The sequence below is a fragment of the Thermococcus sp. genome (genome assembly GCF_027063845.1).
In the GTDB taxonomy this organism is placed as follows: Archaea; Methanobacteriota_B; Thermococci; order Thermococcales; family Thermococcaceae; genus Thermococcus.
The window spans coordinates 1-50,601 of sequence record NZ_JAMOQU010000007.1 but is presented as its reverse complement, the minus strand read 5'-3'; the positions used below and the strand labels follow the sequence as shown (position 1 = coordinate 50,601).

Annotated in this window: 56 protein-coding genes and 1 tRNA gene; 36 read left to right on the top strand and 21 right to left on the bottom strand. The window is 53.1% G+C overall.

The window, feature by feature from the left end; genetic code table 11:
* A partial coding sequence (locus tag MVO87_RS00580) for a zinc-ribbon domain-containing protein (protein ID WP_297551827.1) occupies positions 1-126 on the top strand: 126 nt, incomplete at its 5' end.
* Between the two features lie 112 nt (positions 127-238).
* On the opposite strand, the gene MVO87_RS00575 is transcribed toward MVO87_RS00580, so the two are convergent.
* The gene (locus MVO87_RS00575; RefSeq protein WP_297551826.1) at positions 239-1,255 is read right to left on the bottom strand and encodes a M42 family metallopeptidase; all 1,017 of its coding nucleotides are present in this window, start codon (positions 1,253-1,255) and stop codon (positions 239-241) included.
* Between the two features lie 103 nt (positions 1,256-1,358).
* Positions 1,359-1,436, bottom strand: a tRNA-Met gene (locus MVO87_RS00570).
* 93 nt (positions 1,437-1,529) lie between these two features.
* Here MVO87_RS00570 and MVO87_RS00565 point away from each other — a divergent pair.
* A complete protein-coding gene (locus MVO87_RS00565) occupies positions 1,530-2,690 on the top strand; it encodes an aconitase X catalytic domain-containing protein (RefSeq protein ID WP_297516486.1) in 1,161 nt (386 codons plus the stop codon).
* Positions 2,691-2,699: 9 nt separating this feature from the next.
* On the top strand, positions 2,700-3,095 hold the full coding sequence (locus MVO87_RS00560) for a DUF126 domain-containing protein (RefSeq protein WP_297516484.1): 396 nt from the start codon (positions 2,700-2,702) through the stop codon (positions 3,093-3,095).
* Between the two features lie 30 nt (positions 3,096-3,125).
* On the opposite strand, the gene MVO87_RS00555 is transcribed toward MVO87_RS00560, so the two are convergent.
* On the bottom strand, positions 3,126-4,517 hold the full coding sequence (locus tag MVO87_RS00555) for an ATP-binding protein (RefSeq protein ID WP_297516482.1): 1,392 nt from the start codon (positions 4,515-4,517) through the stop codon (positions 3,126-3,128).
* A 183-nt stretch (positions 4,518-4,700) separates the two neighbouring features.
* Here MVO87_RS00555 and MVO87_RS00550 point away from each other — a divergent pair, with 183 nt between their 5' ends.
* Positions 4,701-5,984 carry a site-2 protease family protein gene (locus MVO87_RS00550; protein ID WP_297551821.1) on the top strand — a complete coding sequence of 428 codons (1,284 nt, stop codon included), beginning with the start codon at positions 4,701-4,703 and terminating at the stop codon, positions 5,982-5,984.
* On the opposite strand, the gene MVO87_RS00545 is transcribed toward MVO87_RS00550, so the two are convergent.
* Positions 5,977-6,537, bottom strand: coding sequence for a hypothetical protein (locus MVO87_RS00545; protein WP_297514609.1), 561 nt, complete (start codon positions 6,535-6,537; stop codon positions 5,977-5,979). The two genes, MVO87_RS00550 and MVO87_RS00545, sit on opposite strands and share 8 nt — an antisense overlap.
* Before the next feature lie 122 nt (positions 6,538-6,659).
* Between MVO87_RS00545 and MVO87_RS00540 the strand changes: the two genes are divergently transcribed.
* A complete protein-coding gene (locus MVO87_RS00540; protein WP_297514612.1) occupies positions 6,660-6,836 on the top strand; it encodes a class III signal peptide-containing protein in 177 nt (58 codons plus the stop codon).
* A 241-nt stretch (positions 6,837-7,077) separates the two neighbouring features.
* Here MVO87_RS00540 and MVO87_RS00535 read toward each other — a convergent pair whose 3' ends face one another.
* Positions 7,078-9,255 (bottom strand): ArnT family glycosyltransferase, encoded by a 2,178-nt coding sequence (locus tag MVO87_RS00535; protein ID WP_297514615.1) that lies wholly within the window; start codon positions 9,253-9,255, stop codon positions 7,078-7,080.
* Positions 9,245-10,828 carry a DUF2079 domain-containing protein gene (locus MVO87_RS00530; RefSeq protein WP_297514618.1) on the bottom strand — a complete coding sequence of 528 codons (1,584 nt, stop codon included), beginning with the start codon at positions 10,826-10,828 and terminating at the stop codon, positions 9,245-9,247. The genes MVO87_RS00535 and MVO87_RS00530 overlap by 11 nt, the downstream gene beginning before the upstream one ends.
* Positions 10,829-10,955: 127 nt before the next feature.
* Here MVO87_RS00530 and MVO87_RS00525 point away from each other — a divergent pair, with 127 nt between their 5' ends.
* The 4 genes from MVO87_RS00525 to MVO87_RS00510 all read left to right on the top strand — a co-directional run bounded on the left by MVO87_RS00525 (position 10,956) and on the right by MVO87_RS00510 (position 14,355).
* Positions 10,956-11,522, top strand: a complete 567-nt coding sequence (locus MVO87_RS00525; protein ID WP_297514624.1) for a hypothetical protein — start codon at positions 10,956-10,958, stop codon at positions 11,520-11,522.
* Positions 11,474-11,779, top strand: a complete 306-nt coding sequence (locus MVO87_RS00520; RefSeq protein WP_297514621.1) for a pro-sigmaK processing inhibitor BofA family protein — start codon at positions 11,474-11,476, stop codon at positions 11,777-11,779. Before MVO87_RS00525 ends, MVO87_RS00520 begins: the two co-directional genes overlap by 49 nt.
* Positions 11,780-11,839: 60 nt before the next feature.
* Complete coding sequence (prf1, locus tag MVO87_RS00515) at positions 11,840-13,087, top strand: peptide chain release factor aRF-1 (protein ID WP_297514627.1); 1,248 nt, start codon at positions 11,840-11,842, stop codon at positions 13,085-13,087.
* Between the two features lie 197 nt (positions 13,088-13,284).
* Positions 13,285-14,355, top strand: coding sequence for an AAA family ATPase (locus tag MVO87_RS00510; protein WP_297551819.1), 1,071 nt, complete (start codon positions 13,285-13,287; stop codon positions 14,353-14,355).
* Here the strand turns inward: MVO87_RS00510 and MVO87_RS00505 are convergent, their stop codons facing one another.
* Positions 14,356-16,278, bottom strand: coding sequence for an arginine--tRNA ligase (locus tag MVO87_RS00505; protein ID WP_297551825.1), 1,923 nt, complete (start codon positions 16,276-16,278; stop codon positions 14,356-14,358).
* A 69-nt stretch (positions 16,279-16,347) separates the two neighbouring features.
* Between MVO87_RS00505 and lplB the strand changes: the two genes are divergently transcribed.
* The gene (gene lplB / locus MVO87_RS00500; RefSeq protein WP_062372084.1) at positions 16,348-16,626 is read left to right on the top strand and encodes a lipoate-protein ligase small subunit; all 279 of its coding nucleotides are present in this window, start codon (positions 16,348-16,350) and stop codon (positions 16,624-16,626) included.
* A 5-nt stretch (positions 16,627-16,631) separates the two neighbouring features.
* Positions 16,632-17,177: a stage II sporulation protein M gene (locus MVO87_RS00495; RefSeq protein WP_297551817.1), complete on the top strand. Its 546-nt coding sequence runs from the start codon at positions 16,632-16,634 to the stop codon at positions 17,175-17,177.
* On the opposite strand, the gene MVO87_RS00490 is transcribed toward MVO87_RS00495, so the two are convergent.
* A complete protein-coding gene (locus MVO87_RS00490; protein ID WP_297551824.1) occupies positions 17,124-18,224 on the bottom strand; it encodes a DUF354 domain-containing protein in 1,101 nt (366 codons plus the stop codon). The two genes, MVO87_RS00495 and MVO87_RS00490, sit on opposite strands and share 54 nt — an antisense overlap.
* Before the next feature lie 293 nt (positions 18,225-18,517).
* Between MVO87_RS00490 and MVO87_RS00485 the strand changes: the two genes are divergently transcribed.
* Positions 18,518-19,789 (top strand): UDP-N-acetyl-D-mannosamine dehydrogenase, encoded by a 1,272-nt coding sequence (locus MVO87_RS00485; protein ID WP_297516439.1) that lies wholly within the window; start codon positions 18,518-18,520, stop codon positions 19,787-19,789.
* On the top strand, positions 19,786-20,919 hold the full coding sequence (gene wecB, locus MVO87_RS00480) for a non-hydrolyzing UDP-N-acetylglucosamine 2-epimerase (RefSeq protein ID WP_297551815.1): 1,134 nt from the start codon (positions 19,786-19,788) through the stop codon (positions 20,917-20,919). The genes MVO87_RS00485 and wecB overlap by 4 nt, the downstream gene beginning before the upstream one ends.
* On the opposite strand, the gene MVO87_RS00475 is transcribed toward wecB, so the two are convergent.
* Positions 20,905-21,588 (bottom strand): hypothetical protein, encoded by a 684-nt coding sequence (locus MVO87_RS00475; RefSeq protein ID WP_297515223.1) that lies wholly within the window; start codon positions 21,586-21,588, stop codon positions 20,905-20,907. The genes wecB and MVO87_RS00475 overlap by 15 nt on opposite strands.
* A 36-nt stretch (positions 21,589-21,624) precedes the next feature.
* Positions 21,625-22,884, bottom strand: coding sequence for a radical SAM protein (locus MVO87_RS00470; RefSeq protein WP_297515220.1), 1,260 nt, complete (start codon positions 22,882-22,884; stop codon positions 21,625-21,627).
* Between the two features lie 156 nt (positions 22,885-23,040).
* Between MVO87_RS00470 and trpY the strand changes: the two genes are divergently transcribed.
* The 14 genes from trpY to nuoI all read left to right on the top strand — a co-directional run bounded on the left by trpY (position 23,041) and on the right by nuoI (position 33,564).
* Positions 23,041-23,541, top strand: coding sequence for a TrpY family transcription regulator (gene trpY, locus MVO87_RS00465; RefSeq protein WP_042689379.1), 501 nt, complete (start codon positions 23,041-23,043; stop codon positions 23,539-23,541).
* Positions 23,542-23,761: 220 nt separating this feature from the next.
* A complete protein-coding gene (locus tag MVO87_RS00460) occupies positions 23,762-24,295 on the top strand; it encodes a Na+/H+ antiporter subunit E (RefSeq protein ID WP_297515215.1) in 534 nt (177 codons plus the stop codon).
* Positions 24,292-24,546 carry a monovalent cation/H+ antiporter complex subunit F gene (locus tag MVO87_RS00455; protein WP_297515212.1) on the top strand — a complete coding sequence of 85 codons (255 nt, stop codon included), beginning with the start codon at positions 24,292-24,294 and terminating at the stop codon, positions 24,544-24,546. The genes MVO87_RS00460 and MVO87_RS00455 overlap by 4 nt, the downstream gene beginning before the upstream one ends.
* Positions 24,543-24,950: a monovalent cation/H(+) antiporter subunit G gene (gene mnhG / locus MVO87_RS00450; RefSeq protein ID WP_297515209.1), complete on the top strand. Its 408-nt coding sequence runs from the start codon at positions 24,543-24,545 to the stop codon at positions 24,948-24,950. The genes MVO87_RS00455 and mnhG overlap by 4 nt, the downstream gene beginning before the upstream one ends.
* Positions 24,947-25,231: a DUF4040 domain-containing protein gene (locus MVO87_RS00445; protein ID WP_297515206.1), complete on the top strand. Its 285-nt coding sequence runs from the start codon at positions 24,947-24,949 to the stop codon at positions 25,229-25,231. The genes mnhG and MVO87_RS00445 overlap by 4 nt, the downstream gene beginning before the upstream one ends.
* On the top strand, positions 25,225-25,941 hold the full coding sequence (gene mbhE, locus MVO87_RS00440; protein ID WP_297515203.1) for a Na(+)/H(+) antiporter subunit B: 717 nt from the start codon (positions 25,225-25,227) through the stop codon (positions 25,939-25,941). Before MVO87_RS00445 ends, mbhE begins: the two co-directional genes overlap by 7 nt.
* Positions 25,938-26,294 (top strand): NADH-quinone oxidoreductase subunit K, encoded by a 357-nt coding sequence (locus MVO87_RS00435; protein WP_297515200.1) that lies wholly within the window; start codon positions 25,938-25,940, stop codon positions 26,292-26,294. Before mbhE ends, MVO87_RS00435 begins: the two co-directional genes overlap by 4 nt.
* A complete protein-coding gene (locus tag MVO87_RS00430; RefSeq protein ID WP_297551813.1) occupies positions 26,291-27,778 on the top strand; it encodes a proton-conducting transporter transmembrane domain-containing protein in 1,488 nt (495 codons plus the stop codon). Before MVO87_RS00435 ends, MVO87_RS00430 begins: the two co-directional genes overlap by 4 nt.
* Positions 27,775-29,622: a proton-conducting transporter transmembrane domain-containing protein gene (locus MVO87_RS00425; protein WP_297551811.1), complete on the top strand. Its 1,848-nt coding sequence runs from the start codon at positions 27,775-27,777 to the stop codon at positions 29,620-29,622. The genes MVO87_RS00430 and MVO87_RS00425 overlap by 4 nt, the downstream gene beginning before the upstream one ends.
* On the top strand, positions 29,623-30,516 hold the full coding sequence (locus MVO87_RS00420; RefSeq protein ID WP_297516261.1) for a respiratory chain complex I subunit 1 family protein: 894 nt from the start codon (positions 29,623-29,625) through the stop codon (positions 30,514-30,516).
* A 10-nt stretch (positions 30,517-30,526) separates the two neighbouring features.
* The gene (locus tag MVO87_RS00415; RefSeq protein WP_297516264.1) at positions 30,527-31,117 is read left to right on the top strand and encodes a NuoB/complex I 20 kDa subunit family protein; all 591 of its coding nucleotides are present in this window, start codon (positions 30,527-30,529) and stop codon (positions 31,115-31,117) included.
* Positions 31,108-31,683, top strand: coding sequence for an NADH-quinone oxidoreductase subunit C (locus MVO87_RS00410; RefSeq protein ID WP_297516267.1), 576 nt, complete (start codon positions 31,108-31,110; stop codon positions 31,681-31,683). Before MVO87_RS00415 ends, MVO87_RS00410 begins: the two co-directional genes overlap by 10 nt.
* 13 nt (positions 31,684-31,696) lie before the next feature.
* On the top strand, positions 31,697-32,881 hold the full coding sequence (locus MVO87_RS00405) for an NADH-quinone oxidoreductase subunit D (RefSeq protein ID WP_297516270.1): 1,185 nt from the start codon (positions 31,697-31,699) through the stop codon (positions 32,879-32,881).
* A gap of 5 nt (positions 32,882-32,886) precedes the next feature.
* Positions 32,887-33,564 (top strand): NADH-quinone oxidoreductase subunit NuoI, encoded by a 678-nt coding sequence (nuoI, locus tag MVO87_RS00400; protein WP_297551823.1) that lies wholly within the window; start codon positions 32,887-32,889, stop codon positions 33,562-33,564.
* An 18-nt stretch (positions 33,565-33,582) separates the two neighbouring features.
* Here nuoI and MVO87_RS00395 read toward each other — a convergent pair whose 3' ends face one another.
* The gene (locus tag MVO87_RS00395) at positions 33,583-34,881 is read right to left on the bottom strand and encodes a uracil-xanthine permease family protein (RefSeq protein ID WP_297516017.1); all 1,299 of its coding nucleotides are present in this window, start codon (positions 34,879-34,881) and stop codon (positions 33,583-33,585) included.
* Positions 34,882-34,957: 76 nt separating this feature from the next.
* Complete coding sequence (locus MVO87_RS00390; RefSeq protein WP_297516020.1) at positions 34,958-36,295, bottom strand: leucine/methionine racemase; 1,338 nt, start codon at positions 36,293-36,295, stop codon at positions 34,958-34,960.
* A 115-nt stretch (positions 36,296-36,410) separates the two neighbouring features.
* On the opposite strand from MVO87_RS00390, the gene MVO87_RS00385 reads away from it, so the two are divergent.
* Positions 36,411-36,872: an Lrp/AsnC family transcriptional regulator gene (locus MVO87_RS00385; RefSeq protein WP_297516023.1), complete on the top strand. Its 462-nt coding sequence runs from the start codon at positions 36,411-36,413 to the stop codon at positions 36,870-36,872.
* On the opposite strand, the gene MVO87_RS00380 is transcribed toward MVO87_RS00385, so the two are convergent.
* Together MVO87_RS00380 and MVO87_RS00375 are read right to left on the bottom strand one after the other, a co-directional pair.
* Complete coding sequence (locus tag MVO87_RS00380; RefSeq protein ID WP_297516026.1) at positions 36,869-37,591, bottom strand: cytochrome c biogenesis protein CcdA; 723 nt, start codon at positions 37,589-37,591, stop codon at positions 36,869-36,871. The genes MVO87_RS00385 and MVO87_RS00380 overlap by 4 nt on opposite strands.
* 62 nt (positions 37,592-37,653) lie before the next feature.
* Positions 37,654-38,289 (bottom strand): glutaredoxin family protein, encoded by a 636-nt coding sequence (locus MVO87_RS00375; protein ID WP_297551809.1) that lies wholly within the window; start codon positions 38,287-38,289, stop codon positions 37,654-37,656.
* A gap of 111 nt (positions 38,290-38,400) precedes the next feature.
* On the opposite strand from MVO87_RS00375, the gene MVO87_RS00370 reads away from it, so the two are divergent.
* Together MVO87_RS00370 and MVO87_RS00365 are read left to right on the top strand one after the other, a co-directional pair.
* Positions 38,401-38,856, top strand: a complete 456-nt coding sequence (locus tag MVO87_RS00370) for a hypothetical protein (protein ID WP_297551808.1) — start codon at positions 38,401-38,403, stop codon at positions 38,854-38,856.
* A 99-nt stretch (positions 38,857-38,955) separates the two neighbouring features.
* Complete coding sequence (locus tag MVO87_RS00365) at positions 38,956-39,216, top strand: hypothetical protein (RefSeq protein ID WP_297551807.1); 261 nt, start codon at positions 38,956-38,958, stop codon at positions 39,214-39,216.
* On the opposite strand, the gene MVO87_RS00360 is transcribed toward MVO87_RS00365, so the two are convergent.
* Positions 39,213-39,764 (bottom strand): YbhB/YbcL family Raf kinase inhibitor-like protein, encoded by a 552-nt coding sequence (locus MVO87_RS00360; RefSeq protein WP_297515194.1) that lies wholly within the window; start codon positions 39,762-39,764, stop codon positions 39,213-39,215. The genes MVO87_RS00365 and MVO87_RS00360 overlap by 4 nt on opposite strands.
* A gap of 71 nt (positions 39,765-39,835) precedes the next feature.
* On the opposite strand from MVO87_RS00360, the gene MVO87_RS00355 reads away from it, so the two are divergent.
* From MVO87_RS00355 to MVO87_RS00340, 4 genes are read left to right on the top strand one after another with little or no spacing between them, the layout of a single operon-like run.
* Positions 39,836-40,297 carry a DUF2284 domain-containing protein gene (locus MVO87_RS00355; protein ID WP_297515192.1) on the top strand — a complete coding sequence of 154 codons (462 nt, stop codon included), beginning with the start codon at positions 39,836-39,838 and terminating at the stop codon, positions 40,295-40,297.
* The gene (locus tag MVO87_RS00350) at positions 40,297-40,764 is read left to right on the top strand and encodes a hypothetical protein (RefSeq protein WP_297515189.1); all 468 of its coding nucleotides are present in this window, start codon (positions 40,297-40,299) and stop codon (positions 40,762-40,764) included. The genes MVO87_RS00355 and MVO87_RS00350 overlap by 1 nt, the downstream gene beginning before the upstream one ends.
* The gene (locus tag MVO87_RS00345) at positions 40,758-41,249 is read left to right on the top strand and encodes a TM1812 family CRISPR-associated protein (protein WP_297515186.1); all 492 of its coding nucleotides are present in this window, start codon (positions 40,758-40,760) and stop codon (positions 41,247-41,249) included. The genes MVO87_RS00350 and MVO87_RS00345 overlap by 7 nt, the downstream gene beginning before the upstream one ends.
* Positions 41,230-42,231, top strand: a complete 1,002-nt coding sequence (locus tag MVO87_RS00340; protein ID WP_297551805.1) for a PIN domain-containing protein — start codon at positions 41,230-41,232, stop codon at positions 42,229-42,231. The genes MVO87_RS00345 and MVO87_RS00340 overlap by 20 nt, the downstream gene beginning before the upstream one ends.
* A gap of 128 nt (positions 42,232-42,359) precedes the next feature.
* On the opposite strand, the gene MVO87_RS00335 is transcribed toward MVO87_RS00340, so the two are convergent.
* The 4 genes from MVO87_RS00335 to MVO87_RS00320 all read right to left on the bottom strand — a co-directional run bounded on the left by MVO87_RS00335 (position 42,360) and on the right by MVO87_RS00320 (position 46,510).
* Positions 42,360-43,073 (bottom strand): hypothetical protein, encoded by a 714-nt coding sequence (locus MVO87_RS00335; protein WP_297515181.1) that lies wholly within the window; start codon positions 43,071-43,073, stop codon positions 42,360-42,362.
* Between the two features lie 75 nt (positions 43,074-43,148).
* Entirely contained in the window at positions 43,149-44,423 is a 1,275-nt protein-coding gene (locus MVO87_RS00330) for a RuvB-like domain-containing protein (protein WP_524540261.1), read from the bottom strand.
* Positions 44,424-44,540: 117 nt separating this feature from the next.
* Entirely contained in the window at positions 44,541-45,482 is a 942-nt protein-coding gene (locus MVO87_RS00325) for a TFIIB-type zinc ribbon-containing protein (protein ID WP_297515175.1), read from the bottom strand.
* The gene (locus MVO87_RS00320; protein ID WP_297551803.1) at positions 45,479-46,510 is read right to left on the bottom strand and encodes a TFIIB-type zinc ribbon-containing protein; all 1,032 of its coding nucleotides are present in this window, start codon (positions 46,508-46,510) and stop codon (positions 45,479-45,481) included. The genes MVO87_RS00325 and MVO87_RS00320 overlap by 4 nt, the downstream gene beginning before the upstream one ends.
* 318 nt (positions 46,511-46,828) lie before the next feature.
* On the opposite strand from MVO87_RS00320, the gene MVO87_RS00315 reads away from it, so the two are divergent.
* The gene (locus MVO87_RS00315; RefSeq protein ID WP_297551802.1) at positions 46,829-48,406 is read left to right on the top strand and encodes a CGP-CTERM sorting domain-containing protein; all 1,578 of its coding nucleotides are present in this window, start codon (positions 46,829-46,831) and stop codon (positions 48,404-48,406) included.
* Here MVO87_RS00315 and MVO87_RS00310 read toward each other — a convergent pair.
* Positions 48,393-49,154 carry a 7-carboxy-7-deazaguanine synthase QueE gene (locus MVO87_RS00310; RefSeq protein ID WP_297551801.1) on the bottom strand — a complete coding sequence of 254 codons (762 nt, stop codon included), beginning with the start codon at positions 49,152-49,154 and terminating at the stop codon, positions 48,393-48,395. The genes MVO87_RS00315 and MVO87_RS00310 overlap by 14 nt on opposite strands.
* Before the next feature lie 88 nt (positions 49,155-49,242).
* On the opposite strand from MVO87_RS00310, the gene MVO87_RS00305 reads away from it, so the two are divergent.
* The gene (locus tag MVO87_RS00305) at positions 49,243-50,430 is read left to right on the top strand and encodes a hypothetical protein (RefSeq protein ID WP_297551799.1); all 1,188 of its coding nucleotides are present in this window, start codon (positions 49,243-49,245) and stop codon (positions 50,428-50,430) included.
* On the opposite strand, the gene MVO87_RS00300 is transcribed toward MVO87_RS00305, so the two are convergent.
* Positions 50,411-50,601 (bottom strand): hypothetical protein (locus MVO87_RS00300; protein WP_297551797.1); only part of this gene is annotated, 191 nt, incomplete at its 5' end. The genes MVO87_RS00305 and MVO87_RS00300 overlap by 20 nt on opposite strands.

Sequence of the window (50,601 nt, the reverse complement as noted above, 5' to 3'; positions counted from 1 at the left end):
AAGCCTATTCCGCCCGGAGCGCGCTTCTGTCCCTACTGCGGGCACGAAATCAAGCGCTGTCCCAACGGCCACATAGTTCCAGAGGGCGCGAAGTTCTGCCCGGTCTGCGGTGCGAAGATTGAGTGAGAGTTTTTGTTTTGGCTTCCTTCCACATTCTTTCCAGAACGAATTCCCAAGAGAATCATTCCCGCGAGAATATATGTAGGTGCCCCGACTTCGAAGTAAGAAGAAAGAGAACTTAAACCCCGAACTTATCCTCTATGTAGGCTCTTATCAGCTCTTTCGTCGCGAGGAGGCCCTTGACGTGCGTCCTCTCCATTCCGTGGCTCGCGTGAACCCCGGGCCCGATGAGGGCAACGCGGAAGTCCCAGCCAGCTCTTAGGGCCGCTGAACCGTCGGAGCCGTAGTAGGGGAAGACGTCAACGACGTGAGGTATGTCTTTCTTCTCCGCCAGCTCGATGAGTTTTGTCGTCATCTCGTAGTCGTAGGGCCCGCTCGAGTCCTTCGCCGCTATTGAAACGGCCGTTTCTTTGCCGTAAACGCCTTCGCCGACGACCCCCATGTCAACGACGAGAAGCTCCTTTGTCGTCGGTGGGTAACCTGCCGAACCGCCGTGGCCGACCTCCTCATAGGGCGAGAAGAAGAAGGCCACGGGGAGCTTTTCAAGCTCGTCCGCCAGCTCAAGGAGCAGGTCAATCATCACCGCGACGCTCGCCTTGTCGTCTAAAAAGTGGGCCTTGACGAAGCCGTTCACGTACTCGAACTTCGGGTCGAAGGCTATGAAGTCGCCTGGCCTTATGCCGAGCTTCTCGGTGTCCTCCTTCTTCTCAACCAGCTCGTCGAGGCGGATGTACATGTTCTCCTCCTTGCGCTCCTTTTTTCCTGCGTCTTTGTTCACGTGGACACTCGGGTTCTTGAGGAGGAGCGTTCCGCGGTAGCGCTTCCCTGAGCGGGTTATTATCGTGCAGTATTCACCTTCGAAAGTCGGGAGGAGAAGCCCGCCGATTTTCGTGAAGCTCAGATGCCCGTCAGGAAGAATTCCCTTCACCATCGCGCCAAGCGTGTCCACGTGGCCCGCTATGACGAGTTCTGGCTCGGGGTGGTTGTAGGCCAAAAGCGCTCCCTTGTTGGTGTACCTAGTCTTTATCCCTGCCTCGTCCAGTTTCTTCTCGATGTGTGCCAGAACCTCCTTAGTGTATCCAGTTGGAGACGGAATCTCCAGAATCTCCCTCAGAATTTCAACTACACGCTCCATCGAAATCACCGTTGAGAAATCACTCGAAGGGTTAAAAAGGACATCGGCCTGATGGAACTTCAGAATAAGACCTCAAGACGTCGGCGTGAATGCACAAGAAATCTGGTAGCGGGGGGAGGATTTGAACCTCCGACCTCCGGGTTATGAGCCCGGCGGGCACTCCTAGCTGCCCCACCCCGCTGCTCGACCCGTTAGTTAGTGAACCGAAGGAGGTTTATAAATCTTTCGGAGCGGGCTTTATATTCTTCAAGGCCGTTCTCACTTCGGTGGTGTCATGTACCTGACGAAGGAAGAGGAACTGATTTTGGCGGGCGAGTACGGCTACGCCCTCCAGAAGGCAATGGAAATCCTCGTTGCGCTCGGCGACATCTATGGGGCGGAACGGTTGATTCCCATAAAGAGCGCCCAGATTGCTGGTGTTTCCTACAAAAACCTCGGCGAGGCTGGCATTGAGTTCCTGAGGGACTTCGTAAACGCTGGGGCAAAGGTCAGCGTGTACACAACCCTCAACCCGGCGGGAATAGGCGACGACGAGTTCATGGAGAAGCAGAGGGAAGTTTTAGAGCTCTACCGCGCGATGGGGATAGAGGTGACCTCGACCTGTACCCCCTACTACGGGGCAAACCTTCCGAAGTTCGGTGACCACTTGGCCTGGAGCGAGAGCTCAGCGGTTTCCTTCGCAAACTCGATAATAGGTGCCAGAACCAACCGCGAGGGCGGGCCGTCGAGCTTGGCATCAGCCATAGTCGGCAAAACGCCGGAATACGGACTCCACCTCGACGAGAACAGGAAGGCTACCGTGAAGGTGAAGGTAGAAGCTAAAGTCAAAACGTTCGTTGACTACTCCGCTCTCGGCTACCACCTCGGAAAAGCCCTCGGAAACGACGTGCCCTACATAACCGGCCTGAAACCGGAGAGCCTGGACTACCTCAAGGAGCTCGGAGCCTCGATGGCGGCGACGGGCTCGATAGCGCTCTACCACGTCGAAGGCGAAACACCCGAATACAGGAACGCGATTTCCGACGGGATAGAGACAGTAACGGTTGAGGAAACTGACCTGAGAGCCGTCAGGGAGAGCTTCTCCGACGATTGGAGTGAAATAGACATGATTCTCATCGGCTGTCCGCACGCTTCCCTCATGGAAATCAAGGAGATAGCCGAACTCCTGAGAATGCGCGGAAGGCCCCTAAAGATACCGCTCTTCATAACCGCGAGCAGGGCCGTGAAGGCTTTAGCGGATTCGCTTGGCTACACCGAAACGATAGAGCGCTACAACGGACGGATTATAGCGGACTCGTGCTTCGTCGTGTCACCGATTAAGGGATGGTACAACGGCATCGCCACCAACAGCGGGAAGAGTGCCTTCTACTTCCGCTCATTCGGCTTTAGCGTAAGGCTCGACGACGCCGAGAGGCTCATAAAAGAGGCACCGTGAGGTGGTAGAATGAAGCTGAAGGGAAGGAAGGTCGTCGGCGGGAAGGCTGAGGGTGAGCTGATAGTCTCGCAGAAGCCCCTCTCCTTCCTCGGTGGGGTTGATCCCGAGACTGGAATCGTCACCGACGCGGAGAGCGACATAAGGGGCCAGAGCATAGCGGGCAAAATCCTCGCCTTCCCGCGCGGAAAGGGCTCAACCGTCGGCTCCTACGTAATCTACGCCCTCAAGAAGAACGGGAAGGCGCCGAAGGCGATAATAGTCGGCGAGGCTGAGACGATAGTGGCGACGGGGGCGATAATAGCCGGCATTCCAATGGTTCAGGGAATAGACGTGTCCAAGCTGAAGAGCGGGACGAGGGTCAGGGTTGACGCCGATGCGGGTGAAGTTGAGGTCGAGGAAGGCTGAGCCGTTTTCTCATTCTTGAAACCAAAGAATTCAAAGCATCAGCAAAAAGAGCTCCCTCGGCACAAACCACACATCTCCTTTCTTTTTTAATGGTCCCTTGTGAACAACGACACCGCAGGTTAACCCAGTCTTCTTCATGGTCTTGAGGACTTGACGAACGCCCTTCTTCCCCCAGCCAACCTCAACCACGACTCCTTCGCCGTGTCCCTTCAAGATGAAGTCCGCACCGCCCCTCTGGGCATCGTAGTGAAGTCCCAACTTCTTCTCTCTGGCAAGCAGATGGAGATAAAACGCAACCGCGTCCTCAAGGAGCATGCCGAGCGTTTTTGAATCCCTCTCAAAGAGCCCGAACTCGTAAAGCACCGCGCTCCTAAGCATCGGTGCCAGGAACTTGTATTTTGGAGTCTTTCGGGCCACCTTACCCAAAGAGCCGTAGGCCCTCACCGGAAAGATGACTTCGAGGTCTTCAAGCTTCTCAATCATCTTTTCCACAGTCGCCTTGGCGAGCCCCAGAGTCGAGCTCAGGTCATCATAAGCCAAGCTTTCACCGGAAGCAAGGAGGAGTAGCAGGCCGAGGGTCTTTTCCCGTGTCGTCTCGGAAAGACCTTCGCGCATTAAATCAACTTCGACAATCTTCCTCAGTATCTCATAAGCATCCTCAAGCGGGTTTGGCGAAGCGAGGTAAACTGGGAGCGAGCCTTGAATGAGGTAATCCCCAACGTCTTTTTCAGTGAACTTCAGAAGCACTCCCCCAAGCTTCTCTTCAATTCCTGAGAAATCACAGCTGAGGAATGCCCGTTTTAAAGCCGCACTGAGCTCTTCAGGAATTTGGAGGCCTCGCTTGAGAAGCAGGTACTCGGTAAATGTTAAAGGTGGCACCCTGAGCTTTCTGGCCCTCCTCATCAGGTCGGGGTCAAGCTTAAGAGGAAGTGAAGAGGAGCCGGTGACCACAATCATAAGGTTACTCGCGGAGTCGTGAAGGTCTTTCACCGTAATCCCGAAGTTCTCGTCATAGTGAGCTTCATCAATGAAGAGGAAGGTTGGCTGACTCAGCTCTTCAATTCTCTCACCGAGAAGACGCTCGTAAGTACGGACAAAGTCATTCAGGCTTATTCCCAACGGACGAAGCTTGTCGAGGGAGACGTAGACAAGTCTTTCCCTTGGAATCTGAGGGAGAAGCTTGAAGTAGGTTTGAGCGAGCATGGTGGTCTTTCCGACACCGCGAAGACCGTAAAGAACCAGAAGCCTGTTCTCCCGGGTTTTAAGAAACATCTCAACATCCCCTTTAAGCTTCGCGAGGGATTTCCTTTCGGGTCTTCTTTCTCCGGTTGGAGTGAACGCGTACTTCCTAAGCCTTGCCTCGGCCGTGTCAATGGTTCTTCTCACAATGCTTTCCACGAGTCCTTCTTCCAAGGCTCTCACCAAGTGTAGTTCATTATAATAGGATAAAAAGCTATCGTTTTGTATCATTAAAACAGGATATAATGGGACAAGCTGAAACTCTCATGAAGAAATTCCTTGGAGAGTGCATACCTCTAACAGGGGACGTCCCGCAAAGGACTAACTTTTTAACCCTCCCCCCAATTTTAATCCTGGAGGTAAAAGATGCCGAGGGGAATCTACGAGTGCCTTAACTGTGGCTACCGCGAGGAGAGGGATTCCACCGAGCCCCTTCTTGAGCACTCGTGTCCCCGTTGTGGGGGGGACATGATTCTCGTGGGCTACGCGGGGGAGGATGCCGAAAGACCACGTAGCCCATCGCTGGAATCCATCCCCACCCCTGAAATTCACGTGGCCGAGACGCCGGGCCTTCCGCCGGAGGTCGAGGCCAAACTCAGGACGTTTTACAACCTCCGGTTTGCGGGCTTCGACGGGAGGGTTTTCGTTTTCGAGGTTGATGACATCCTTGAGCCGAACTTCGAGAAAGTTCTGAGCGAGATGGAGAGGTTCGGCTACTGGGTCGCGCTGAAAAAGCGCGGTGGCAAAGTCCTCCTGTTCGTGTTTCCCGCGGGAGAGGTCAAGCCAGACAACAAGTGGCTACCCTGGGTTTTCCTGCTCGCGACCATAGCGACGACGTTCTTCGCGGGCTACATGCTTGCCCTCAACTACATCTCAGCCCTCGATTACTATGGGCTTCCAGGGATGAGGGATCCCTACCTTATAGCGCTCTCCTTCTCGGTCAGCGTCATGGCTATACTCGGAACCCACGAACTTGGCCACAAGATAGCCGCTGCCTACCACGGCGTTCGGGCCACGATGCCCTATTTCATCCCGTTCCCGTTTAGCTTGATAGGAACTCTCGGCGCTGTGATAAGGGTTAAGTCCCCTCTACCAACGAGGGATGCGGCGATAGACCTTGGAGTTAGCGGGCCGATAGCTGGCTTCTTGGTGGCCATCCCAGTCACGGCCATAGGTCTGAAGCTCTCGATTGTGGTTCCCCCTAGTATGGTTCCCCAGACGGAAGGAGGGGTTTACTTCGGTACGAACCTGCTCTTCGAGCTCCTCACCAGGGCAGTGCTTGGAATCCCCGAGGACTACGTGATATTCCTTCATCCCATTGCGATGGCCGGCTGGGTCGGACTGCTCGTCACGTTCCTCAACCTGATTCCGGTTGCCCAGCTTGACGGGGGGCACGTGCTGAGGGCGTTCATCAGCGAGAGGGCACACAGGATAGTGACGTATGTTACCGCCTTTGTTCTCATCGGGATGAGCTACCTCTGGAGTGGCTGGTTCATCTGGGGACTGCTCGTTCTCCTCATTGGCTCCGCTGGGAATCCCGGCGCTCTCGACGAGGTATCGCCGATATCCAAGAAGAGAATAACCCTCGCGATACTGGCGGCCATCATATTCATCCTCACCGCAACGCCGAGGCCAATTTGGACTACTTAGATTTGCCCGCCTCTTTGAGTATCTGCTCGATGTCGTAGTAGATGCTGTCCCTGGAGACCCCGAAGACCCTCGCGAGCTCGGAGATGTTGAGAACCTTTGGGTTGTAGTTGAAGGCCTCCAGAACCATCGCTATCAGTTTTCGTCTCTCTTTGAGGGTGTACTCCCCGATGGGCTTCTTCTGCTCGAAAACGTTGTAAACTACTACACCTACTGCGTAGGTTCTCCTCGTTACAGGTGTGGTGTATGTTTTTACTTCAAAATCAACTATCTTGGCGCGGTCTGGGATTATCGCATTGAGCTTCTCGAGTGTTTTGTTGATGGCGTCATCCTTGTTTTTGCCGGAAGAAAAATCCGCCCGAACAACCTTGTGGGCGGTGAGGGATTTATCAAGTGCCAGCACAACGCCAAGGTTCATAAAGGCTCCAAAGCTCAACAATATCTTTGCAGAATTTACAAAGCCTGGAAGGTCATGTAGGATATTTTCTGACTTCTTGTTGATTTCTTCAACGCAATCTTCAATGCTCGATGATTCACAGTGAAAGCTCACCAACATGAATGCACACCTCTTAGAACCCTTGCAATATTGGGTATGCCTCTCCTCAGTATTGGGTAGAAAGATATATAAGCCTTTTTAGTCGAGTCTAGGTTGAAGTAAACCTTTGGAGGTGATTTGCCATGATGAGGAAGGCCCAGGGTGCAATTGAGTACCTCTTCATGATTGCCGCGGCGCTGGTTATAATCCTGATAGTTGTCAGGCAGCTTCAGAACAAGGGAAGTAGCGCCAAGAGCACTGCCAGCCAGGCCGAGCAGTCAATAAGCAGCGAGCTCAACAGCATGCTGAGCTCTGGGTGAGGTAAGAAGTAAATTCAAAATCTTTTTTTATCCCTCCTCTTATTAATTCGTGCTTTAACTGGTATGGGGTTGCTAACAATGAGGCACAGAGCACAGTCATCACTTGAATACATTTTTATGTTTATATTAGCGCTTGTTGTTATATACCTTATTGTTAAGACCTTTATAGATCCAAGAACAGGAACTGTAAAAAAGACCGGGGGGACCATTAATAGGACAATCAACGACACAATCTCAACACTCAACTCGATGATTTCTGAACCCTAACTTCAATCTCGTTATGTGCGAGTACCGTGCCCTTCTCAATCTCAAGTTCTCCCAAGATATCAAAACACTTTGTTGGAGTACATATCCCTACTGAAGATACGTTTCCCTCTGTGATAGGATTCCCGTCTTTAAGCGTGATTCCGTTAAAGGAGATGTTCCATACAATCCCGGGAACGTTGAGTGTTAGTGATGTCTGATTGAAGTATAAAGAACCCGTAGAAAATGCTGTTCCATTTTTAATCGTGACGGAATATTTCCCATGGCCCAGATTTTTAAGCTGGAGGAAATATGAGCCACGAACGTTTGGCGAAATTGAGAACACTTCTGTGGAATTGTAGTATATTTCAATAGTTCCCCTCCGCAATATCAACGCCCATGATGTTCCGGGAGATAGCTCAAACAGCTCTACACACTCCCCATTCGGGGTTGATTCAGCAAATAGCAATGTACCGTTGGCGATAACGTATTCAAGAACAGGGTTGTATACATTGAATAGAACCTTTGCCCTTTTCATTATTTCGAACATCCACGTGTCTATTACAATATAACGGGGGGAAAATGTCTCAATTAGTGCAGTTATGTTTTCTCCACGTAGATATCCAAGGCCGAAGGTGTCAACAAGGTATGGGGCAGACTTTAAATTAAGATAATAGGTGTCCATCGGATTAATTGAGAGGTATGTGCCGTTGAGGTTGTTGGATGAAATATATTCCCCCAGATCATCCCGTATTTCTTTTATATGGGGAGTTGCAGATATCGCAAGTTTTCCTGTGGGGTAGTTTAACACCACACCTCCATTGGCACATAAGAGTATCAAAAATGTGAGACCCAACGCTCCGAGGCGTTTTCTATCTAAGGTACCACTTAATAAAGAATAAAGCTCCAAGAGATACAAGACTATAAAGAGCGAATAAATCATTCTGACGTTTGGGATTATAGGAATTATGATTAAATAAAAAAGAATGTTAAGAAAAAGTAGTGCTTTTATTTCTTTATAGAACGATATAGAGCTCTCAAACTGCCTAATTATTAGGAGAGTTGCTGTAAGTAACATGGCAGGAAGTACGTATATTGCGTTATCTGGTTTATCTGACTGAAGCGTTGTTAGTACCTTGTTCATAAACCAAAAAATCCCAACAAAAGGAAATCCTCTACCGCTCTGCTCCAAATATGTCTGACGAATATAATCGCTGGAGACAAAGAGCCCGAGAGGTACTTCAATTACTGCCTTGAACACAATAACAATTGATGCCATAATGACAGCCGTTTTTATGCTCTTAATGAGGGCCTTTAAAAACGGCGGTATGTGATGGACGTACTTTAATTTGAAGAGATAAAGTGTTAGACCCAGCCAGAAAAACAGGAATAGCACGGAAGAATAAACGTGTCCCAGTTTGGTTATGCTGTGGATTCCAGGGACTATCGCGATTATTCTAACAATTGAAGTTGGAACCAGCACCCCTATTGTGACCACGATTGATGACCATAAAAGGTAGGCCACCAGTACAACTGCTCCCTGTCGGGATGTTAGTATTGTATTGGTAATCCCAAATAAGTATCTTCTCAACTCTCTGGAATTTATGAAGAGCAAGAGAACGTATAGGGCAACTAAGAAGGGTATTATTGTGAACTTGGCCGTACTCCCGATAGAGGCGGCAATTAAAGAGTAGTAAGCATAGTTTGTGCGGGCAGTTTTTAAGTATTTGATTAAACTCCAAAGGGACAACAGCGTAAAGAGTTCTATCATACTGCCATGGAGAACCAAAGTGTTCAGTTTTACTGCCATGGGATCGAGAGCAATGAGGAACGCAAAGGCAACCCCCAGTTTCTCCCCGCCCAGTTCTTTTCCGACGTAATACGCAACAACTATCGAAAGGAGCCCAAGAACAACGGAAAACAACCTTCCAATCACATAGCTGTTTCCAAAAACCCATGTCCACCCCGCAAGAGCGTAGTAATAGAGCGGAGGATGAACAGCAAAGATGTCCCTGTAGGGTAGGAATCCTTCCTGTATCAACCGCGCGAACATCAGATATGTACCTTCATCATAGTCAAGGTATGCGTTTTGAAGCTTAAGCAATGGAAAACGGATTGCAAAGTATGCCCCCCATATTAAGATAAAGACTAAATATTTCAAGTGTTTATTTCTCATCGTTCCTCTCCTGTTTACATTTCTGTACGATCCCCTGGGTTGAACTTATAATACATTCCTTAAATTTCTTAGTGTCATCTCCTGTCTGATTATAGCATTTTATAATCATATCATTAATGTTTAAAACAAAATAATTCTTGTTCGCAGTTAAGGTTGAGTTCATTAGCGCTTCAACTGTAAAGTGATAATCTGGTAGAGATTCAGCCAGTAAAACAATAGAGTTATTTGGCAAGTAATAGACATTAAATAGCGTTCTTAAACAGTATGTTTCACGTCTATTGGCAAGATGAGGGAATATCAGATTCTGGGTCGTTACAGGGCAGTCCGAGTTGGAGAGAATTCCCGTTATATTGTCCGCAATCCAGAAGTAGGGGCCCCATTTGTTATATACTTTAACGAGACTATACATAGGTATCCCTCTAACATATGGACTTTTTAGCACATGGAACGCCGGGGAGAACAAAAGCATTGAGATTAAAGAGACAGCAACAAAGGTTTTCATGGTTAATGGGATAACTTTAGTTTTTTTAGAATGATATTCAATTTTTAGACTTATCTGTATCATGGGCAGTATGTAAACCAGTAATATGAACAAAAAGGGTGCGAGCATATAAGGATAGTGATAACCTACCGTCACCATGTTTGCGGTCTTTGAGGGCAGTATAAGTTCAAGCCACAAGGGAACGGAGGCTAAAAAATACTCCCAATTGAACATTGGGATAAATGATACGCTGAAGAGGGATATTGAGAAAAATGCAATAATGTAGTCTATGTGAATGTTAGAAATCGAGAACGAGTATCTCTGAACTCTCGAAGCAGTAAGATACGGATAAATTCCCCCATTGTAGTGGGGAATTACTACAAACAGGCTGATTAGGGTCCAGAGAATTCCCAGAGAAATTAGGATAATTTCCCACTTTAACGTGTGGATGTTTTTCAGAAACCATTTGGGATTCAAGACATTGGAGACTCCATATCGTTTTATCATAAAGAAGAGACCCAAACTTATTAAGACTAGGCCCGAGTCCTCCTTGGCTGTTAACACGAGTAGAGAAACGAGGATGAAAATAAGATAATTTCTCTTCTCGTAATAGTAGGGGATTAGAAAGATTAGTGGGACAACGAGGCTAACTGGATGGAAGTCAAACCTGTTTATGCCGTGTATCAGCGGGTTGGCGAGGTACATGAGAGACACGTAGAATGCTTTTTTTTCACCAATCAACATCTTTGCAAATCTGAACAGTGTTAAGGCCCCGAATCCTAAGGCAATTGTTTGGAGAATTAGGAGTGTCTCAGCGTGAGGAAACATTTTGTATATGGGCACCAGTAGAATTAGTATTGGACTATTATGAACCCCAAAGTGAGAGTATGTACCGAGATCCTCCCACTCGGGAGTGTTGAAGAAAAAGCCCTCACCGTGAGCAGTTGTCCATAGAGATTGTAGGAATATTCCCAAATCATATGCTCCAGTAAAGTACAAATAGTGTCTTAATATAGAATAAACGCTAAAGAGTACAATATAAACAATTATTGAAAGTCTAAGATACTGTCGATATTCTTTTACAGTAACCATCTAAAATCACCGTTGGGTTACTATTAAGTCACCCAATACCAAACTTAACTAACTTTTTATGTTTTTTGAAACTAAAAATACTCGCCATAAAGATTTTATGCTCATAAAACATTATAATATGGTGGTGATGCTGATGCCCTTCCTATCCTTCGGCTCCAAAAAGAAGAAAGTTAAGGGGATGCTTGAATCGGGACAGTTCGAGCTCCTCGTTCAGGACGCCATTAAGGACAAAAAGGTCATGAGCGCGATAGTTGAACTGCTCGACGACGAAAACCCCGGAATAGTGGGCGATGCTCTCTTAGCCCTGACCCAGGTATTGGAAACCGATAGAAGTGTTCTCTCAAAGTACCTCGATGAGAGCAGCTTTAAGAAACTGATGTCCCTAATCCACAACAGGAATCCTTATATTAAGGAAAACGCCATGGTGCTCGCTTACGATATCATCAAAACCTATCCCGAACTGGCTCGAAAGTACCGCTCCTGGATAGTTAAGGAGATAAGACGGGGTCTCCGCGAGGGCAAAAGGGACGAGAAGGGCTTTCTGCTTGTCGTCATAGGAGAACTCGGGCTCAGCGAGCTCAAACCCCTTGTGGAGGAACTCACCGGCGTGGAAGACAAGGTAGTTCTCCCCTTCGAGGGCAAAAAGTGGGTTCCCCTTGGACAGATAGCCATGGAGACCTTAGAAAAACTCTGAGGTATTACCATGCCGGATTTTATCCTCCTTCTGGTTCTCCTTTCCTTCTCGCAATCGTTGGGTGGGCAATCCTAGCCTTTACCATAGCGATTCTCAAGTGGCTTGCGGTGAACGCGATTACCGGCCTCATCATAATCGGCGTCTTGAACTTCTTTGGGGTCACGCACGTCCCAATAAACTGGGTGACACTGCTAATCCTTGCCGTGGGAGGAGTCGTCGGCGCGTTTATACTCATCATAATACTCTCCCTCTTCTAGGCCAACTTTTATAAGTGGCCCCTTTTTAACCGGGAACGGGAAGAGAAAGGGGTGATGCTCATGTCTCACAAGTCAGCGGAAATGTACGAGCTCAAAAAGAAGGTTGAAGAACTCAAGAGCTATCGAGGTCGAGCGACCGAACTCGTCAGCCTTTACATTCCAGCGGGCTACGACATCAACAAGGTCATGCAGCAGTTGCGAGAGGAGTACGGAACAGCCCAGAACATCAAGAGCAAGTCCACCCGAAAGAACGTTTTGGGAGCGCTTGAAAGGGCGATGCAGCACCTCAAGCTCTACCGCAAGACCCCGGAGAATGGCCTCGCTTTGTTCGTCGGCAACGTCAGCGAGCAGGAAGGAGTGAGCGACATAAGGCTCTGGGCCATAGTCCCGCCTGAACCGCTCAAGGTCCGCCTTTATCGATGTGACCAGACCTTCGTCACCGAACCGCTCGAGGAGATGCTCCGCGTTAAAGATGCGTACGGCCTCATAACAGTCGAGAAGAACGAGGCGACCATTGGACTCCTCAGGGGCAAGAGGATTGAGGTCATAGACGAGCTCACCTCGAACGTCCCGGGAAAGACGAGGGCCGGTGGTCAGTCGGCGAGGCGTTACGAGAGGATTCGCGAGCAGGAAACTCACGAGTTCATGAAGCGCATCGGCGAGCACGCCAACAAGGCCTTTCTCCCGCTCCTTGAGAAGGGTGAGCTGAGGGGAATCATCATCGGCGGCCCCGGGCCGACCAAGGAGGAGTTCGTTGAAGGCGATTACCTCCACCACGAGCTGAGGAAGAAAGTCATCGGCGTCGTCGACATAAGCTACCACGGCGAGTACGGGCTAAGGGAGCTCGTTGAGAAGGCCAGCGACATACTCAGGGACCACGAGGCAGTAAAGGAGAGGAAGCTCATCCAGGACTTCTTCAAGCACCTCGTCAAGGACACGGGGATGATAACCTACGGTGAGAAAGAAGTCAGGCAAGCGCTTGAGCTCGGCGCCGTGGACACGCTCCTCATCAGCGAGGGCTACGACAAGGTCCGCGTCAGGGCAAAGTGCAACAACTGTGGCTGGAGCGAGGAGAAGACGATGAGCGAGCAGGAGTTCCACGTCTACAAGAAGAAGCTGACCCACTGTCCCAAGTGTGGAAGTCAGAACATAACCTTCGAGAAGTGGGACGTCGCGGAGGAGCTCATCAAGATGGCGGAAGAGGCGGGCTCGAACGTTGAAATCATCTCCCTCGACACTGAAGAAGGCCAGCAGTTCTACAAGGCCTTTGGCGGGCTTGGAGCGTTCCTGAGGTACAAGATTCACTGAGCTATTTGTATTCTCTTTTCTTAAGCCCACAGTGTAGAACCGCACAGAATCCGCTTAAGCTCGTCCGTGTCAATCCGGCTCCTTCTGAAGTTTTCCCTTATACTCCCAAATGATGCGCTGAAATTATTATAATTTGCACGCATCGTTTCGGAACCTTTAAGTACCGGTGCCGATACTTAGTATCGGGGGCGATACCTATGCTGTTTGACCCGAGGCCGAAGAGCAAGAGGGAGGAAATCTTCGACAGAGAGAAGGAGCTGAACTCCTTACTTGGGGGAATCGAGGAGTATCCAATAACCGTTCTCATAGGAATCAGGAGAGTAGGAAAGAGCTCTCTCTTAAGGGTAGCCCTGAACGAGTTCAACGGTCTCGGCCTTTACCTCGATGCAAGGAGGCTCTACGCCGCGGGAGGTGGGGCAATAAGTCCCGCCGTTCTTGTGGATGAGATCAGAAAGATACTCCTCGGAAAGGGCAGGTTTGGCTTTCTAAGCGGGATAAAGCTGGAGAGCGTTAATCTGGCGGGAGTAAAAATCGCACCAAAGGAAATGACCATAATAGACGTCTTTGAACTCCTGAACGGCCTTGGGGAGAGGTTTGAGAGGGTCGTCTTGGCTTTCGACGAGGCCCAGTACCTCCGCTTCTACGGGCCGAGAGGCGGAAAAGACCTCTTAGCTGGAATAGCCTACGCCTATGACTCCCTCCCGAACCTCGGCTTCGTATTCACGGGTTCAGAGGTCGGCCTCCTCCACGATTTCATCGGTATCGACGACTACTCAAGTCCACTCTTCGGCAGGGTCTACGAGGAAGTTGAAGTTAGGCCGTTCCAGAGAGGGCTCTCGGAGGCTTTCCTGCGGGCGGGGTTTGAGGAGGTAGGCTTGAAAGTTTCGGACGAGGAAATAAAGAGAGCTGTCGATGGGCTCGACGGCATTCCTGGCTGGCTCGTGGAGTTTGGGTTTAACTACTGGAAGAGCGGAAGTTTTGAGAGAGCTATGGAGAGAACCGTCGAGAGGGCCCGGGTGATGATACGGGAGGAGCTTCTTGAGCTTGAAAAGCGCTCTCCAAGGTACGCCCTAATCCTCAGGGCGATAGCGATAGGGCTCACGCGCTGGAGGGACATCAAGGACTACGTGGAGGCTAAAGGCGGGCCCATAACGAACGCGAGACTGTCCGCACTCCTGAAGAACCTTGAGAAGATGGGATGGGTGAGAAAAGAAAACGGGGAGTACCGGATAATAGACCCTCTCGTGGAGAAAATATTGAAAAGTTAATCACATCTTCTCCGGCGCCTCTATGCCGAGCAACTCCAGCCCGTTCCTGAGAACCTGCTTGACCGCGAGGACGAGGAGTAACCTCTCTTCCCTGATTCCGTCCTCGGCCTTGAGAACCGGGTGGTCCATGTAGAACTTGTTGAAGAGCGAAGCCAGCTCATTGAGGTAGGCAGGAACCAGGTGGGGCTTGATGTCCCTGCCTGCGCTCTTTATTACCTCCGGGAACTTGGTGAGGAGCTTTATGAGCTCCTTCTCGCGGAGGGTGAGCTTCGAGAAGTCGGCCTTCTCAAGAAGCTTTTCCCAGTCGGTCTCGACTCCGCTTTCCCTCGCCTTCCGCAGGATTGAGGCACAGCGCGCGTGTGCGTACTGGATGTAGGGTGCGCTCTCCCCCTCAAAGTTGAGCACATCGTCCCACCGGAAGGTTATGACCTTGTCGGGGCTGTACTTGACGAGGTTGAAGCGAACCGCGCCAACTCCGACCGCTTCAGCTATCTCCTCCCTCTCCTCCTCGCTCAGGTTCGGGTTCTTCTGCTCAACGAGCTCTCTCGCCCTCTGGACGGCCTCGTTGAGAACTTCGTCAACGGTAAAGCCAACCCAGGTTCCCTTCCTACCCGAGAACTTGCCTTCAGGCCTCACAACGTGCTCGTAAGCCAGGTGGTGGAAGTTCTCAGCCGAGTCCTCAAAGCCGAGGAGCTGGAGGGCGTACTTTATCGCCATCTGGGGGTGCCTCTGCTCCGCTCCGATGACGTTTATCACGATGTCCCCCCTGCCGAACCTGCCGGGCATCTCTTCCCCGTCTGGCGCGGTAGTCCAGGTCTCGTGGTTCTCAATCCTGTCCCAGACCTTGTAGAGCATGTCAGCCTTGACCTTGCCGAACTTCCAGAGGTGATAGGCTATGTCCTTGCCCGTGTAAGTTGCCGTTCCGTCGCTTCTTTTGAGAACCAAAAACGGGTTCTTCATGTCAGGGAAGAGCTTCCTCAAATCCATTACAAACGCTCCCTTGTACTTGCCCTCCTTCCCCCAGAAGAAGTTCTCGTTGGCCTCGATGAGCCTGTAGGCCTCCTCGAAGATTCCGCTCCTCACTATGTCGCTCTCCCAGCTGAGCAGGTCGTAGGCGATACCCATGCGGTAGGTTGTGAGCATCTGGGCTTTAACAACGCGCTCCGCCAGCTTCCTGCCGATTTCGGCTATCTCGTTGTCCCCCTCTTCGAGCTTCTTCATGAGCTCGCGTATCTCCCTGTCAACCTCGGGGTTTTCCTCAAGCTTTTTGTTCACCTCAACGTAGAGCAGGCCCATTACGTGGTCTATGAAGTCCTCTTTCAGGCCTTTCTCCCTCAGCTCGGCCTCAATCCTCTCGAACTCCTCTTTCATGTTGAGGTAGCCCCAGAGAACCTGCGCGAACTGCACTCCAAGGTCGTCTATGTAGTTCTGCACCTCGACGGTGTAGCCGAGCTTCCTCATTATCCTCGCCATAGTGTCGCCGAGAACCGCGTTCCTGGCGTGCCCCATGTGGAGTGGCTTCGTGGGATTAACTGAGGTGTGCTCGACGATGACCTTCCTGCCCTTTCCAAGCTCGCTCTCGCCGTAGGCTTCGCCTTTGCCGAGGATTTCCTTCACAAGGGCCCTCCAGAAGTAGGCGTAGTCCACGTAGAAGTTTATGTAGCCGTTCACGGCCTTAACATCAGTTATCCCTTCTGGCTTTTCAATCCGCTCGACGAGCTCTTCTGCTATGAGCTTCGGGGCCTTCCTGAAAACCCTCGCGAGCTGGAAAGCTACCGCAGTTCCAAAATCACCGAGCTCAAGGCTCGGTGTGTCGTCAAAGGTTATCTCTCCGTCCCACTCCTTCCCAGCCTCGGTGAGCATTTCATCGAGCGCCTTCCTGAGCGCGAGCCTCGCCCTCTCCACTATCTCATTATAGACCATCTTCACCACCGCTTCCACTTTAACCCAACCTTTAAAAAGTTCTCCCGCGAGCTTACAACGGGGATGGGTATGAAGCACCACGTCGGTGAGCACAAAGCGAAAAAGGGCCTCATAAGGATTGAGTTCGACGAGAAGGACGGCATAGCCGAGCACGTTAAGATTACAGGAGATTTCTTCATGCACCCTGAGGAAGCAGTCCACGACCTCGAGAAGAAGCTGGAAGGACATAAAATCGACGAGCTTGAAAGCCTGATTGACGAGTTCTTCGCGATGCGCCTCGATGTCGAGATGCCCTACGTGAACGTTGAGGACTTCAAGATTGCCCTCAAGAAGGCCCTCGAAGGGTGAAGGGTGTGAACGTTAAGAGGACTTTCTCCCTGCTCCTCGGGACGTTTGGAATTGGAATAGTCCTCGGCGTTGCCTACGCATACCTTCAGACCGAGAAAGCCGGGGAGTACGTGCTCAAACTCGCAAACGAGCTCGGCGGGCTCTCGCCAAATCCCTTCGATAACTTCGTCAAAATTTTTACCCACAACGCCGGCGTTGCCCTCCTCGTCCTCGTTTCGGGGCTCTTCTTCGGGCTCGGCCCCTGGGTCATGATGCTCTTCAACGGTCTGGTTGTTGGAATCGTTGCAGGGTTTTTCGTGAAGATAGGCGTCCCTGCGAGCAAAATCGTCCTCGGGCTCGTCCCACACGGCCTCGTCGAAATCCCAGCCTTCGTCTTGGCTGGAACCGCGGGAATCCTCTGGTACAGGAGCATACGCGAGGCCGAAGAACCGGCAGGGGGCTTCAAAGAGGGAATGAAAAAGGCGTTGAAGCTCTACGCGGTAACGGTTGGGATGCTCTTAGTTGCGGCCCTCATCGAGGCTTACGTAACCCCGAAGGTTGCCGGCCTCTGAGACCTCGAAGGTCCCGCTCTCCTCGTAGGTTTCTATTTCCCTCAGTATCGCGTCCATCGGGTTCTCAAGGCCCGCGACAACGCTCCTTATGTAGTTCCTGTAACTTCCGTTGGCCTCTATCATCCTTTCCGCGACCTCGGCAACCTCCGTTGGGTCAGTTGAGTGGAACTTGACACCGAGCTCGACGAGCCACCTCGTGACCGCGAGGAGCCTTCCGGGGTAGGTCGAGATTGTCGGCGTTCCGAGGGCTATCGCCTCCCTGTTCATAGTCCCACCGGCACCTATCATGAGCCTCGCGTAGTAGAGCAGGCTGAGGCTGTCAACGGGCTTCTCAGGCATTATCACATTGTCAAAGCGCTCAAAGCGCCTCCTCTGCTCCTCCGTCCTCGGGAAGAGCACGATGGGCATCTCGGGTAGGAGGGGGATAACGTCCTCGAGGACGCTCCTCTCGGGCCCGTTGAAGTAGTTGGCCTTAACCGGCTCGGTGCGCATCACTATGTAGCCGTTCCTCTTCAACCCAAGCTCCCTGGGGACCTTTCTGTCGGGCCTGAAGCCGTAGAGATGCGCCAGTTCCGAGAAGCCGTTTACGGGCTTCATGCCGTTGGGGTCGGCGCCGCACTTGAGGAGCTCGTAGGCGTCTATCGCCTTCGGGAAGAGGAGGAGCTTCGTGAATGGGAGTATGAGCTTGTTTTGGGCTATGGCGGTCTCGTTATCAACGAAGCCGATGCTCGGAATCCCGAGGCCGAAGGCAACGCGCGGTGCCTCGACTGAGTGCTTGTAAACCGCCAAATCCGGCTTTTCCTCGATTACCAGCCGGCTGAGCTTGTAAACCCTCTCGGCGCTCGCGATGAGCTTGCCCTCGAGGGTGGAACCCCCGTGCTTTCCAACCACGTAGTAGTCGAAACCGAACATGTCGAGGATTCCGGTAAGACCGTCGAACTCCCTCGTCGTGATTAGAACCTCGTGGCCAGTCTTCTCCAGTTCCCTGATGAGACCCTTGAAAAAGTGAACGTGAGGCGCGTTCGTGATATCAATCCACACCTTCATTCTACCACCCACCGATGAGTGAACGGCTTTGTCCAATATAAGGCTTTCCAAAAAACGGTTGCAGAAGCGTTTTTTCGGACGTTTCAGACGGCCCCTTTCAATGAAAAACGCTTTCTAACGCTTTCTTTCCATGATGTAGGTTTTCGTCGGGCCACTACTACCGGGCTAAGTGAACAAGAGTGTCCAGGCGAAGGAAGTTCTTGATAAGCGCACCAAAACGGTTCCAACGCTTTCAAAATCGTTACCTCAAAAAGGCTTTTATCTGGCCGTTCCAACCCGCTCCGGTGGAAGTGATGGAGGAGATAAAGGAGATAGCAGTCATAGGCCTCGGCTACATAGGTCTCCCAACGGCGATAATGTTCGCGAACGCCGGTTTTAAGGTCACAGGTTATGAAATAAGGGAAGAAGTGGTAGAGAAGATAAACTCGGGGAAAGCCCATATCGTCGAGCCCGAGATAGACGAGCTACTCAGAAAGGCCGTTGAAAGTGGCAACCTCAGGGCAACGTCTAATCCCAAGGAGATAAAGGAGAAAGACGCCTACATAATCTGCGTTCAAACCCCCCTGAGGGAGGACAAAACGCCGAACCTCAGCTACCTTGAGAGCGCCGTTAAGACCGTTGCAAAGGCCATGAAAAGGGGCTCGCTGGTGGTCATAGAAAGCACCGTTCCGCCCCTGACAACCATTAGGATGGCGAAGCTCATCGAGGAGCTGACGGGTTTCAGGGCAGGAAAGGACTTCTACATGGTCCACGCGCCGGAGAGGGTAATGCCTGGCAGGATTTTTAAGGAGCTCGTCTACAACTCCCGCATCTTCGGCGGAATAACGCCCGAGAGCGCAGAGATGGCGGAAAAGCTCTACCGCTCCTTCGTCAAGGGGCAGACGTTCAAGACAAACTCGACCGTCAGTGAGGTAGTCAAGCTGATGGAGAACACCTTCAGGGACGTGAACATAGCTTTGGCGAACGAGTTCGCCTTTCTCGCTCACCAGTACGGGATAGACGTCTTCGAGGCCATAGAGCTCGCCAACACGCACCCGAGGGTTAGAATCCACACCCCTGGGATAGGGGTCGGCGGTCACTGCCTCCCGAAGGACCCGCACCTCCTCCTCTGGCCGGCCAAAGAGGACTTCGGGCTCATAAAGCTCGCGAGGGAGATAAACGACTCCATGCCCCTCCTCACGAAGGATTTGCTCTTCTCGGCGCTTAAGGAGCTGAACGTTCCGCCCGGGGATGCCGTTGTTGCAGTCCTCGGACTCTCCTACAAGGGCGACAGCGATGACACGAGGAACTCGCCGGCGCTGGCTTTCATCGGGGAGATAGAGGATGACGTGAAGGCCGTTAAAACATACGACCCCTTCGTCCCGGGCACGAGCGGGAGCGTTGAGGAGGCCGTCGAAAACGCGGACGCGGTTGTAATAGCGACCGACCATACTGCCTTCAAGTCCCTCGACTGGGAAAGCCTTGGGAAGCTCATGCGGACGAGAATCCTCATCGACGGCAGGCACGTTGTAAAAACCCCGCCGAGGGGCTTCCTCTTCAAGGGCATCGGGAGGGGTGAGTTTTGAAGCCAGCTTTTGTGTTCGGAACGAGGCCGGAGATAATAAAGCTCGCGCCCGTTATAAGGGCCTTCCTTGAGAGGGGCGTTGAGCCCCTTCTAATCCACACGGGCCAGCACTACGACTACGAGATGAGCAGTGTCTTCCTTGAAGAGCTTGAGCTTCCGCCGATAGACTACCACCTCAAAGTCGGCTCTGGAACTCAGGCGGAGCAGACCGGAAAGGCGATGATAAAAATAGAGAGAGTTTTGATGGACGAGAGGCCAGATGTTACGCTCGTTCAGGGCGACACTAACACGGTCCTTGCGGGAGCTTTGGCGAGCGTCAAGCTGAAGATTCCCGTTGCCCACGTCGAGGCCGGCTTGAGGAGCTTTGACAGGACGATGCCTGAGGAGATAAACAGGATTCTTGCAGACCACGCGAGCGAGGTTCTCTTTCCGCCGACCGAGGAGGCGAGGAAAAACCTCGAACGCGAGGGGATAACCGAGAACGTCTACGTCGTCGGCAACACGATTGTTGATGCGGTTTTACAGAACGCCGAGGTGGCTGAGAAGAAGAGCGACGTCCTTGAGAGGTTTAACCTTAAACCGAAGGAGTACATCCTCGTAACGGCCCACCGCGCGGAGAACACCGACAGCAGGGAGAACCTTGAGAGGCTCGTCCAAATCCTCGAAAGCCTGCCGATGAGAGCTATATACCCAATGCACCCGCGCACGAGGAAGAGACTCGAGGAATTCGGGCTCCTGGAACGGGTTGAGGCTATTGAGAACCTGACCGTCACCAAGCCGCTCGGCTACCTCGACTTCCTCAGGCTCGAAAAGAACGCTTTCGCGATAATGACGGACTCGGGAGGGATACAGGAGGAGGCCATAATCCTCGGCGTGCCGTGCCTCACGCTTCGCTACAACACCGAGAGGCCGGAGACAGTCGAGGCCGGCGGAAACGTGCTGGTCGGCCTCGAAAAGGAACGCGCCCTCGACTATCTTAAACGGCTGATGGAAGACCGGGAGTTCTACGAAGGGATGGCGAACGCTCCGAACCCCTTCGGCGACGGAAGGGCCGGCGAGAGGATAGCGGAAATCCTCCTGAAACTTTACGAAAGGGGAGAGCTGAGGGTGAGGAGCTCAAGCTTCATTTGAATCGCTCGTCAGGAACTGGTCAAGCTGAGAGGCTATTTCGCCGGCAATCATTCCGTACGGGTCTGCCCTCTTGAGCTTTCCAACCTTTGCCTTTAGGCCCAGCCAGTAGGCAACGGCACATGTCTGGTTGGCTATCCTGAGCTCCATAAGTCGGTTCATGTCCGCCCCGCAGAACTTCTCCGAAGACCGTGAAATCTCCGTCTCTGAAAAGACCAGGCCACTGTTTATTGCATCCACGGCGGACTTTGCATCGCCCGCGTAGGAGTAGTAGAGGATTCCAGAGATTGAAACCTCCCTGTAAAGGAGCCTGTTGTCCCACCCCACGACTGGACCATAAAAGAGCACGAGCCTTCCCTTGAGGTCGTAGTTTTGGACATCGTCCACAATGACGGGTTTGAGACCGTGCTTTTCAACAACCCTGACGAGGGCATTCTCAATGTATTCCCTGTACGGGTTAGGAGTCCATACGGCTACGTATACGATGTTAGGGTTCTCCGGGGCTGAGGTCCAGTTGTAGTCGTGTTCCACGATAGTAAGTCCGTCCCTCTGGAACGCCCCTGAAAGGTTGGATAACACGTATGAGTCGCTGGCAACTGCAATCCCAACGATGGAAAGAACCATCAGTACCACGATGCCCAACACTAAAAGGATGCGTCTCATGGAGCTCACCTAGAAATGATTCGAAAAATTACTTTAAAAAGTTTCTCAAACCTCGGTCCCGATGTAGATACCGTGCCTCGTCCGCACGATTCTCACCTTGATTCTGTCCCCGACTTCCGCCTTCGTCCCAACGACCTCGATGAGCCTGTTCCTGGCCTTCGCGAGCATTTCACCCTCAATCCTGCCGGGAAGAACGACTTCTGCCTTTACGACCTCCCCAGGCCGGAAGGCGAGGGGAATGAACTCGCGCTTCTCCATACCGAAGTGGCTCGGCTTCAGGACGAGGGGCCTCATTCCGGTCTTCTCCTCAAGTCTCCTCAGCCAGGCGTAGAACTCCTTGAATGGAACCGTCTTGGCTATAGCTGGATTTCTGCCGAACTTGTAGGGGATGTAGTTCTGGAAGCCAAGGGCCGGCCAGCGTTTTCCGGCACCGATTTTCCTCGCGAACTCTATGAAGGCCTCCGCCTCGTCATCGTTGATTCCGAAGATTATGACCGGGGCGATGAGGACATCTATCCCGGCGTTCACGAGCGCCTCCGCCATCTCCAGAACGTGCTCAAGGTCGTAGCTCTTCATCCCCATGAGCATCTTCGCCTTGTCCGGGTCGAGGGAGTGAATGGAGAGGTTCACCCTATCGAGGCCCGCCTCTGCTAACTCTTCAACGAGCTTGTCATTGAGAAGCGTCCCGTTGCTCTGCATGGAGATTACCGAAACGTTCGGGTGCTCCCGCAACGCCTGAACGAGCTCGACGCGGAAGGGGTAGATGAGCGGTTCACCCTGACCGTCGAGGTGTGCCTCCAAACCCTTCCCCTTTATCCTCGCGACCTCGTCAAACCATTTCATCAGGTAGTCAATATCAACGACGTAGTCGAGCTTTCTCGTCCTTGAGTACGGCCCCTCATCAACGGAGCAGAAGATACAGCTGAGGTTGCACCCGCTGACGCCCCTTATCTGGATGAGGTTTGTCCCCCTGTCTATTAAACCGAAGGCGTTATAGCCGAGGAGCGGAACGTCCATGGCCTCGTGAATGTAGAGGACCTTCCTCTTCGTGTAGCGGTTCCTGAGGAGCGCTCCAAGGTTGTTCTGGATGTAGAGCGCTATGAAGCCTTCAACTTTCTCGTAGTCGGTGTTTATGATTAGCGCACCGTTTCGGGCCGTGATTTGAGGTGAGACGCGGTACTTCTTTCGAATGACCCGTTCAAGCTCTCGCTTTGGAAGGTCGGCGTAAAGGGTCTCACGCCAGATTAGCCGTATCGTGTCTCCCAAATCCTCAAATGTCACGTGGGGGAGGCGTAGCTCTATCATGGTCGTGAGTTTAACGGTGCGTTTAAAAACCCGTTGATGGACAAAACATCCGTCCGGAAGACTTTTAAATTCCCCCTTGAAGACATGCGGGCATGGAAACATTTTAATACTATTGGATTAAAGAGTCTACTGGTGAACTGAACTGGGTGGTAGCTCATGTGGGGGAAGATTGAGCATTACTTTGATGAGTATCCCGTCAGAAAACAAATTGCCAAGACGCTTCTCAAGTACGGCCTCAAGGTCTCAGAGGACATGAAGATAAAGGCTGGAGACATCGAGGTGCCCTATACCAAGATAGCCAAGGCCCTCGACGTGGACAGGCGTGTCGTTAAGGAAACCGTTGCCATGATACTCAAGGTGCCGGAGCTCAAGGAGATATACACCAACCTCGAGCCGACGGTCCATATGAAGTACGTCGGCAGGCACGTTGGCTACGGCGTCATCGAGATTGAGCCCGAACCGAGGGCAATAGGAATACTCGCCAAGATTGCACAGAAGATAGCGGAGCGCGACATCAACATCGTTCAGGTCGTCGCGGAAGACCCTGAGCTCTACCCTGAGGCAACGCTGACCATCATAACCGAGAAGCCCATACCCGGCGACCTCATTAACGAGCTCTCGAAGCTCGAAGGCGTCAAGAGGATATCCATCTACTGACCGAATTTTTTGGCTTTTTACATCAATTTTGCAAAAAGATTTTGTTACCTCTTCTCGAAGAATGAACTCTAGTGGACGCTTTTCCGGACTATGGGACAAATTAGAAACCCCTATTTTAACCAAAAGTTCTGAACCTTTCTTCTTCTCAGGTAAGGTTTATAAGTTATGGTTGAAAACCAACGATAGTCACTCCCAATGAGTGTCGCCTGGAGGGTTGAGTATGGAAGAAGCAAGTCGCGCCAGCAAGTTCGTCTACACTTTTATCGTGCTGTTTATTCTGTGGCTGGTCGTCACGGCCAGCCTCGACAGTCAGGAGTTGATAACTGGGGCCGTTATAGCTTTAATAGTGGCGGCACTGACGCACGACGTCTTCACCAGAGCAGGACTTGCAAACCTTCATCCGAAGAGGGTCGCCTACGCGATAGCCTACATACCGTACTTCCTGTGGGCCATGATAATGGCCAACCTCGACGTGGCTTACAGGGTCCTTCACCCGGCAAGGCCCATAAGGCCTGGAATCGTCAAGTGCAGGACGGTTCTCAACAGCGACACCGGAAAGCTCTCGCTCGCGAACTCAATAACCCTCACGCCCGGAACGATAACCCTCGACGTTGATGGAGATAACTACTTCATCCACTGGATTTGGGTTCCAGATGAGGTTCTTAACGCCAAGGACGATTCTGAGCACGTCGAAAAGGCCTCCGAGGCCATAACGAGGCCCTTCGAAAAGTACTTGAGGGTGATATTCGGATGATAGAGGTTAACATTTATCTCGCCCTGATTGCGATAGCAACGCTCCTCAGCACCTACAGGGTCTTCAGGGGACCGACGACCGTTGACAGGCTCGTTGCCGTCGATATCATGACGACCATAACCACCGGGCTGATGGTGCTCTTCGCGCTCTACTACGGCAGGATGATTTACATCAGCGTCGCCTTTGTTTACGCGCTCCTTGCCTTCGGTGGAGTCATAGCCTTCGCCCGCTACCTGGAGGGAGGCCTATGAACGCGCTCGCGATAATCGGTGAAGTCCTCGTCTTCATAGGAACGTTCTTCTACTTCCTCTCGGCCCTCGGCCTGATAAGGATGCCCGACGTTTACAACAGGATGCAGACGTCCACCAAAAGCGCCACCCTCGGTTCGCTGGGCGTCATAGTGGGCGTTGGAATCTGGGCCATTGGGAAGGGCTATTCTCCAGCGTGGATAGTGCAGACGGTAGCGGTCGCGGGATTCCTGTTGCTCACCAACCCAATAAGCGCCCACGCATTGATAAGGGCCGCATACAAGCGCGGGATTCCTCTCTGGCACGGTAGTGTCGTTGACAAGTATGGGGAACACCTTGCGAGCAAGGCGCAGGCTGAAGAGGCTGAGGGTGAGACCTCCGAGACATCTGAGGGGGTGAGCGAATGAACTGCGTAACCTGTATCGACTATATCATCATCGGTGTCATGATTCTCTCGGCAGTATTCGCCGTCGAGTGGCGTGACCTTCTAGCGGCCGCCGTTGGAATGGCCGCTGTCAGTCTGTTCGCCTCAATACTGTTCCTGATTCTTCAGGCGCCAGACGTTGCAATGACCGAAGCGGCCATAGGGGCCGCGCTCAGCGGTGCCATACTAATCTTTGCCATAAAGAGAACCCAGCGCTTTGAGACAGAGGAAGAAGAGAGACCAGGGTGGTGGATAAGATGGTGAGCGTACTGAAGAGGAGTCTCGCGATAATTACCCTGCTTATCATCGGGTACTGGCTCGCCCAGGGGCTCGCTGGAGTACCCTTTGGCCAGGACAAGATGCTCGTCGGCCATTACTACCTCGACCACGTCAAGGAACAGACGGGAGCCGTCAACGCGGTAACTGCCATTGTCGTCAACTACCGTGGTTTTGATACCCTCGGTGAGGTCACAGTCCTCTTCATAGCCTCCACAGGTGTTGGAGCGCTTCTCTGGGAGAGGAAGAAGAGGAGAACCGCGAAGACAGAGGGCTCAATAGTTCTCACAACAGGAACCAGGCTTCTCGTGCCCTTCGTGATGCTCTTCGGCGCCTACATCTTCATCCACGGACACCTCACCCCAGGTGGAGGTTTCCCGGGAGGAGCGACCATAGCTACGGCCTTCCTGCTGCTCTACATGGCATTCACTATGTACGAGATTCCCCACAAGGCCTTTGAGAAGACCGAGGGACTCGTTGGGATGGGCTACGTCATCGTCGGTCTCATTGGCCTCGCGATAGGCGGTTACTTCCTCTTCGACTGGATATGGCAGACCTGGGGCTGGGGACACGACAACATCGGCAGGCTCTTCAGTGGCGGATTCATCCCGATAATATACATCCTGATAGGTCTCAAGGTTGGCACCGAGCTCAGTGGAATCATCGACAACATGCTAAAAGAGGGGGTGAAAGAATGAGCGTTCCGAACATCAGCGCCTTCTACTTCGGTGCAATCTCGCTCATACTCATAGGCCTCTACGCAGTCCTCGTCAAGAAGAACATCCTCAAGATGCTCATCGGGCTCAGCATTATGGAAACTGGTGTCAACCTGCTCCTCATAAGCATAGGCTACATCTCGGGGAAGAGCGCGCCGATTCTGAGCGAGGGAATAGAGCCCAACCAGGCCGTTGACCCGATTCCGCAGGCGCTCGTTCTGACGGCGATAGTCATAGGCGTTGCCACAACGGCCATGACCCTTAGTGCCGCGATAGTCCTTTACAAACATTATGGAACGCTGAACGTTGAGGAGATAAGGAGGTTGAGAGGATGAACGGGCAGTACGCCTCACTCCTCATAGCGTTACCTCTCCTCGGTGCCTTCTTCGTCCCCCTGATTAAGGGGCTTGGAAAGAAGGCAATAAAGACCTACGTGCTGATAATCACCGCGATACAGACGGGAATAGCGGCGTGGGTCTTCCAGCAGGTTTACTCAACTGGAAAGCCGATAATCGTCATGGCAGGCGGCTGGAGGCCACCGATTGGAATCAACCTTTACATTGGCCACTTCGCGGCGCTCTTCGTGCTCATAGTGGCTATAGCGAGCTTCCTCATGGCAGTGTTCAACTTCAAGGCAATCGACGTTGAACCCATAGACAAGTACGCCATGCTGTTCCTCCTGCTGATGCTCGGAGCCACGGGAATGATAGCGACGGGAGACATCTTTAACCTCTTCGTCTTCATGGAGATAACTTCCATAACCGCCTATGCTCTAACGGCCTACAACAAGACGGGTGAAGCTGCTGAAGCATCGCTCAAGTACATGATTCTCGGAGGAATCGGCTCAAGCTTCTTCCTAATCGGCGTCGCGCTAATCTACGGCGCCACCGGAACGCTCAACATGGCCCAGATAGCCCAGCTCGCGGGCAACATCGACCCGACCGTTGCCCAGGTCGGACTGGCTCTCATAGTCTTCGGCCTGGCCGTCGAAGCGGAGCTCTTCCCGCTCAACGCCTGGGCGCCCGATGCCTATCAAGCGGCACCGCACCCGATAACGGCCATGTTCTCGGCCTTCGTCGTCAAGGCAGGCCTCTACGCGATGGCGAGGATACTCTACCTCATGAGCTCGGTCGGAACCTGGCACAACGTCCTCAAGCTCCTCGTGGTCATGGCCACCCTCACCGTTGTTGTGGCAGAGTTCTCCGCTCTGAGACAGAGGAACGTCAAGAGGATGATAGCTTACTCGTCAATCAGCCAGGTTGGACTCATAGCCCTTGCCTTTGCCTTGGGAACCCAGGCGGGCGTTGACGCTGGAGTGTTCCAGATGATAAACCACGCCATAATCAAGGCTCTCCTGTTCCTCGGAGTTGGCTACGTTGCTGTACAACTCGGAGGGGCAGACATTGAGAACTTCCATGGGCTCGGCAGGAAGATGCCCGTTACCGCCTTCGGAATAACGGTCGGGGCGATGGCGGCGGTAGGAATACCGCTGTTCAACATCTTCTGGAGCAAGCTCAGGATAATCCTCGCCACTGTTGAAGCGGGCTACACCTGGGCGGCCTTCCTCGTCCTCGCGGCCAGTGTGGTCGAGGCGGTCTATTACTTCAGGCTGATTCACGCCATCTGGTTTGAGGGAGAGGGCGAGAGGATTTCAGAGAGCATCCCGCTCGTGGCCATAGTGGTCGCCCTGGTGATACTCGTGGTTGCCATTGGAATCTACCCGAACTACCTCTGGAGCGTCTCCCAGAAGGCTGGAAGCGACATCTTCAACGTCGCCCAGTACATTAAGAACGTCCCGCTGATGGGGGTGGGAGCATGAACGAGCTCATGATAATGCTCTTCGCACCTCTGGTGGCTGGCTTCATAGCCTGGGCCCTTGACGTCAGGGGAATACGCGAGGCCGTTGGAGTACTCGGTACCCTCGTTCCCCTTGGGGTACTCGCCAAGTACTACTCAACGATAGCGGGTAGCAACCCTGAGGTGGTAACTCAAACCATAACCGTTGGTGGGTTCAAGTTAATCTTCCAGCTCAACACGATAAGCTGGTATTTTGCGACTATCGCTTCGCTCATCGGCGTTGCGATGGCCTTCGGAATGGTCAGCACTTCAAGGAGCTCCTACGAGTGGCTCTTCGCACTCATGAGCTACACTGGCGTCCTTGGCGTCTTCCTCAGCGGGGACTTCGTGGGCTTCTTCCTGTTCTGGGAGCTCATGACCTTCGCGAGCTTCATGATGGTGCTCAAGAGGAGCAGGCACGAGTCCCTCAAGTACTTCGTGCTCAGCGTCATCGGTGCCTACGCGATGCTCATAGCGATTGGAATCCTCTACGCGAAAATCGGCGCGCTCGATTTCGGAACAATCAGACAGGCCCTCTACATGGACGCAATGCTCGGGAGCATAAGCAAGAGCCTCACCGCCCTCGTGTTCCTGCTCTTCCTGACGGCCTTCGGCGTCAAGGCAGGTGCCGTTCCGCTCCACGTCTGGGCGCCCGGTGCCTACAGCGAGGTTGACCAGAGCTATACAGCATTCTTCAGCGGGGCTTTGAGCAAGGCGGGAGCCTACGGATTCTTGCTCCTCTACATCTTGATGGGAGCCAAGCTCGTCGCCGCCCTCGGAATCTGGCACAACCATATGGTGTTCTCGTACATCATAGCCTGGCTTGGAGCCATAACCGTCGTCGTCGCAGGCTTCCTCGCGGTGCTCCAGGAGGACATAAGGAAGCTCTTCGCCTACTCCTCCGTCAGCCAGGTCGGCTACATACTCCTGGGCCTTGGCATAGGAACGCCGCTCGGCTTCACGGGAGCGCTCTTCCACGTCCTCAGCCACGCGGTCTTCAAGGGCCTGTTCTGGCTCGTCGTCGCGGCGCTCGTGCTAAGGACGGGTAAGACCAGGTTTGAGGACTTCGGTGGCTTAGCCGAGAAGATGCCGATAACCTTTGCCATGTCACTCATAGCGGTCCTCAGCCTCGCAGGAATTCCGCCGATGGCGGGCTTCGCGAGCAAGTGGCTCATCTACGAAGCTGCCATAAGCGCACACATGCCCCTCGTTGCAGGCGCGATATTCCTCGGAAGCGCCCTGGCCTTCGCCTACGTCGTGAGGTTCCTCTACGCGGTGTGGTTCGGCCAGAGGCCGAGCGACCTTGAGGACGTTAAGGAGGCACCGCTTCCGCTCCTCATAGGCATGGCGATACTCGCGATTCCGAACATCGTCTTTGGAGTTGCACCAGGCCTCGTCACAGAGTACCTCGGAAAGTTCCTCGGAAACCCCGTCGGAGGAAATTACTACAAGCTCGTAACACCAACTGGAACCTACAACGCCCTCCTCGTTGCCGTGCTCCTCGTCTTCGGCCTCGCGATAGCAGGACTCATATTCATCTACGGGGCAAAGACGAGAAGAATACCCGTCACGAACACCTACCAGTCGGGTAACCCCGTTACCGAGGACTACAACCTCAGCATGAGGAGGAACTTCTACCGGCCCCTTGCTGAAGCCCTTGACTTCTGGCTCAAGTACAGCTGGGACCGCTTTTACGAGCGCCTCGCTGGAATCGCCGAGGACTTCGCTGACTTCCTGAGGGAAGGCTTCTACAACGGAAACGTCCAGAGCTACGCCTGGTATCTGGCGGTAGTGCTCCTAATCCTGGCACTGTGGGGGGTGTTGTGAATGTTCGACTGGAAGTTAGCGCTTGAGGCAATCGGAATGGTAATCTACGCCACCTTCATGGGCTTCATATTCATGGGCATCGAGAGAAAGGCAATGGCGAGAATCCAGAGGCGCATAGGGCCCCCGATATACCAGCCAATCATAGATACCCTCAAGCTCCTCGGGAAGAAGGAGAGCGTAAGCCACGGCCTCATCTACGACTTTGGGCCAGTCTTTGCCCTCGGGGCGAGCATAACGGCGCTCCTGTTCATACCCATCGCCAACTTCCAGCTCTTCAGTAGCAACGCCGACCTGATAGTTGTCGCCTACCTCCTCGAGGTGCCGATGCTCGGAATAATGCTCGGTGCCATGAGCTCGGGCAACCCCTACTCAGCCCTCGGTGTCCAGCGTGGTCTGCTCACTATGGTGGCCATGCAGTTGCCGTACGGTCTTGCGCTGATAGCGCTAATCCAGCACTGGGGAACTTTCAAGCTGAGCAACATCGTGGCCCTCCAGCAGGTTCACGGGTGGAGCATAACGGTTCCAGCGTTGCTTTTAGCGTTCATCGTCTTTGACATAGTCTTCCAGGCATTGCTCGGCCTCGAGCCGTTCGATATAGTCTCCGCACCCGCGGAAATCTCAATGGGTCCGATGGTCGAGTACGGGGGCAAACACGCGGCACTGCTCTTCACCCAGCATGCGGTTCAGCTCTTCGCCGAGACGGCGTTCTTCGCCGTCCTCTTCCTCGGCGGAGCGAGTAACCTGCTTGAGCTCCTCGTCAAGCAGATAGCGGTGCTCTTCATAGCGATATTCGTCGCCAGCATCTACCCGCGCTTCACCATCGACCAGGCCGCGAAGTTCTTCTGGAAGTGGCCGACGATAATCGGAATAATAGCCGTGCTCCTGACTATGTGAGGTGGTGTGGATGAGCGAGAGAAAAAATGACGAGTTCATAAGCTACGAGCTCAAGGAGTTCAAGCTCTTCGAGCCCCTCTTCAGGTGGGCGAGAAAGAAGAGCCTCTGGATAGTGGCGTTCTGTACCGGTTGCGGCGGTATAGAGATGCCCCCCTTAGCGACAGCCCGCTACGACTTCGAGCGCTTTGGAATAATGCCCAACCCTGCCCCGAGGATGGGTGACCTGTTCCTCATCACGGGCTACGTCACCCCGAAGACCCTCAAGAGGATAATCATAACCTACGAGATGATGCAGGACCCAAAGTACGTCCTTGCCCACGGCTCCTGCCCTATAAACGGCGGTGTTTACTGGGACTCCTACAACGTGGTTAAGCAGCTCGACAAGTACATTCCCATCGACGTGGCCATAGCGGGCTGTATGCCGAGGGCCGAAGCCGTCATGCAGGGAATCATGGACATCATAAGGAAAATTGAGAACGGAGAAGCCGATGGATGGAAAAGGTATAGGGAGAACTACGAGTGGTACAGGAAAAACCAGGACGAGCTCTTCGGTGAGGGATGGCGTGAGAAAGACGCAAAGAGGTGGTTGGCATGGCTGTGAACGATAACAAGGTCGAAACCGTGGAGAAGGCTGAGGAGAAGAAGCCCGAGCTCCCGAACACCAAGGAGGGCAACCTCGTTAGAGAGCTCCTCGAGAAGGCCCCCTACGCTGAGGGAAGCGTCAGGCGCGAGAAGAGGATAGAGTTCAGAGTCCCTGCCGAGAGGATACACGAGTTCCTTGAGCTGGCGAGCGAGACGTTTGAGATGCTCATGCAGATAAGCGTTGTTGACTGGCTCAAGGAGAATGAGTTTGAGCTCGTTTACCAGCTCTGGAGCGTCAGTGAGAGCGTTCACGCCTTCGTGAAAACAAGGGTTCCAAGGGAAAACGCGAAGCTTCCGACGGTCATGGACATCTGGCCCGTTGCAGAGACCTACGAGAGAGAAGCCCACGAGTTCTTCGGGATAGTCTTCGAGGGCAACCCGAGGCTTGGGCCGTTCATCCTCGAGCCGAGGGAGTACGAGAAGCACCCGCTCAGGAAGGACTTCAACACGCTGAGCTACGTCAAGACAATCTACGGTGAGGACTTCGACAGGTACGATGAGAGTAAGACCAACTACGTGATATGAGGTGGTGATGCTCATGGCAAATTTGGAGGTTCCAAAGGAGCTTAGGGAGGAGGCAAGAAAGCACGACATGTACCTCACTCCGATATCAAAGGACACCTACGAGCTGTTCTTCGGCCCACAGCACATGGCCACCGAGAACTTCAGCATAATCCTGAAGATGGACGGCAACAGGATAGAGAGGGCCATAGTCAACCCAGGATTCCTGCACAGGGGTTTTGAGAAGCTCGCCGAACAGAGGCCTTACTTCACCAACATAGCCCTAATCCTTCGTATCTGCGTTCCCGAGAGCGACGTTCCCGAGAACATTTACTCAATGGCCGTTGATGAGATAATGGGCTGGGAAGTCCCTGAGAGGGCGATATGGATTAGGACGACAGTGCTCGAGATGGCCAGGCTTTCAGCGTGGATGTTCTGGATAATGGGCTTTGGAAACGAGATAGGTCTTTACACGGCTGGCCAGTGGGCCGCTGCCTACCGTGAGAGGCTCATGCGCCTCTTTGAAGAGCTGACGGGAGGAAGGGTCTACCACATCTACACCGTCCCTGGAGGCGTCAGGAGGGACATACCTGGCGATAGGTGGCTGAGGCAGTTGAGGGACACCGTCGAGTACATCAAGTCCAAGCTCAAGGACTTCGACGAGATACTCTTTGACAACTACATAATGTTCGAGAGGACCGAGGGAGTCGGCGTCATGGACAAGCGCTTTGCCCTCAAGCACGCTGTGACAGGACCGAACCTTAGGGCAGTGGGAGTTCCCTACGACGTCAGGAAAGACGACCCCTACTACCTCTACCCCGAGCTCGACTTTGAGGTTCCAGTCCTGAAAGAGGGCGACAGCCTCGCGCGCGTCCTCGTGAGAAGGTACGAGATTGAGCAGGACCTCTACATACTCGAACAGCTCCTCGACATGGGGCCCCCGAGCGGACCCTACATGGTGCAGGACCCCAAGCTCAAGAACCTCCCGAGGTTCAAGGTTCCCGCTGGAGACGCCTACGCCCACGTCGAGAGCACCAAGGGCGACTTCGGTGTTTACATGGTGAGCAACGGCACCCACAAGCCCTATCGCGTCCACTTCCGCGGTCCGAGCCAGAGCCACGGAGTTACGGTACTTGAGGAGCTCCTTAAGGGGGCCCGCCTTGCCGATGTGCCCGTCATATTGAAGACCCTCGACAACTGCCCGCCCGACATAGACAGGTGATGACGATGCCCGCGAGAGTCGTTGGTGAGGAGAAGGTCAAGATTAAGAAGTCCTTCGTCAAGCCCTGGATGGGCATCAAGTACCTCTTCAAAAAACCAGTCACGATTAAGATACCCTTCGAGAAGATAGAGCCCGCCCCGAAGTACAGGGGATTCCACACCCTCGACTGGAAGAAGTGTGTGGGCTGTAACTTCTGCGGTCAGATATGTCCAGCGAGGGCAATAGAGATGACGTGGCTCGAAGTGGACGGCAAGATGGAGAAGAGGCCCCACCCGAAGGTTGACTACGGTCGCTGTACCTTCTGCCAGTTCTGTGTGGACGTCTGCCCGACGGGAGCCCTCGGGTTCACGGAAGCCTATTATCTCTCAACGGGCGGTAGCGAGGAAGACCTTGAACTCTTCAACTGGGTGCCGATTCACCCCGATAAAGTAAGGGAGCTCAACGAGAAGTTCGGCGACTACCGCTTCCCAGTTGAGAAGATAGAAAAGAAAGCCGATGGGACATACGTTTACCACCTCCGCGACGGTTCAACGATAGAGTTCAAGATACTCGGCTACGGCATAAGGCCCCCCAAGAAGCCCACGCCCACCAAGCCAACTGCGAAGACCGCTGAAAAGAAGGAAACTAAGCCAGCTGAGAAGAAGGAAAACGTAAAACAGGCCGAAAAGAAGGAAGGGGCCTGAGCCCCCTTTTCTTCCCATTTAAAGGATTCTTTCCAGGATTATCGCCGTCAGGGCTCCTACCGCCATTCCCGACTCGAGTATGCTCGAGACAAGTCTTGGAAGGGATTCCAGCAACTGGGGCGGTAGGTGTGGCGCTCCGAGCCCTGCTATCAGCGCGGCCGCGAGAATCAGCGTGTTCCTGTCATTGAACTCGACCTTCTCCTTTATCAGCCTCAGGCCAGTGACGCTTATCATGCCGTAGAGAGCCAGCGTCAGGCCGCCGAGGACCGGGGCGGGCATTGAGGCCAAGATGCCCGCGAACTTCGGGAGGAGCGAGAGGAGAATCAGGATAACCGCCCCCACCTGAACCACGTGCCTGCTTCCGACCTTGGTGAGGGCAACGACACCTATGTTCTCTGAATAGCTCGTGGTTCCGCAGGCCCCGAGGAAACCGGCTACCGAGCAGGCGAGGCCTTCAGCACCTATGCCCCTCGCTATCCTCTCCTCGGTTATCTCGGAACCAGTAACGGTCGCTATCGCGTGGTAGTCGCCAACGCTTTCGATGATGCTCACCATAAAGGCGAAGAGGAGGAGCACTATCGCTGTTAAATCGAAGACGGGCTCGCCCCACGGAAACGGCCTGGGGACACTGATGGCGGGAAGACTTTCCACGAGGTTTAGGTCGACGAGGCCGAGGGGAAAGCTCACCGCGTAGCCGACGAGGGCACCCACAACGACCGGCATTGCCCTTGTTCTCCTTCCCCTCAGTGCAACGAAGATTGTGGTGAGGAACGTTATCAGCCCCACGAGCACGGCCTTTTCGACGGTTCCACCCGAGGGGTCAGCATAGGCGTTGAAGAAGTTATTAACGGCAACATCTGCGAGGCTGAAGCCAATGAGGGTTATTGTAACCCCAGTAACGAGGGGCGTGAAGAGCTTCCTGACCTTTCCGATTATTCCAAGCCAGCCGATTAGGGCCTCAATCAGCCCGCCGACGATTAGCGCCCCCTGAACCGCGGCCATTCCAATGCTTGAGCCAATCGCTATCAGCCCTGGGATGAAGGCAAAGCTCGAACCCTGGACTATCGGATAGCGCGAGCCTATCGTCGTCTGGAGAAGCGTCGCTATCCCCATCGCCAGCAGGACGGCCTGTATCATCGTTGCTATCTGGGAACCGCTGAGCCCTATCGCCCCGCCCACTACGAGGGGCACCGTCACTGTCGCCCCAAACATCGCCAGAACGTGCTGAAGGCCAAAAACCAAAGCCTTGGAAGGTTCAACCCTATCCTCTATTCCCACTTTAAGAACGGGTTTCCTTGCGTTTTCCAGGCTTTCCATTGAAGCCCGCTCAGGCTGTGTAGGTATTTGTATAAAAAGTTTTCGGAAAAGTTGAGAATAAGCAGGCTTTTGTCAATCACCACCCCTGCACCTTTTCCAGGACTTCATCGGGAACTCTGCCTTCCTCAACGTCCTCAATTGCTTCTTCAAGCCTGTCAAGGCCCTCCTCAAGGAGCTCCTCCTCTATCGTCAGCGGGGGCTGAATCCTCAGCACGTTGCCCTGAAGGAAGGCCACTATTAGACCCAGCTCGTAGGCCCTCCAGACGACCTTCTTAGCCTCGTCGTAGGCCCTCTCCTTGGTTTCCCTGTCCTTTACGAGGTCAACGCCGAGCATCAACCCGAGTCCGCGGACGTCACCGATGAGCTCGTGCCTCTTCTTCATTCTTTCAAGCCTTTCCTTTGCTTTATTCCCAAGCCTTTCGGCCCTCTGGAGAAGATTTTTCTCCTCGATTTCCTCGATGACTGCCAAAGCGGCTGCACTCGCGACGGGGTTTCCCGAGAGGGTGAATGCATGGCCAAGAGGGGGCAGTGAATCCATTATCTCGGCCCTCCCGACAATTGCGCTTATAGGCAATCCACCGCCAAGGGGCTTTGCGAGGGTTATTAAGTCGGGCTTAACGCCGAAGTGCTCGATGGCGAACCACTTACCTGTTCTCCCAAGACCGCTCTGGACTTCATCAACGCCGAGGAGAATGCCGTGTTCGTCGAGGAGCCTTTTGAGCTTCCTGAAGTAGCCCTCGGGGGGAACCACCATCCCTGCGTCGCCCTGTATCGGCTCAGCTAAGAGGAGGGCTACCCCCTCAGCGTGAACCTCGCCCTCGAACTTCTCCCTGAGGTACTCAAGGCATTCCATACGGCACTTCCCAGGTTCTTTCCCGAAGGGACAGCGGTAGCAGTTGGGGTAGGGGATGAAGTGGACGTCGCTGAGCTGGCCGACCTTGGAGCGAACCTCAAAGTCAAGGCCAGTAACGCTCATTGCCCCGTAGGTGGAACCGTAGTAGCTCCTGAGGTAGCCGATTACCGCCCTCCTCCCAGTGTAGGCCCTCGCGAACTTTATGGCGCCATCATTCGCATCGCTCCCACTGAGGCCAAAGGCAACCTTCGCGTTCTCAACGGGGGCAAGTTCGCTCAGCTTTTTGGCCAGAAGGTACGGCTCGACGGGGAAGCCGTAGATAAAGGTGAAGTGAAGCAACCTCTCGGCGGTTCTTTTGACGGCTTCAACGACCCTCGGGTTGTTGTGCCCAACGTTTTGAACGGCCGCATCGCTCAGGAAGTCTATGTACTCCCTTCCCTCCACGTCCCAGACGAGGGCGTTTTGGGCCTTGTAAGGCACTATTGGGGCGTAGGTAACGTGGGATGCGCGCGAGATGTAGCGGGAGTAGCCCAGGATAACCTCATCTTTTGGGGGCAACATGGAACCACCGTTAACCATATGCGTTTGAAATTAATAGGAATTTCGGTTAATTTTTGCGAAATTAGCAGAAAACTTTAAAAATAACCTCCCAAAAATTCAAAATTGATGGGCCAAAATGGCTGAGATTGAACGACTTGACGAACTCGACAGGGCGATACTCCACATCCTGCAGGAGGACGGAAGGGCCAGTTACTCAGAGATAGCAAGAAGGCTTAAGGTGCCCGAATCAACGGTCAGGCTCAGGGTTAAAAAGCTCGTTGAGAGGGGAGTCATAAGGAAGTTCGTCGCCCTCATAAACCCATTCAAGGCGGGCTACTCCGTCGTAGCGTTCATAGCCGTTGATGTGGAACCGAGCAAGATAAAAGAAGCCGTGGAAAAGTTAAAGGAGTTGCCAGAGGTAGACGTCCTGGGCATAGCGACCGGGGCCCACGACATACTAATGCAGGTAACCGTGAGGGATTTGCAGGAACTTGAGAACTTCCTCGTTGAAAAGCTCGGCAGGATAGAGGGGATAAAGAGCACGGAAACTTCAATCCTCACGAGCGTCAAGAAATGGGGATATGCAAGGGTATTTTAGGTTCCTAAGAGCACCCAGATGCCTATCGCGATGAGCAAAAGTCCGGCGATGACGGAGAGCTCCATGCTGTGCCTGACCATCGCCTGGGAGAAGCGCTTGCTCTCGCTCACGCTCCCCATGGCGAGGAGGATTACGACGAGGGGAAGCACGAAGATGACGTTGTAGAGGGCCAGGAGGAAGAACGCGAGGGCCCTGCTCCCGTGCGCTATTATCGTCGCGTAGACGAGGTAACTGCCGGCGGAACAGGGGAGGAGCGTCGTTGAGACCACAACGCCGAGGGCAAACGAACCGGCGAAGGTCGCGTCGGCGCTGAATATCTTCCTCCTTATCTTCCCCTTGTCGCCTATCCTCGAGCGCTCCATTATCCCTGTGACCATTGTGTAGATTCCGAAGCCCATCGCAAAGATTCCCGCGAGCCACAGGGGAATGTACTGCCCGAGGAAGAGCAGGCCAACGCCGAGGAGGTAGTACGAGACGTAAACGGCCAGGATAAAGGCCGAGCCTATGATGTAGAGTCTCTTCCGCGACACTTCCCTTACAGATATCGCAATGAGGAGCATAGTGTAAATCACGAAGGTGCAGGGGTTTATCGAGTCGCTCATTGCCAGGGCGTAGAACTTGGGGATAAACTCTGGAATGCCCAGGAGGTAGAGAACGACGGCGCTTAACCCAAAGGAAGCCAGCAGGATTATCGCGAGGGCCTTGATTTCGCTCTTCATGGGCAAAAGTAATCAAGAAAGACTTTTCATCCTTTCCAAAACGAAAGGTTGAAAACTAAAGGTCAGCCCGTCGAGTTTCCGCTCGAAGTCGAGTTGGCCTTCAGCTCGTTGAGTATCTTCTGGACGTCAACTGACTGATGCTTCACGAATATGGTGTAAAGCGCGTCTATGACGAGCTTGGCCTTGGGGTCCTTGTAGGAGAGCAGGTAAGTTTTTCCAGTAAATAGAAGCATGCCATTGTTTTGAATCGCCACAGCTATAATCTCAGGGGTTTTAGTTATGTCGAATTCCCCCTCAATGACCGCGTAGAGGGTTTCGTTGTACGTTATGGCTATCACTGGAACACCACTGATGCCCGTAAGCTGGGCGAGCTCGTTGAAGAGCATCATGTTCGTCTGGTTGTTCACGAGCTCGTAGTAGGTTAAGGCCTTCTCTCCGTACTCCTGGGGAATCCACTCGTGCATGTGCCGGCAGTGGGGGCAGGTTTTCATACCGTACATGTAGAAGTGAATCGCGTTCAGGTAAATCCTCGTGCCGTTGACGTCAACGTAGGCCGGCTTCGAGGGTGTTGAGGTTGTGGTCACCTGGGAGGAAGCGCTCGAGGTCGTTGAACCCGTGCCGTTGCTCCCTATACAGCCGGCGGAGAAACCCACCACGATGAGCAACAGGAGCGCAATTCCGATTTTACTCTTTTTCATGTAATCACCACCGCCCATTTCTCAGGGAGAGTTATAAACGTTAACACGGCTTCATTTCAATTTGAACGGAACCCTTAAATCAACTTGGGACGTATGTATTCGGGGGTGTGTATGCAGACATGGTACCGCTCGCGGGCCCTTTACGACGCAGTCATGAAGCTCGTGAAGGCAGGGAAATTTGACGAGGCCATGAAGCTCGCCGGGGGGATACCGGACGGGAGCGTCCGTTCCAAGGCAGTCAACGGAATAGTCGTGGAGATGGCGAAAGAGGGAGAGGATTACAGGGATGCCCTTGACAGGGCGATAGAGACGGCACTCTCAACGAAGAACCCGACGAAGAACCTGATGGGGCTGGCCTTTGAGTTCCTTGAAATGGGGAAGTTCGACGACGCCCTCTACATAGCGGAGCACATAACCGACCTCGCCAACAGGTCAAAGGTGCAGGCAGAGGTCGCGCTCAGGCTCGCGAGGAAGGGTGAACTCGATAGAGCCATGAAACTCATAGAGGACATCCTGGACGAAGACGTCAAGACCTGGGCAACCTCAATGCTCGCGAGCGAGCTTTAGCGTGAAGAAGTCAAAACCAGCCGTTTTATCTGCCGTTTTTGACAGAAACCCCGCCACAACCCTTTTTTAGGGAAGCCCTTTTCTATGGCGGGTGAGACCATGAACGGCGGAGAGATAATCGGACTGCTCGGAATGTTGCTCCTCGTGAGCGCTTGGGTTCCGCAGACCATCGAAACGATAAGAACGAGGAAGTGCCCCCTGAACATGGGCTTCATAGTGATTTATGTGACAGCGGCGTCGTTACTAACGGTTTACTCCTACATCATAGGCGACTGGATATTCTTCACGCTGAACTTCCTGTCGGCATTGCAGAGCGCGATAAACCTCGTGGTGAAGTTGACGGAAAAGAAAAGCACCTAACTCCGCTTGTAGAGCCCCACGAGCTCTCCCCACTGAATAACGTGACCCTCCATGGCCTTTTCCAGTTCTTTTCTCGTCACCCCCTGTGGAAGGTTCAGCGTCGTGTCGAGGGCGTAGACCCTGAAGTGGTAGTGGTGGACGCTCCCTCTCGGCGGACAGGGGCCACCGTAGCCTATCCTTCCGAAGTCGTTCCTCCCCTGAACCACCGGAATCGGCTTCTCGACTTCCCCAACCTTCGGAACCGCCTCGGGAATCTCGCCGAGGGGTGGAATGTTCCAGGCAATCCAGTGGGTGAAGGTTCCCGCGGGAGCATCGGGGTCGTCAACTATGATAACGATGCTCTTCGCCTTCTCGCTTATGTTCCCGATAAATATCGGTGGGTTTATGTCCTCGCCGTCGCAGGTGAACTTAGCGGGGATGTAGCTCCCGTTGTGGAAGACGGAACCAATCTCAAGTGTCTTCGGAGCAGTCGTTTTCTCACCTCCCCCACTTATACAGCCCGACCCGATTAGAAGCGCGATGATTAGCAGAGGTATCCATGTCCTCATGTTCAAACCTACGTCTTCATCCGTAAAAGGGTTGCGCCAACGTTAAATACTCCTCCGGCGTTTAACCTACCATGCGCGTGCTCTGGGAGAGGGAGATACCAGCCGAGAAAATCGTCGTCTCGCCAAGGCCGGTCTGGAAGTGTCGAACCTGCCCGATGTACGGGAAGAGGCCGAGCTGTCCTCCCCACGTTCCAGACTGGAGGGAGGCAAGGGAGTGGGTGAGCCACTTCAGCAGGGCCATCCTCATAAAGTTCGAGGTGGATATGAAGCGCTTCGAGGAGGAGAAACGGGAGGCAATCAGGTACCTGCTCAAGCGCGAGGCCGAGCTCTTTAAAGAGGGAAAGCTCTACGCGATGGCACTCTTCCCTGGAAACTGCAACCTCTGCCCGGACTGCCCCTTTGAGCGCGGTGAGCCCTGTAGAATACCAACGAAAGTCCGTCCAAGCCTCGACGCCATAGGGATTGAAATCAGCTCGCTGGTTCAAATAGACTTTTCCGAAAGCGTTTTGTATGGGCTCGTGTTAGTCGAGTAATGGGGTTTAGGATGGGAACGAGTACACTCTCAGTCAAGTCCAGCTTGGCAGTTGCCCTTACCCTAACCCTCATGTACGCCTTCGGAGCTACGTGGTTTTACTACGTTCCCTCAAGATGGGAGCCGAACACTGACATTGAGTTGTGGCGACTTCTGCTTCACTTTCTCTTCCTGAACTTTCTGTTCTGGATTGTCGTAATCCCCGAAAAGAAGCCTTTCCCCGCGTTAAACCTGCTGGTGCTCACGGTCTTAACGGTCCCGCTGGGGGTGTTCACTTCGCTCCTCTTTTTGTTCGCAATAAGCGAGACGGGCATCTGGAAGACATACGGGCTTGAATACTCCGTAATGGCACTCGTACCGTTTCTAATCGCCCACAAGTCCGTAAAAGGGCGAGTCTCCGCCGTTCCGTTTGCCTTAGCACTATTTTATGGTGCCACAGCTTACCTGTGGGGGAACGCGGTATGGTGAGGATTGCCTACATCACCCTGCTCGGTCGCTCGCCCTGGGCGGTTGTAAACACTTACTACAAGCTCCTGAAGGAGGGAAAACCGAAAGGGAAAATCGAGAGGGTTTACATCTTCACCGAGGAGCGCTATAAGAAGAATCTCCAAAGGGTTGTCAGGGCCCTTGAGGCAATCTCCAAGGCTTACAATCTCGAGCCAAGGATTGAGACCGTTATAATACCGGACCACGGGTTTTCCGAGGCCGAGAGAAAGTTCAGGGAACTCTTCTCAAAGCTCGAAAGTGAGGGTTACAGAATAGGCCTCGACATAACCTCGGGGAGAAAAGCGCTCGTCGCAGCTGCAATAGTCCAAGCCCGAGAGTTCCCCGTGTCGTTCATAGTCTACATGGCCCTGCTCGACATGGACTTTCCGGACAGGCCCTACATGATGATTCCAACCCATATGCAACCGCTCAAGAACTTCCTGGGGGATGGAGATGAAGCCCGCTGAGGTCATAGAGAAGCCAGAACTGCAGGTTCTCATAAACGTTCTCGCCGAGAGGGGCGAGCTACGGGTGAGTTACCCACTCTACGGTCTCCCCCTCCTCAGAGCGGAGCCGAGCGAGCGAGGTTATAACCTCGAAGTCCTGACGGACAGGAAGACCTTCAACGCCCGCGTTCCGCCAAGGCTCTCCTCGGAACTGCCGACGTGGAGCGACTTCTACGAGTGCTTCATCTCCGCGGGAATCCTCCGGTACGACAACCTTGACGAGTTCGAGGAGACGCTTGAGCTCTACGAGAGGCTAAGGAAGGGAGTCGCCTTCGCTCCCGATACGAACCTCTTCTACCACCGCTTCATCTCATCCTACAGACCGCTCAATGGCTATCAGATAGTCGTCGCCGAGGGCGTCAAGAAGGAAATCGAGGACGCGATGAACTACAAGTACAGGCACAAACAGCTCGAGGAGATTTCACGCGAGGTTCTCAACGCCCACCTCCTGAGGGAGTTCAACAACAGGCGGACGAAAAGGAGCAGGAAGGCAGCATACATAGCCCTCAAGGAGTTCGAGAGGCTGAAACCGAGGATAATCATCGCCGAGAGCGTGAGCGAGCCAGCCCACAACAACGACGAGATTATCGTCAAGTCCCTCAAAAGGTACGACAGAATGACGCCCACCTTGCTCGTCTTCCTGACGGCCGACATAGCGATAACCGACGTGGCGGAGATGGAGGGGCTCGAGTACTTCCTCTTCAAGTACCCGCGGAAGAAACTTGAAAGGCACGAGGTCTCGGCGTATCAGCTCAGGACGCTCCTCTTCAACCTCGCGGCGGTTTTCGGCGTTATAGAGCTCAACGGAATCCTCGTCTTCGGCGAGTTTGGGGGTAAAACAAACCTCGACGAACTAAAGCTCGTCTTCGAGGGGAACGAGGTTTACGATGAGTTCGAGTTTCACCTCAAGCTGAGCAGGAAGTTAATAGAGATTATGAGATAGAGAGAAAATAAACCCAGAGTCTCTCCAAGAGATGAATAGTCTAACAAAGTGAAATAATCATCGCTATCTGACTAACCACCAGAGAGACCCCGAAGCATGAGAAGTCTTCGAGTTAAGAAAAAAATTGCCTATCGATTTATTCCAACAATCACATCATCAATCTCCGTGCCGTTACACAGTACTACAAACCTATATTTATCTGGCCCAATTGAATACACTTTAAGAGTAAACTCATCAACATGGAGTATAGTCATGTTGTTGAGGTTCGGTAGCTCATTGTCATCGATTGTTACGTTCCTCGAGACAATCTTATCGGGAGTAAGGTTAAACATTGCACTGTACTCAGCTCCATTGTACTCGACTTTGACAAACTTGAACGGGGCGTATGGTAGGCAAACCTCTCCTTTAACGTTCTGACGTTCAATTGAAATGTTGAATTCATCGGGAACAAATGGGGGATAAACTTTCATTTCCCATTTTCCAAACCCGCCAGAGATGTGTCCGTCTCTGGTAAATTTCACATTTAGCTCATATTTTACGATTCTAGAATCTTCAAGAAGTTTCTTCAAGTCTTCTGCTATACAGCTTGGAATCTGGATTTCCCCGGAGAACGATCCATTAACATAGACCGTTACAGTCTTTCCGCAGGGGCTTTTTACGTCGCCAGTCTCCGAATCCATAGATATCGAGGAGGAACTTTCCTGAGGCACATTTTGTATTTCCTTCCCAAAATGGAGCCCACTCCAGTAGATAAGATACACCCCAACGATAAGGAACAGGAAGATTAGCAGTAAAAATACGGGGAATCTTTTCTTCCCCTTCTTATTTTTCTGCCCACTCATCATGACCCCTCAAACCAAAAATCAAAGGGATAGAAATTAAAAAGTTTTAGGTTCGAATTTAAAGCTTGAATTAACTCAGCTCAGCATTCCCTCGAGCTTCTCGACGAACTCGATGCTCCTCCGGAGGTCGGCGAAGTATTCCTTGGCCTTTTCAACGTGCTCCCTCTCGACCCTTCCGCCTTTGGCTAAGACGCTCGCAGGAGCCAAAAGCTGAACCGCGTAGCGCAGGCTGGTCTTCTCGCCGAGCTCCGCAAGGTACTCTACCGCCTCCTCGCTCACCTCAATCTTCTCCTCCCTCGCGCGAATCTTGACTATCTCCCTGATTTCCTCCTTCCTATAGGGCTCGGTGTTGATTATCAGCAGTCTGTCGAGCATGTCAACGGGGATTCCGTGCGGTGCCTCGATGTCGGTGCCCCTTATCTTCGTCCTTCCCCTGTTGGTCGCTAAGATGAGAATCGGAGCGAGCTCGCTCTCCATAGCCCTCGCGAGGAACGAGAAGGCCTCGATGTCGAGCATGTGAACCTCGTCTATGAAGAGCACTCCCGGAACGAGCGTCGCCCTTCCCTCCTCAATCCAGCTCTTAACGGTCTCGTCAACGCGCCTCCTGACGTCGTCGCTTATCTCCGCTCCCGTGCTGAAGAGCAGGCCGAAGATATTTCCGCGGGCGTTGGCAACGTCAAGGTCGTGGAGCGTAACGGTGTAGGTGAACTCCTTTATCTTGAGCACCGGACCGCTCGGAAGGCTGACCTTGCGCTTGAAGAAGAGCCCCTCCTCTTCCTTTGTCGTTCCAACCTTCGAGACCCTGCCGGTTTCGGCGTCAATTTGTATGACGTCGCCTTCTTCAACGCCGAGTTCCATGAGCTGGTAGGCTATCTCTCTGCCGGCCCTTATCGTCTTCTCGTCGTCCTTCGTGCGGAGGGTTATGATGACGCTCTCAGGAATCTCGACGTAGGGGTTGAACGGGTGCCTCGTGCGCCTTATCTCAATCTTCTTGACCTCGCCCTCGTAGACCTTCCTCTCCTCGCTGATTCTAACGCCTATCGCCCGCCTCATCGCCTGCTTGAGGAACTCCGTCTTGTTGACCTCGGCCGAGTAAATCTCGCTTCCCGCTATCTGGACGAAGGGAACGTCCTCACCGAGCTCCCTCGCTATGCCCATCGCTATCGCCGTTTTACCGCTTCCTGTCGGGCCGACGAGGAGGATTCCCTTGCCGGCGAGCTTCCCGCGCTTTATGAGCTCGACCGCTATTCCGGCCGCTTCCCTCGCCTTAACCTGACCGACCATGCCGTCCGCGATGAACCTGGCCCTTCCGTTCTCGTCGAGGCCGAGGCCCCTTATGTGGGAGTGCATTCCAACCCTCTCGAATGAAACCTTGGCCACCTCCTCTATGACCGCCGGCAAGGTCTCACCCCCTTAATCTTTCCGAAGGTAACTAAAAGAGGGGATTTAAAAATTTGACGGACGGCGTTATTTTAGGAAGCGCCGTATTGTCTTAAAGACTTCGTCCTCGGGGATGTAATCCCCCGCGACCTCAGACAAAAGCCTGTGCTCACTCGCCCTGCCCTTGACCATAAAGGCCCTCTTCAAAGAGGGATATGAAGCCCATATCGCAGTTGCAACAGAACCAATAGGGGCCGTTGCACCATACGAATACAAGAACTTGCCGATTAAAAACCCCGAGGCCAGGAGCAAAAATCCGAGGGAAAGATTCGTCATCCGTTTAACAGGGGACACAGGAAACTCAGCGTAGGGAACTCTACCATCGGCCCCATCAACGTAGGCCAGATACGTGAAAAAGCCGTATTTATACCTGATTCGCCAGATTGGATAATAGACAAGCCCATCAAGGTGGACATCAAACGTTGGCATTTCCACCTCAACGTTGCTCCAGTGGAAGTACCGTCGCGCTTCGTTCTTGAGGATGCTTCTGATTTCACTCCTGAGTCGTTTCACGGCCTCGGAGGCTTCAATCGTCTTTTCAAGGAGCTTACCTTTGACATGTCCATCGAAATACCTCCTACCCCTCACGGGTAAGGGGTAGTTAACGAGCTCGTCAAAACCCTCGACTGCGGGCACTGTAGCATAGTTAAAGAACTCAACGTAACCTGCCCCTTCTTTGGAAATTATGCCCCTTCGGGCAACGCCTTTTGCCTTCACGAAGAAGACATAGAATGGAACATAGAGGAGTTCTCTCTCAATGATACGAGCCTTCCATTCAACGTCGGTTGGGGACAGGCGCTGGATGCGTATAAAAGATGCCAACACGTTCCAGGGATTTTTGACCCGCAGGGGGTAAGTAAACGTTCTGGATTCGCCGAGTTTTATCTGGAATCCACAGTAGGGACACACCACGATGCCCGCTTCCTCCGCCTCAAACTCTGCACCGCAATGGGGACACCTGACCTTCATTTCTCAACCCTCACGTCACGAGCCACTTTTCGTCCATAGCCCCTTGCCAGCTCAAAGCCGATGTATGCTCCCAGCGCCGGAAGCACAAGCATGCCCAGCCCATTCTTCCCTGCATCCGAGAGGGCCTTCCAGTAGCCAATGTTCCCGTAGAGGGAGGAGAAAAGCCCCGCGAGAGAGATTCCAAGTAGAGAAACCAAAGCGTACCAGACCTTTCTCCATATCCTAACGGGCTCAACGGCCAAGACTTCCTTTCCCCGATGGCCATCGTAGGCGACGAAGTATGTCCCACCCTCGACGTCATAATAGACCTTCCACAGGGGATAAAATACGAGGGCCATATCAAGGGTCTCCCCTTCAAACCTAAAGAACCGGAGTTCGGCATCATCGGGAACACGGCGCTCTTTGGCAACATCAGAAGCCCTGTCCTGAAGGGCGATTCTGGCGTATTCCTTCCCAAAGTCGGCGTTCAGAAACGTCAGTTTAAGGTTGCCCCACTTATCTGGAGTTAACTCCGTTATCGGCTTAATGTCCATCATATACCTCAACGTATCCTCCAACCTTTTGAAGGATAAATACCCATATCGTTCAAATTTTAGCGCCAAGTTCTCAACTGCAATATCATAGACGCTTCTCCGGGCGGGAACGCAGACGAGGGACTCCATGTTGAATTTTCTGGATTTAACAACGGCTCTGGTCTGGTTACCCTTATTCTCATAGACGACATATCTCATTTGGCCCTGCCCCTTAACGATTCCAAACCAGAAGGGAACGTAAACTCCTTCAACCTTGACAACCTTTATCCTCCCCCGTATCCCGCTGTAGTCGGAGTCTTTCTTAACCCGTTCCCAGAAAAGACGGAGAATTTCTTTTTTGGGAAGACTCTCAACGAAGAAGACGTTCTTCTCCGTGAAAACTTTGTCATAGGCGTTGGGATAACCGCAATAGTGACAGACCACTATTATATCCTCGGGGGTTACATCGAGCGGTGCTCCACAGTGCTCACACCGGAGAACCTCGATTATTACCACCAAGATAAGGAGAAGATGCAAAGATTTAAGCTTTATGGCTCAGGTGGGTTTTCCGGGCATCGGTTACCCCAAAGGCCAATGTCATCATCGCCAGAGAAGGTTGACCAAACGCTTTTAAACGTTTGGTGAGAAACAACTATGGCGAGTAAGATGGCAAAAATGAAAGGTATTATCCTGATGCTCCTCCTGATGGTGTCTCTAACGTATTAACCCCACGAAGTTTCGGGAAAGGGCACCTGTCCGCCAGAGGTCGAACTGCCAGACCCGGTTCTCTTTGTCACGACGCCCTACATCGTCAACGGGACCCTCATCTTCGAGTTGGACGTTTACTACTTCTACCAGTTCTACGAGGGAATGTGCCCGATTTCGTGCCTAACGGACAGGCTTCAGTGTCTGGACGCCAAAGCCCTTGATTTCACAGTCCACTACACCATCAAGAACGGGAGCGCTGTCGGCAGGCTCGACGGTGTTGATGGAGTTCCGCTGAAGACCTATCCCCTAAAGCTCCTGAACGGGTCAGTCGTGGAGCTGGAGGGACTAAACATCTCATTTCCGTTCGGCGTTCTCAAAACGTACCTCTCGGCCCTCAACATCACCGGAACGTTCACTCAAAACAACACTTATTCTCCGGACCTCAAACCGCTCCTGGCGAAATTTAACGGCACACCAGACGTCGTTTCGAGAATGAGGGGCTTCGTTTACAACGGGACTATCTACGTCTACTTTCCCCAGGCCGAGCTCGTGGACTGCAATAAATTCATACCCGAGGAATTTCGCGCGACAGGGAATTACGTCTCCCCGATAATACCCCTGGTCTTTAACGGCTCAATCCCAAGCGCCCCGCCACTGATTCTCGCCTACCGCAACGGGAGCATGGAGCACGTGTTAAAGCTCAAAACGGAGAGAAGGAGGGGGGATTGGGGATGCTACTACTACGCCTGCTCCCCCTCGAACCTCGAACTCCCCAGGCCGGTGAAACCACCCGTTGAACTGAGGGATGGCAGGAACTACTCGTACGTCTACGTCGCTCCTCATAATGTCAGCATCGACATCAGCGGGTTCACGAACGGCACCTTTGCCCTCTTCCTCCTGGACCTGTCGGCCAGCGGAACCCTTATCCCAGGTGGTCCCAACATTCCGACGGACATAGGCTACGTTCTCCTCTTCAGCTACGATGGCAGGCTTTTCCAGGTAAACCTGAGTTCCATACTGGGAACCTTCAACCCACCTGAGGAGAACGACTACGGCAACCCCGCCTTCTACTTCGGCGGTGCCAATGAGGAAATCTTCCACCTCGACGTGGCCTTTGTGAACGGAGCTCCCTACCTGGGTGTCTGGATGAAGGGCTTGAAAGACGTCACGCTGATACGCCTCATACCCGAGAAGGGGGAGTGGGTCAAAACAGGTTCCGTATCGCCGGAAACCTGGGAGAAAATGGTGAGGGACTCAACCGCGGGAACCAGGCTTTCCAACTTCTCCCATTACTCCAAGTACTTCCTCTCGACTCCCCTCTTGGAATACGTTCAGGTTAAGGGCGGAATGTTCATTTATCCCGCGCGATATTCGGTCAGTTTTTACGGGCTCCCCTCTGGATACGCGAAAGTTGGAAAAAGGATAATTCCCACCTGCTCACTCTGGCCGGTATACGCCTTCCTGGACAACGGCACAGTCTACGGCCTCTTCCGCGCGGGCGAAAAATTCACGATTTATCCTGAACTCGTCGATTACAAAGAGGTGCCGAAGGAAAAAATAACACCCACAAACTCAACAACGTCCACAGTTCCACCAGAGAACACAACAGGGTCAACCTCAGAGAGGGGAAAAGAGGAGAAATCAATCTGCGGGCCCGGGCTAATGGTTCTCCTTGCCCTGCTTGCCGTCCTTAGAGAACGTTGAGGTACTTGTGAACCTGGAAGCTCAGTCCAACGTTCTTCCGCCCCATGATGAGCGAAGCCTCGCGGTAGAGCTCCATCAGCCTCGCCTGGCTAATTTCAATCGGCTCCCTCGGCTGGATTACAAGGGGAGCAAGGCCCTTCAGAAGCTCGGCGTACCAGCGGACGTTCTCAGTCTTTGTCTCCGATGTGACAACGAGTTTGGCGTAAACTTTTGCCCCTGCTTCCTTCAGAATCCTAATACTCTCAACCTCGCGGAGAACTAAAGAGCGCCAGTCCTCGGTCGCTTTAGCGGTCTCGTCCTTTATGTCAACGCTCGCGTAGTCGGTGAGCGGGGCGACTTCTCTTATGAGTTCTGGAAGTCCGCCGTGCGTTTCGAGAAAGTTGTCGAAGCCGAGGCCTTTCATGCGCTCCATGAGGGCTTTTAACGGCTTCACCTGAAGGGTTGGTTCTCCTCCAGTGTAACTTATCGAGTGTATATCGCCCGTGTCGAGGCGAGTAATGGCTTCAACGACCTCATCAAGCCCAGCTGGGTTTGGCCTGTACTCAAACCTTCCGGTGAAGGGCTCGACCTCGTAGCGCCACCGCGAAACGCGGGAGGCGTCGATAAATTCCCTTGAGTCGCACCAAGCACAGTGGAGGTCGCAACCGGCGAAGCGGACAAAAATCTGTCTCCTCCCGAAGGCGCTTCCAGGAACGCTTCCTCCTTCGCCCTGCCAGCTGTTGAAGACCTCGGCCATTATGAGCTTCATGGGGTGAAATACTCGCACGGGGTTTTAAGGGTTTGGAAACTCTTTTAAATGAAAAGTGTTATACTACTTCATTAAGAAGGGATTGGAAATGAGGAGGCTAACCTCCCTGTTCGTTGTGGTGATAGTTGCCTTCGCCGTTTTCATCGCGATTGATACCTACTCCCAGCTGTTTCCCAGCACACCCAAGCCGTTTCTGAGCCTCAACGACACAGTGAGGGACGTCTCTGTTTTTCCGAACGGAAGCGTCGCCGTTGTTGAAGTGCCCAAATACGCTTCTCCCACTGGTTTTCTGGCCGTTTACTCGGCGGACGGTCAGAGAGTGTGGACGCTGAAGTTTGGAACCCGGGACTTTCTCGTGGTATATGAGTCGGTCGAAGGGGTTTCTTTTGCACCGAACGGGAGGTACATTGCAGTCCTGACCGACAGGAACCTGAGGTTATACAATCTATCAAGAAAACTTCTGTGGAAGGTTACTCTCAATCAGTCCGAGGATTCCTACTCCCGCGTTCTCTTCACCCCAGATTCCAAGCACGTGGTTGCTTACACATGGGGTGAAAGCCTCAGAGTCTGGGTTTTTTCGACAAAAGGAAGTCCCGTGCGTTATCTTAAGATGAACTCATCGCCCCTTGGGGTCATTGTACGGACTACCAGCTCGGCTCTATACGTAGCGGTGGAGGACGAGCATGGAACGACCCGTATAATGGAGGTTCCCTTCGAAGGAAACGGCTGGACTGTTGTCATTCCCAATACCTCCAGCTGGAGCGCACCCAGAGGTCTGGCCGTTTTCAAAACTTCTAACGGGACCTACGTTGCCTACGCGGACTGTGAGAAGGGAATCTACCTTATTAGAAACGGCTCAATCGTCTGGCACAGGCCTTCCTCCGGCTGTCCGTGGGACGTTGCCATCTGGGAGGGGAAGATTTATGTTTCTGACTCCTACAGAGTCCTTGTTTACAGTCTCAACGGGACCCTCCTCCAGAGTTTGCACTTTCCGGGTTTTGTTTCGGGGCCTGGGACGTTTTTCAGGTGCGGTCAGAGTTTGGCATTAACCGTCATTGAGAACTCGGATTCCTCATGGAAAACCCACGTCTACCTGCTTATAGCCGATGAAATCAACGGGATATTCAATGTGGAGGGTAGACCTCCCACAGACTATATGTCGCACGTTCGGGGGGCGTGCTGGAGAGACAACCTTATTCTGGCAATTAACGACTTCAAAAAATGGAGGGGATACGTGTACGAGGTTCCCGTTGGACCTAAAGCTCAATCCCCTTAACCTTCTCGCTCACGTAGCCCTCGAGGATTTCAACGCGAACCTCCCTCTCCTCGCCCGTCATGTCGGCCATCAGCTTTACCGCCCTCGCGTAGTCCCAGAGCCGCCTTTTTGCCTCAGCGGTTACGGCCTCGGCCATAACTATGAGCTCCCGCTCTTCAGGATGCTTGCTCA

Bases quoted from the DNA above. Each gene is read 5' to 3' on its own strand.
- MVO87_RS00575 (WP_297551826.1), bottom strand. From the start codon at position 1,255: ATGGAGCGTGTAGTTGAAATTCTGAGGGAGATTCTGGAGATTCCGTCT.
- MVO87_RS00565 (WP_297516486.1), top strand. From the start codon at position 1,530: ATGTACCTGACGAAGGAAGAGGAACTGATTTTGGCGGGCGAGTACGGC.
- MVO87_RS00560 (WP_297516484.1), top strand. From the start codon at position 2,700: ATGAAGCTGAAGGGAAGGAAGGTCGTCGGCGGGAAGGCTGAGGGTGAG.
- MVO87_RS00550 (WP_297551821.1), top strand. From the start codon at position 4,701: ATGCCGAGGGGAATCTACGAGTGCCTTAACTGTGGCTACCGCGAGGAG.
- MVO87_RS00545 (WP_297514609.1), bottom strand. From the start codon at position 6,537: ATGTTGGTGAGCTTTCACTGTGAATCATCGAGCATTGAAGATTGCGTT.
- MVO87_RS00540 (WP_297514612.1), top strand. From the start codon at position 6,660: ATGATGAGGAAGGCCCAGGGTGCAATTGAGTACCTCTTCATGATTGCC.
- MVO87_RS00535 (WP_297514615.1), bottom strand. From the start codon at position 9,255: ATGAGAAATAAACACTTGAAATATTTAGTCTTTATCTTAATATGGGGG.
- MVO87_RS00530 (WP_297514618.1), bottom strand. From the start codon at position 10,828: ATGGTTACTGTAAAAGAATATCGACAGTATCTTAGACTTTCAATAATT.
- MVO87_RS00525 (WP_297514624.1), top strand. From the start codon at position 10,956: ATGCTGATGCCCTTCCTATCCTTCGGCTCCAAAAAGAAGAAAGTTAAG.
- prf1 (WP_297514627.1), top strand. From the start codon at position 11,840: ATGTCTCACAAGTCAGCGGAAATGTACGAGCTCAAAAAGAAGGTTGAA.
- MVO87_RS00510 (WP_297551819.1), top strand. From the start codon at position 13,285: ATGCTGTTTGACCCGAGGCCGAAGAGCAAGAGGGAGGAAATCTTCGAC.
- MVO87_RS00505 (WP_297551825.1), bottom strand. From the start codon at position 16,278: ATGGTCTATAATGAGATAGTGGAGAGGGCGAGGCTCGCGCTCAGGAAG.
- lplB (WP_062372084.1), top strand. From the start codon at position 16,348: ATGAAGCACCACGTCGGTGAGCACAAAGCGAAAAAGGGCCTCATAAGG.
- MVO87_RS00490 (WP_297551824.1), bottom strand. From the start codon at position 18,224: ATGAAGGTGTGGATTGATATCACGAACGCGCCTCACGTTCACTTTTTC.
- MVO87_RS00485 (WP_297516439.1), top strand. From the start codon at position 18,518: ATGGAGGAGATAAAGGAGATAGCAGTCATAGGCCTCGGCTACATAGGT.
- MVO87_RS00470 (WP_297515220.1), bottom strand. From the start codon at position 22,884: ATGATAGAGCTACGCCTCCCCCACGTGACATTTGAGGATTTGGGAGAC.
- trpY (WP_042689379.1), top strand. From the start codon at position 23,041: ATGTGGGGGAAGATTGAGCATTACTTTGATGAGTATCCCGTCAGAAAA.
- MVO87_RS00460 (WP_297515215.1), top strand. From the start codon at position 23,762: ATGGAAGAAGCAAGTCGCGCCAGCAAGTTCGTCTACACTTTTATCGTG.
- MVO87_RS00455 (WP_297515212.1), top strand. From the start codon at position 24,292: ATGATAGAGGTTAACATTTATCTCGCCCTGATTGCGATAGCAACGCTC.
- mnhG (WP_297515209.1), top strand. From the start codon at position 24,543: ATGAACGCGCTCGCGATAATCGGTGAAGTCCTCGTCTTCATAGGAACG.
- MVO87_RS00445 (WP_297515206.1), top strand. From the start codon at position 24,947: ATGAACTGCGTAACCTGTATCGACTATATCATCATCGGTGTCATGATT.
- mbhE (WP_297515203.1), top strand. From the start codon at position 25,225: ATGGTGAGCGTACTGAAGAGGAGTCTCGCGATAATTACCCTGCTTATC.
- MVO87_RS00435 (WP_297515200.1), top strand. From the start codon at position 25,938: ATGAGCGTTCCGAACATCAGCGCCTTCTACTTCGGTGCAATCTCGCTC.
- MVO87_RS00430 (WP_297551813.1), top strand. From the start codon at position 26,291: ATGAACGGGCAGTACGCCTCACTCCTCATAGCGTTACCTCTCCTCGGT.
- MVO87_RS00425 (WP_297551811.1), top strand. From the start codon at position 27,775: ATGAACGAGCTCATGATAATGCTCTTCGCACCTCTGGTGGCTGGCTTC.
- MVO87_RS00420 (WP_297516261.1), top strand. From the start codon at position 29,623: ATGTTCGACTGGAAGTTAGCGCTTGAGGCAATCGGAATGGTAATCTAC.
- MVO87_RS00415 (WP_297516264.1), top strand. From the start codon at position 30,527: ATGAGCGAGAGAAAAAATGACGAGTTCATAAGCTACGAGCTCAAGGAG.
- MVO87_RS00410 (WP_297516267.1), top strand. From the start codon at position 31,108: ATGGCTGTGAACGATAACAAGGTCGAAACCGTGGAGAAGGCTGAGGAG.
- MVO87_RS00405 (WP_297516270.1), top strand. From the start codon at position 31,697: ATGGCAAATTTGGAGGTTCCAAAGGAGCTTAGGGAGGAGGCAAGAAAG.
- nuoI (WP_297551823.1), top strand. From the start codon at position 32,887: ATGCCCGCGAGAGTCGTTGGTGAGGAGAAGGTCAAGATTAAGAAGTCC.
- MVO87_RS00395 (WP_297516017.1), bottom strand. From the start codon at position 34,881: ATGGAAAGCCTGGAAAACGCAAGGAAACCCGTTCTTAAAGTGGGAATA.
- MVO87_RS00390 (WP_297516020.1), bottom strand. From the start codon at position 36,295: ATGTTGCCCCCAAAAGATGAGGTTATCCTGGGCTACTCCCGCTACATC.
- MVO87_RS00385 (WP_297516023.1), top strand. From the start codon at position 36,411: ATGGCTGAGATTGAACGACTTGACGAACTCGACAGGGCGATACTCCAC.
- MVO87_RS00380 (WP_297516026.1), bottom strand. From the start codon at position 37,591: ATGAAGAGCGAAATCAAGGCCCTCGCGATAATCCTGCTGGCTTCCTTT.
- MVO87_RS00375 (WP_297551809.1), bottom strand. From the start codon at position 38,289: ATGAAAAAGAGTAAAATCGGAATTGCGCTCCTGTTGCTCATCGTGGTG.
- MVO87_RS00370 (WP_297551808.1), top strand. From the start codon at position 38,401: ATGCAGACATGGTACCGCTCGCGGGCCCTTTACGACGCAGTCATGAAG.
- MVO87_RS00365 (WP_297551807.1), top strand. From the start codon at position 38,956: ATGAACGGCGGAGAGATAATCGGACTGCTCGGAATGTTGCTCCTCGTG.
- MVO87_RS00360 (WP_297515194.1), bottom strand. From the start codon at position 39,764: ATGAGGACATGGATACCTCTGCTAATCATCGCGCTTCTAATCGGGTCG.
- MVO87_RS00355 (WP_297515192.1), top strand. From the start codon at position 39,836: ATGCGCGTGCTCTGGGAGAGGGAGATACCAGCCGAGAAAATCGTCGTC.
- MVO87_RS00350 (WP_297515189.1), top strand. From the start codon at position 40,297: ATGGGGTTTAGGATGGGAACGAGTACACTCTCAGTCAAGTCCAGCTTG.
- MVO87_RS00345 (WP_297515186.1), top strand. From the start codon at position 40,758: ATGGTGAGGATTGCCTACATCACCCTGCTCGGTCGCTCGCCCTGGGCG.
- MVO87_RS00340 (WP_297551805.1), top strand. From the start codon at position 41,230: ATGGAGATGAAGCCCGCTGAGGTCATAGAGAAGCCAGAACTGCAGGTT.
- MVO87_RS00335 (WP_297515181.1), bottom strand. From the start codon at position 43,073: ATGAGTGGGCAGAAAAATAAGAAGGGGAAGAAAAGATTCCCCGTATTT.
- MVO87_RS00330 (WP_524540261.1), bottom strand. From the start codon at position 44,423: ATGCACTCCCACATAAGGGGCCTCGGCCTCGACGAGAACGGAAGGGCC.
- MVO87_RS00325 (WP_297515175.1), bottom strand. From the start codon at position 45,482: ATGAAGGTCAGGTGTCCCCATTGCGGTGCAGAGTTTGAGGCGGAGGAA.
- MVO87_RS00310 (WP_297551801.1), bottom strand. From the start codon at position 49,154: ATGAAGCTCATAATGGCCGAGGTCTTCAACAGCTGGCAGGGCGAAGGA.
- MVO87_RS00305 (WP_297551799.1), top strand. From the start codon at position 49,243: ATGAGGAGGCTAACCTCCCTGTTCGTTGTGGTGATAGTTGCCTTCGCC.